The 46,036-nt window shown below is 47.3% G+C and carries 52 protein-coding genes; 35 read left to right on the top strand and 17 right to left on the bottom strand.

All coding sequences use genetic code 11. The features are described from left to right. Positions 1-102: 102 nt before the first annotated feature. Positions 103-453 carry a hypothetical protein gene (locus tag NOG12_RS10880; protein ID WP_153826524.1) on the top strand — a complete coding sequence of 117 codons (351 nt, stop codon included), beginning with the start codon at positions 103-105 and terminating at the stop codon, positions 451-453. 77 nt (positions 454-530) lie between these two features. Then, the gene (locus tag NOG12_RS10885; RefSeq protein ID WP_313933284.1) at positions 531-878 is read left to right on the top strand and encodes a flagellar protein FlaG; all 348 of its coding nucleotides are present in this window, start codon (positions 531-533) and stop codon (positions 876-878) included. Between the two features lie 31 nt (positions 879-909). On the opposite strand, the gene fliE is transcribed toward NOG12_RS10885, so the two are convergent. After that, positions 910-1,260 carry a flagellar hook-basal body complex protein FliE gene (gene fliE, locus NOG12_RS10890; protein ID WP_313933285.1) on the bottom strand — a complete coding sequence of 117 codons (351 nt, stop codon included), beginning with the start codon at positions 1,258-1,260 and terminating at the stop codon, positions 910-912. A 203-nt stretch (positions 1,261-1,463) separates the two neighbouring features. Here fliE and fliF point away from each other — a divergent pair, with 203 nt between their 5' ends. Genes fliF through fliR form a run of 13 tightly spaced genes read left to right on the top strand, consistent with a single transcriptional unit; the run spans position 1,464 to position 12,299 of the window. Next, entirely contained in the window at positions 1,464-3,221 is a 1,758-nt protein-coding gene (gene fliF, locus NOG12_RS10895) for a flagellar basal-body MS-ring/collar protein FliF (protein WP_313933286.1), read from the top strand. Beyond that, the gene (gene fliG, locus NOG12_RS10900; RefSeq protein WP_313933287.1) at positions 3,208-4,254 is read left to right on the top strand and encodes a flagellar motor switch protein FliG; all 1,047 of its coding nucleotides are present in this window, start codon (positions 3,208-3,210) and stop codon (positions 4,252-4,254) included. The genes fliF and fliG overlap by 14 nt, the downstream gene beginning before the upstream one ends. Beyond that, entirely contained in the window at positions 4,241-4,969 is a 729-nt protein-coding gene (locus NOG12_RS10905; protein WP_313933288.1) for a flagellar assembly protein FliH, read from the top strand. The genes fliG and NOG12_RS10905 overlap by 14 nt, the downstream gene beginning before the upstream one ends. After that, positions 4,962-6,320 (top strand): flagellar protein export ATPase FliI, encoded by a 1,359-nt coding sequence (gene fliI, locus NOG12_RS10910; protein WP_313933289.1) that lies wholly within the window; start codon positions 4,962-4,964, stop codon positions 6,318-6,320. Before NOG12_RS10905 ends, fliI begins: the two co-directional genes overlap by 8 nt. Beyond that, positions 6,320-6,769, top strand: coding sequence for a flagellar export protein FliJ (fliJ, locus tag NOG12_RS10915; RefSeq protein WP_153826519.1), 450 nt, complete (start codon positions 6,320-6,322; stop codon positions 6,767-6,769). The genes fliI and fliJ overlap by 1 nt, the downstream gene beginning before the upstream one ends. 10 nt (positions 6,770-6,779) lie before the next feature. After that, positions 6,780-8,066 (top strand): flagellar hook-length control protein FliK, encoded by a 1,287-nt coding sequence (locus tag NOG12_RS10920; RefSeq protein ID WP_313933290.1) that lies wholly within the window; start codon positions 6,780-6,782, stop codon positions 8,064-8,066. A gap of 36 nt (positions 8,067-8,102) precedes the next feature. Continuing rightward, positions 8,103-8,594 (top strand): flagellar basal body-associated FliL family protein, encoded by a 492-nt coding sequence (locus NOG12_RS10925; protein ID WP_162014505.1) that lies wholly within the window; start codon positions 8,103-8,105, stop codon positions 8,592-8,594. A gap of 9 nt (positions 8,595-8,603) precedes the next feature. Continuing rightward, positions 8,604-9,719, top strand: coding sequence for a flagellar motor switch protein FliM (gene fliM, locus NOG12_RS10930; RefSeq protein ID WP_153826516.1), 1,116 nt, complete (start codon positions 8,604-8,606; stop codon positions 9,717-9,719). Next, a complete protein-coding gene (gene fliN, locus NOG12_RS10935) occupies positions 9,709-10,110 on the top strand; it encodes a flagellar motor switch protein FliN (RefSeq protein ID WP_110075750.1) in 402 nt (133 codons plus the stop codon). Before fliM ends, fliN begins: the two co-directional genes overlap by 11 nt. Before the next feature lie 4 nt (positions 10,111-10,114). Further along, positions 10,115-10,483, top strand: coding sequence for a flagellar biosynthetic protein FliO (gene fliO / locus NOG12_RS10940; protein WP_153826515.1), 369 nt, complete (start codon positions 10,115-10,117; stop codon positions 10,481-10,483). Then, the gene (gene fliP / locus NOG12_RS10945; RefSeq protein ID WP_313933291.1) at positions 10,483-11,226 is read left to right on the top strand and encodes a flagellar type III secretion system pore protein FliP; all 744 of its coding nucleotides are present in this window, start codon (positions 10,483-10,485) and stop codon (positions 11,224-11,226) included. The genes fliO and fliP overlap by 1 nt, the downstream gene beginning before the upstream one ends. A gap of 9 nt (positions 11,227-11,235) precedes the next feature. Continuing rightward, positions 11,236-11,505 (top strand): flagellar biosynthesis protein FliQ, encoded by a 270-nt coding sequence (gene fliQ, locus NOG12_RS10950; RefSeq protein ID WP_110075753.1) that lies wholly within the window; start codon positions 11,236-11,238, stop codon positions 11,503-11,505. 8 nt (positions 11,506-11,513) lie between these two features. Then, positions 11,514-12,299 carry a flagellar biosynthetic protein FliR gene (fliR, locus tag NOG12_RS10955; RefSeq protein WP_110075754.1) on the top strand — a complete coding sequence of 262 codons (786 nt, stop codon included), beginning with the start codon at positions 11,514-11,516 and terminating at the stop codon, positions 12,297-12,299. A gap of 41 nt (positions 12,300-12,340) precedes the next feature. Here fliR and flgL read toward each other — a convergent pair whose 3' ends face one another. Genes flgL through flgB form a run of 11 tightly spaced genes read right to left on the bottom strand, consistent with a single transcriptional unit; the run spans position 12,341 to position 21,608 of the window. After that, positions 12,341-13,537, bottom strand: a complete 1,197-nt coding sequence (gene flgL, locus NOG12_RS10960) for a flagellar hook-associated protein FlgL (protein ID WP_110075755.1) — start codon at positions 13,535-13,537, stop codon at positions 12,341-12,343. A gap of 17 nt (positions 13,538-13,554) precedes the next feature. Continuing rightward, positions 13,555-15,162 carry a flagellar hook-associated protein FlgK gene (gene flgK, locus NOG12_RS10965; protein WP_110075756.1) on the bottom strand — a complete coding sequence of 536 codons (1,608 nt, stop codon included), beginning with the start codon at positions 15,160-15,162 and terminating at the stop codon, positions 13,555-13,557. Between the two features lie 57 nt (positions 15,163-15,219). Then, positions 15,220-15,540 (bottom strand): rod-binding protein, encoded by a 321-nt coding sequence (locus NOG12_RS10970; protein WP_110075757.1) that lies wholly within the window; start codon positions 15,538-15,540, stop codon positions 15,220-15,222. Then, entirely contained in the window at positions 15,540-16,643 is a 1,104-nt protein-coding gene (locus tag NOG12_RS10975) for a flagellar basal body P-ring protein FlgI (RefSeq protein WP_335342700.1), read from the bottom strand. Before NOG12_RS10975 ends, NOG12_RS10970 begins: the two co-directional genes overlap by 1 nt. 26 nt (positions 16,644-16,669) lie before the next feature. Next, positions 16,670-17,353 carry a flagellar basal body L-ring protein FlgH gene (locus tag NOG12_RS10980; protein ID WP_313933292.1) on the bottom strand — a complete coding sequence of 228 codons (684 nt, stop codon included), beginning with the start codon at positions 17,351-17,353 and terminating at the stop codon, positions 16,670-16,672. Positions 17,354-17,365: 12 nt separating this feature from the next. Further along, positions 17,366-18,148: a flagellar basal-body rod protein FlgG gene (gene flgG / locus NOG12_RS10985; RefSeq protein ID WP_110075759.1), complete on the bottom strand. Its 783-nt coding sequence runs from the start codon at positions 18,146-18,148 to the stop codon at positions 17,366-17,368. A 14-nt stretch (positions 18,149-18,162) separates the two neighbouring features. Next, entirely contained in the window at positions 18,163-18,906 is a 744-nt protein-coding gene (locus tag NOG12_RS10990; protein WP_110075760.1) for a flagellar basal body rod protein FlgF, read from the bottom strand. A 6-nt stretch (positions 18,907-18,912) separates the two neighbouring features. Next, positions 18,913-20,097, bottom strand: a complete 1,185-nt coding sequence (flgE, locus tag NOG12_RS10995; RefSeq protein ID WP_153826510.1) for a flagellar hook protein FlgE — start codon at positions 20,095-20,097, stop codon at positions 18,913-18,915. Between the two features lie 11 nt (positions 20,098-20,108). Further along, entirely contained in the window at positions 20,109-20,783 is a 675-nt protein-coding gene (gene flgD / locus NOG12_RS11000; protein WP_313933293.1) for a flagellar hook assembly protein FlgD, read from the bottom strand. Then, positions 20,783-21,187 (bottom strand): flagellar basal body rod protein FlgC, encoded by a 405-nt coding sequence (flgC, locus tag NOG12_RS11005; protein WP_110075763.1) that lies wholly within the window; start codon positions 21,185-21,187, stop codon positions 20,783-20,785. Before flgC ends, flgD begins: the two co-directional genes overlap by 1 nt. Positions 21,188-21,200: 13 nt before the next feature. Beyond that, a complete protein-coding gene (gene flgB, locus NOG12_RS11010; protein WP_153826508.1) occupies positions 21,201-21,608 on the bottom strand; it encodes a flagellar basal body rod protein FlgB in 408 nt (135 codons plus the stop codon). A 153-nt stretch (positions 21,609-21,761) separates the two neighbouring features. Here flgB and flgA point away from each other — a divergent pair, with 153 nt between their 5' ends. From flgA to flgN, 3 genes are all read left to right on the top strand, one after another. Beyond that, entirely contained in the window at positions 21,762-22,523 is a 762-nt protein-coding gene (flgA, locus tag NOG12_RS11015) for a flagellar basal body P-ring formation chaperone FlgA (RefSeq protein WP_228759510.1), read from the top strand. A gap of 66 nt (positions 22,524-22,589) precedes the next feature. Continuing rightward, positions 22,590-22,859: a flagellar biosynthesis anti-sigma factor FlgM gene (gene flgM, locus NOG12_RS11020; protein WP_162014504.1), complete on the top strand. Its 270-nt coding sequence runs from the start codon at positions 22,590-22,592 to the stop codon at positions 22,857-22,859. A 7-nt stretch (positions 22,860-22,866) separates the two neighbouring features. Then, positions 22,867-23,322 carry a flagellar protein FlgN gene (gene flgN, locus NOG12_RS11025; RefSeq protein WP_110075767.1) on the top strand — a complete coding sequence of 152 codons (456 nt, stop codon included), beginning with the start codon at positions 22,867-22,869 and terminating at the stop codon, positions 23,320-23,322. On the opposite strand, the gene NOG12_RS11030 is transcribed toward flgN, so the two are convergent. From NOG12_RS11030 to NOG12_RS11050, 5 genes are read right to left on the bottom strand one after another with little or no spacing between them, the layout of a single operon-like run. Then, on the bottom strand, positions 23,319-24,146 hold the full coding sequence (locus tag NOG12_RS11030; protein ID WP_313933294.1) for a S1/P1 nuclease: 828 nt from the start codon (positions 24,144-24,146) through the stop codon (positions 23,319-23,321). The two genes, flgN and NOG12_RS11030, sit on opposite strands and share 4 nt — an antisense overlap. A 19-nt stretch (positions 24,147-24,165) precedes the next feature. Further along, positions 24,166-25,284: a PQQ-dependent sugar dehydrogenase gene (locus NOG12_RS11035; protein WP_313933295.1), complete on the bottom strand. Its 1,119-nt coding sequence runs from the start codon at positions 25,282-25,284 to the stop codon at positions 24,166-24,168. Further along, the gene (locus NOG12_RS11040; RefSeq protein ID WP_162014502.1) at positions 25,281-25,739 is read right to left on the bottom strand and encodes a hypothetical protein; all 459 of its coding nucleotides are present in this window, start codon (positions 25,737-25,739) and stop codon (positions 25,281-25,283) included. Before NOG12_RS11040 ends, NOG12_RS11035 begins: the two co-directional genes overlap by 4 nt. 21 nt (positions 25,740-25,760) lie before the next feature. Continuing rightward, positions 25,761-26,288 carry a DUF6702 family protein gene (locus NOG12_RS11045; RefSeq protein WP_313933296.1) on the bottom strand — a complete coding sequence of 176 codons (528 nt, stop codon included), beginning with the start codon at positions 26,286-26,288 and terminating at the stop codon, positions 25,761-25,763. Then, on the bottom strand, positions 26,288-28,738 hold the full coding sequence (locus NOG12_RS11050; protein WP_153826504.1) for a M1 family metallopeptidase: 2,451 nt from the start codon (positions 28,736-28,738) through the stop codon (positions 26,288-26,290). Before NOG12_RS11050 ends, NOG12_RS11045 begins: the two co-directional genes overlap by 1 nt. A 230-nt stretch (positions 28,739-28,968) precedes the next feature. On the opposite strand from NOG12_RS11050, the gene NOG12_RS11055 reads away from it, so the two are divergent. The 17 genes from NOG12_RS11055 (at position 28,969) to glmS (ending at position 45,972) form a co-directional block, all read left to right on the top strand. Further along, the gene (locus tag NOG12_RS11055; protein WP_162014501.1) at positions 28,969-30,372 is read left to right on the top strand and encodes a sensor domain-containing diguanylate cyclase; all 1,404 of its coding nucleotides are present in this window, start codon (positions 28,969-28,971) and stop codon (positions 30,370-30,372) included. A gap of 52 nt (positions 30,373-30,424) precedes the next feature. Next, positions 30,425-30,880 carry a flavodoxin domain-containing protein gene (locus NOG12_RS11060; protein ID WP_153826502.1) on the top strand — a complete coding sequence of 152 codons (456 nt, stop codon included), beginning with the start codon at positions 30,425-30,427 and terminating at the stop codon, positions 30,878-30,880. A 447-nt stretch (positions 30,881-31,327) separates the two neighbouring features. Then, positions 31,328-33,238 carry a tRNA uridine-5-carboxymethylaminomethyl(34) synthesis enzyme MnmG gene (mnmG, locus tag NOG12_RS11065; protein ID WP_313933297.1) on the top strand — a complete coding sequence of 637 codons (1,911 nt, stop codon included), beginning with the start codon at positions 31,328-31,330 and terminating at the stop codon, positions 33,236-33,238. Between the two features lie 8 nt (positions 33,239-33,246). Next, complete coding sequence (gene rsmG / locus NOG12_RS11070; protein WP_153826500.1) at positions 33,247-33,867, top strand: 16S rRNA (guanine(527)-N(7))-methyltransferase RsmG; 621 nt, start codon at positions 33,247-33,249, stop codon at positions 33,865-33,867. Between the two features lie 5 nt (positions 33,868-33,872). Beyond that, positions 33,873-34,670 carry a ParA family protein gene (locus tag NOG12_RS11075; protein ID WP_110075776.1) on the top strand — a complete coding sequence of 266 codons (798 nt, stop codon included), beginning with the start codon at positions 33,873-33,875 and terminating at the stop codon, positions 34,668-34,670. A gap of 20 nt (positions 34,671-34,690) precedes the next feature. Continuing rightward, positions 34,691-35,596, top strand: coding sequence for a ParB/RepB/Spo0J family partition protein (locus NOG12_RS11080; protein WP_153826499.1), 906 nt, complete (start codon positions 34,691-34,693; stop codon positions 35,594-35,596). Positions 35,597-35,669: 73 nt separating this feature from the next. Next, positions 35,670-36,065: an ATP synthase subunit I gene (locus tag NOG12_RS11085; protein ID WP_153826498.1), complete on the top strand. Its 396-nt coding sequence runs from the start codon at positions 35,670-35,672 to the stop codon at positions 36,063-36,065. Positions 36,066-36,082: 17 nt separating this feature from the next. Next, on the top strand, positions 36,083-36,940 hold the full coding sequence (gene atpB, locus NOG12_RS11090; RefSeq protein ID WP_153826497.1) for a F0F1 ATP synthase subunit A: 858 nt from the start codon (positions 36,083-36,085) through the stop codon (positions 36,938-36,940). Positions 36,941-36,995: 55 nt separating this feature from the next. Further along, complete coding sequence (gene atpE / locus NOG12_RS11095; protein WP_034733567.1) at positions 36,996-37,229, top strand: F0F1 ATP synthase subunit C; 234 nt, start codon at positions 36,996-36,998, stop codon at positions 37,227-37,229. Between the two features lie 45 nt (positions 37,230-37,274). Beyond that, positions 37,275-37,745: a F0F1 ATP synthase subunit B gene (atpF, locus tag NOG12_RS11100; protein WP_110075779.1), complete on the top strand. Its 471-nt coding sequence runs from the start codon at positions 37,275-37,277 to the stop codon at positions 37,743-37,745. Between the two features lie 18 nt (positions 37,746-37,763). Next, entirely contained in the window at positions 37,764-38,297 is a 534-nt protein-coding gene (atpH, locus tag NOG12_RS11105) for a F0F1 ATP synthase subunit delta (protein ID WP_110075780.1), read from the top strand. A gap of 14 nt (positions 38,298-38,311) precedes the next feature. Further along, entirely contained in the window at positions 38,312-39,853 is a 1,542-nt protein-coding gene (gene atpA, locus NOG12_RS11110) for a F0F1 ATP synthase subunit alpha (RefSeq protein ID WP_110075781.1), read from the top strand. Between the two features lie 57 nt (positions 39,854-39,910). Beyond that, a complete protein-coding gene (atpG, locus tag NOG12_RS11115; protein WP_153826496.1) occupies positions 39,911-40,777 on the top strand; it encodes a F0F1 ATP synthase subunit gamma in 867 nt (288 codons plus the stop codon). 39 nt (positions 40,778-40,816) lie between these two features. Continuing rightward, a complete protein-coding gene (gene atpD, locus NOG12_RS11120) occupies positions 40,817-42,202 on the top strand; it encodes a F0F1 ATP synthase subunit beta (protein ID WP_110075783.1) in 1,386 nt (461 codons plus the stop codon). A gap of 17 nt (positions 42,203-42,219) precedes the next feature. Further along, positions 42,220-42,636 (top strand): F0F1 ATP synthase subunit epsilon, encoded by a 417-nt coding sequence (locus tag NOG12_RS11125; RefSeq protein WP_110075784.1) that lies wholly within the window; start codon positions 42,220-42,222, stop codon positions 42,634-42,636. Positions 42,637-42,769: 133 nt separating this feature from the next. Next, entirely contained in the window at positions 42,770-44,134 is a 1,365-nt protein-coding gene (gene glmU, locus NOG12_RS11130; RefSeq protein ID WP_110075785.1) for a bifunctional UDP-N-acetylglucosamine diphosphorylase/glucosamine-1-phosphate N-acetyltransferase GlmU, read from the top strand. A 5-nt stretch (positions 44,135-44,139) separates the two neighbouring features. Further along, positions 44,140-45,972 carry a glutamine--fructose-6-phosphate transaminase (isomerizing) gene (gene glmS / locus NOG12_RS11135; protein ID WP_153826495.1) on the top strand — a complete coding sequence of 611 codons (1,833 nt, stop codon included), beginning with the start codon at positions 44,140-44,142 and terminating at the stop codon, positions 45,970-45,972. The last annotated feature ends 64 nt before the right edge of the window (positions 45,973-46,036 follow it).

Here is a 46,036-nt window from a genome sequence, read left to right on the forward strand (position 1 = left end):
CGAGAAAAAAATGCCAGTCAGCTCTTAACTGACTGGCATTAGCCAATCGGCGCCTTTTTTATTAGTAGAGGCAGTAATAATGCTCACTTTTAAGGCGAATTTATGGCGTGGTCGGCGACAACCATTACTTCAGTCAACCTAATCAATGACGTGATTCCGAAGCTGAAGACGGTGGAGTTTATTTTACAAGGTAAGCTGCAACAGGCTATTGATCATGGTCCTAGCGCTGAGAACCGGACTAAATATCAGTTACTGCAACAAGAATTTGAGTTAGAGCTATTGATGATTCAAATGAATTTAGAGCATTTACTTCATCGCTATACTCAAGATTTACAGCCTACGGCTGGTCGGCTTGATAACAAAGTTTTAGATCTAGACGATAACGAGCGTGTGGCAATCACTGCGGTCTATCAATTGTATGAACGTGTTTGTGCGATCACGACCAAACTTTAGTTGCTTCGTTAAATTGTTTAAAGTTTCAGCAATGATTGCCGATATATCGTTATAACCTCATTGTTTGGAGAACAGTTATGGCGTCGCCTATTAATGAAGCCGGTTTAAATTGGCCGGTAACATCGGCTGCTGCCGAGCAACAACGGCTTGATCGGGTACTACAGCAATTGCCTGCGGTACGCCAAAGTGAAGCTCAAAAGGAACTGAGAAAAGACGAATTGGTGAAACCTATTCAACAAATCAACGAAGTGATGAACAATTACGGCATTCATTTTGAAATGAATGATGATGCTGGTCGAGTGGTGGTTAAAGTGATTAGCCGCGATTCCGGTGAGGTGATTCGGCAAATCCCATCGGAAGAAGTGATTCGCATTGCCCAGCATCTGCATGAAATGTCTGGCTTGCTGGTCCGCGAGCAAGCCTAGCAGGTCACCATGACGACGCCATGCAGGTGTTCTACACCTGCATGTTCATGATTTCTTTGTAAGCGCTTACTAATTTGTTTCGTACTTGTACACCCATCTCAAAAGCCAGCCCGGCTTTTTGTTTATCCACCATCACTTGGTTTAGAGACACGTTCGGGTCACCTAACTGAAAGGCTTTGGTGTTGGCTGCGGCAGTTTGTTGCAGACTATTAATTCGTTCCAGGGATTGTTTTAATTCAGTGGCAAAACCACCCTGTGGTACTGCGCTGTTTGCAGCGCCTATTGCGTTGGCTGCCATCGAGCTCGCTGAAGGAGCTGCTGTTTCGGCTTTAAGCGCTTGCATTTGTTGCAATGCGGTTTGAATTGCGGGTACGCTCATCATTGTCCTTGGTGCTAGTTAGGCCATTTTTATGCATGCCACTATACCCAGTTGAATCGCTAGTGAAGCAAACAATAAGCCTTAAAAAAGTGCCTTTATTGCCCCTTTGAGTTGCCACTACCTGCGCATAATGTGCACTAGATAAATCCGTCTACCCTAGACGACATTTCCGTCATTTGATTAACCGAATTGAGACCCAAGGCCCCATGGAAGCATCTGCAACAGTGACCCAAGCCGGTACCGCTAGTAATAGCCCAGACTGGCTGGCCAAGTTAAAACAAACCGGTATGGTGCCATTATTGATTGGCGGAGCTGCATTCATCGGCTTGGTTTTTGCCCTAGTGATGTGGGCTAGTGCGCCTGAATATCGCGTGCTTTATAGCAATTTAAGCGAAGCTGATGGTGGCCGTATTGTGACTCAACTGGACACCATGCAAGTGCCCTATCAGCTAAACGGCAATGGGACTATTTTGGTGCCTAGTAACGATGTGCATAAGCTGCGTTTACAAATGGCTGAGCAAGGTTTACCGCAAGGGGGCAATGCTGGTTTCTCACTCATGGACAACCAAGCCTTTGGGATCAGTCAGTTTGCCGAGCAAGTTAATTTTCAGCGTGCCTTAGAAGGCGAACTGGCCAGCTCCATGGAATCTCTCGGCCCTGTACTCAAAGCACGAGTGCATTTAGCCATGGCTAAAGCCTCCGTGTTTGTCCGTGAACGTGAGCCAGCCAAAGCCTCGGTTATTCTTACCTTGCATCCTGGCCGCAAGCTTGGCGATGGACAGGTACAAGCGATTATCCACATGGTTTCAAGCAGTGTTGCCGAGTTAGCGCCGGAACAGGTTACTGTGGTGGACCAATACGGCTCCTTATTGTCGAACAGCAATCAAGAAGACGCTCAAATCGGTTCTAAATTAGAGTACATCCATCAGTTAGAGCGCTCCTATCAAGAACGTATCGAAAATATTTTGAGCCCGATCCTTGGCCGCGATAATATCCAAGCCCAAGTTGTTGCTGAAGTCGATTTTGCCAAGCGTGAAGCGACTGCCGAGCGTTATAGCCCCAATCAAACGCCGGAAACTGCGGCTATCCGTAGTATTCAACGCAATCTCAGTATGCAGGGCAATGGCCAGGGCGCTAGCGGCGTTCCCGGAGCATTGAGCAATACGCCTCCTGGTGTAGCTGCATCACCAATCGAGTCGATCACCAATGCCGATGAAGCCACGGCGGCCGACAACGCTAATCCACAACAAATTCAGCAAGACCAAGTGGTTAATTACGAAGTTGACCGTACCGTTGAACACGTTGACCACCAACGCGGCCAACTGCAACGACTAAGCGTAGCCGTGGTTATCAATCATCGCAGTGTGTTAGACGAAGAAGGCGTGCCGCAATTAGTTCCACGCAGTGAAGAAGAGCTTGATTACATTAATCGGCTGGTACGCCAGGCTATGGGCTTTTCAGAAGTCCGTGGCGATCAGCTCGAAGTAGTGAATAGCGTGTTTGTACGACAACACACCACCGACGAACAGCCGCCTTGGTACGAGCAACCGTCAATGGTTGATTTTATCAAGCAGCTAGCTCGGTATGTTATTGCTGGTATCGGCGTGCTATTGCTGTATTTGCTGATTCTACGGCCGTTGTTAAAACGTTATGCACCAGCTTCTGCAGTAACCGAGACCCCTGAAACTCGTGGCCGTCTACGCGCAGTAGTAGGCGACGATGATGATGATGCCGTTGCTGCAAATGGCAGCAATCGCAGTCGTCGAGCGGGCGGCGGTTACGCTGATGACGATGAGCTTGAGGTGGATGACACTACCCCAAGCGATCCTTTCCATTGGCCGAAACAGCAACGTAATGCTAGCTATATTCAAGCCTTAGCGAAGGCGAAAGAAGCAGCACAAAGTAACCCACGCCAAGTAGCTCGTATTTTACAAAATTGGATGAACGAAGATGACCACGTCTAACCCAACGAGCGCGACGCCGGCCACCAATGGCGCCAAAGCAAGTAAAGAAACCACCGGGCTACGGCGGGCTGCGCTACTGTTACTGATGATTGAAGAAGAATCTGCTGCAGAAGTCTTTAAACACTTTGCGCCTAACCAAATTCAAAAAATCAGTAAGGAAATGACGCGCCTTGATGACGTATCCCATACCGAAATCAAAGCCGCGTTGGAGCTTTTCCATCAGCATCTAGCTGACACCCCATCGCTAGATAAATACGACGATTACGTACGCTCTGTATTAACTAAGGCGCTTGGTACCGACCGTGCCAACTCACTGATTGAAGACGTGCTTGAGCACAAAGTAGGTGGCATTGGTATTGACGCATTAAACATGATGGACGTACCAGAAGTTGCTGAAATGATTAAAGATGAGCATCCGCAAATCATTGCCACCATCTTAATCCACCTGGATCGTGCCCAAGCGGCAAAAGTACTAGAATTATTTGATGAGCGCCTACGCAACGACGTGGTGCTGCGAGTTGCCACCTTTACCGGGGTGCAGCCAGCGGCTTTACAAGAGCTGACCGAGGTGCTTGGCGGTATGTTAGATGGCCAATCGCTCAAGCGCAGCAAAATGGGCGGAGTGCGAACGGCTGCAGAGATACTCAACTTACTTTCTGCAGGCCAAGAAGATACTGCATTGGAAAATATTCGCGCCTACAACGACGAGTTGGCACAAAAGATTGTCGACGAAATGTTCTTGTTCGAAAACTTATTGGACTTGGACGACCGCAGTATCCAAGTACTCTTGCGTCAGGTAGAAACCTCATCGTTGGTGATTGCTCTCAAGGGCGCACCCGACGAATTGGTGGAGAAATTCCTACGCAATATGTCCCAGCGTGCGGCACAGCTTATTCGTGAAGAAATGGAGACTCGTGGACCGATCCGAGTATCGCAAGTGGAAGGCGAACAAAAAGCTATTCTGCAGGTGGTTCGTCGCTTGGCCGATGCTGGTGAAATTGTCTTGAGTAGCGGTGACGATGCCTACGTTTAAGCCTTTTTTTACTGAACCAAGCTCTACCAATAGCAACTCTGAGCAAGAGTGGCAAAGCTGGAACATGCGTTCGTTAAATCAGCCGGCGCCGTCCAAACCACCAACACCCGCCGACAATGCTCAGGTTAAAACGGCCGAGTTTGCCCAGCAAAGCGAACTTAAGAAGTTACAAGAGCAAGCGCGTACCGAGGCCGCTGAACAAGGCCATGTCGAGGGGCATAAGGCAGGTTACGACGCAGGTTGCGCTGAGGGCCTAGCGGCGGGTAAAGCGGCCGCAGAAGAAGCCGCAAAAGCCGAACTAGCACAAGCTTTAGCGCCATTAGCAGACTTATTAAAAAGTGCCGACAGCGCTATCAATAGCATGAGCGAGCAGTTAGCTGATAGCTTACTGCAATTGGCCATGACGGTAGGAAAACAACTTGCCGGTGAAGCCTTGGCGGCGAATCCTGAGCAAATCATTGCGCTTATCCGCGATATCATTCATGAAGACCCGCTGCTGGGTGAGCGTCCCACGCTAGTTCTGCATCCACAAGATCTGGCGCTCGTGGAACAGCATATGCAAGATGAGCTCGCCAGTTTACGCTGGAAATTAAGAACCGATGAGCGATTAGAGCGCGGCGGCTGTAAGTTACTCACCTCTCAAGGTGAATTAGACGCAACCATCGAAACCCGCTGGCAACGTATGCTACAGCAAGTACGAGGGCGGCATGCCTAATTCGGCCCGCCTATTGCCCCACTGGCAACAAACGCTTACCAGCGTGCAGCAGCAGCTTAACGAACAGCCGCGATGGTTTATGTGCGGCCGCTTGGTGCGGGCCACCGGCATGGTACTTGAGGCTGTGGGCTTACGAGTGCCGGTTGGCAGCCATTGCTGTATTGAAGCCAATGCCAACAGCATTACTGCTGAAGTGGTTGGTTTTGCAGGTGATATTACTTATTTAATGCCACTCAACAACGTGCAAGGATTAGTGCCAGGCGCACGCGTGGTGCCTTTTACCGACAACGACCAAAGCGGTCAGCGCTTTCCTCTGGGCCCTGCATTATTAGGACGGGTGTTAGATGGTTTAGGGCAGCCTTTAGATAATCGGCCATTGCCTAAACACACAGAATTTGGCGGCCTTACTAGTGCTCCTATCAACCCCATGCAACGTGCCCCTATCGATACTCCTATCGATGTTGGTATTCGTGCTATCAATGGCTTACTGACCGTTGGTCGCGGCCAACGCATGGGCCTATTTGCCGGCTCTGGTGTGGGTAAATCTGTTTTGCTTGGCATGATGGCGCGCTTTACCAAAGCCGACGTGATTGTGGTGGGTTTAATTGGTGAGCGTGGTCGTGAGGTCCAAGAGTTTATTGATCATATTCTTGGGCCACAAGGGATGGCCAGGTCCGTGGTGGTAGCTGCACCCGCAGATTCATCGCCGTTACAACGCCTTCAAGGCGCTACCTATGCTACCCGCTTAGCCGAAGACTTTCGCGATCGCGGCCAACATGTGTTGTTGATTATGGATTCTCTTACTCGATATGCCATGGCGCAACGTGAAATCGCCTTAGCTATTGGCGAGCCCCCAGCTACTAAAGGGTATCCACCAAGTGTCTTCGCTAAATTACCTAGCTTAGTTGAACGCGCCGGTAATGGTACCCGTGGTGGCGGCTCTATCACTGCATTTTATACGGTGTTAACTGAAGGCGATGACCAACAAGATCCGATCGCTGATAGCACCCGCGCCATTCTCGATGGCCACATTGTTTTATCACGTGAATTAGCTGAGAGTGGACACTACCCGGCCATTGATATTGAGGCCTCTATCAGTCGCGTTATGCCAAGCATTACCGCGCCTAATCAGTTGCAAAGTGCGCAACGCTTGAAAAAACTATTCTCGGTCTATCAACGCAATCGCGATCTTATTAGTGTGGGTGCTTACAGCCCGGGCCACGACCCCCTCTTAGATCAGGCGGTGCAAAAACAACCGCAAATCGAGCGCTTCTTACAACAGCAAATGCACGAACAAGCACCTTTTGAGGCCGCTTTTAAAGGCTTAACCTCGTTAGTAGGAGGGGCATAATGAACTCTACCGCATTGTCTTTGTTAACCGAGCGTGCTGAACAAGCTCGCACCGAGGCAGCTGTGTTGCTCGCCTCTGAGCGGCAGAACAAAGTAAAGATTTCGCAGCAGTTACAGGTGTTGCAGCAATATCGCAATGAATATGCGGCACAGTTGCAACAGCAATTGCAGGCGGGCTTGCCAAGCGTGATGGTAACCACTTATCGGCGTTTTTTAAGTAGTTTAGATCAAGCCATCACGCAGGCTCAGCAAGCGTTGGTACAACAGCAACAAAAAGTAGCTCACAGTACCAAGCATTGGCAGCAGCAACAGCAGCAGTTGCAGTCTTATCAAACCCTAGCACAACGGCAGCAGGATAAGGCGCAGCAACAGCAAAATAAACGTGAGCAAAAGCTGGCTGACGAACTATCCATTGCGATGTACGTACGTCAGCAACAGGCGCTTAAATAAGGGAACGGCCATGGTACAAATATCTTCGGTTATCGCAGCAGTGCCTGTTAGCCCTCGTACTACCGGCACTAAAGATGCCAGTGGTACTGAGCTAGGCAGCACTGGCGCCGACAGTGGTTTTGCTGGGCTTTTCGCTGCTTTACAGTTGCCGGCCCAAACTGCCACCAGCAAGAACCCAGATCTAACGCAACAGGTGGCCCGCTCTGGCAGCCAATTACCGCAATTTTCAGCGCCGGCCTTACTGGCAAACCTTGGTGTTGCAGCTGACCTGGCAACGGGGAATCCATCAGGTGCACCTGCTGCGACTCTGTTCGCGCAGACCCTGGCTGCGAACGAAGGCGGGACCGCTGCGCTAGCACTCGCCTCTGCGGCTGCTCACACTAACTCATTATCGCCAGCGGTTCTGGTTGGTACCCAACAGGCTACGAATACCGCAGCAAGCCATGCTGCAAATCATGTCGCAAGCAAGACTGCCAAACCTAATCAGGTGTCGGGAGCTTTAACAGCTGCTAGCGCGACTGCGAGTGATTTAGCAGGGGTTAAGCCAACACTATCAGCAGCCCTCTCCGCAACCCATGCGGCAGCCACAACCGAAGCGCCCCATTCTAGCGTTGCTAACTCTGTGGCAGCAGCGTTAGCTAGCCAAAGCAATCAAGCACCTGCGGATAACGCCTCACCACAACTGGCTACGGGCACACTTGCCAGCACTGCGGCTCCTGCGGCAGCAGGCTCGACCCTGACAGCACCTGCTATTCAAGTGATGTTAACCGATGCGAGTAACTTATCGAGCGCAAGCACCAGCAGTGCCCAGCTAACTGCATCGGTAGGTTCTCAAGCTTGGGCTAACCAGTTAAGCCAATCAATGGTGCAGATAGTGATGCACAACGGCCAACAGATGACGCTAAAGCTTCATCCCGCAGAGCTTGGTCCGCTACAGATGCAACTGCAATTGGATGAACGCAATCAAGCACAGCTGGCCATCCTCACTCACAGCGGTGCTGTGCGTGCAGCGTTAGAGCAAGCCTTGCCACAGCTACGAGATACTTTGGCAAATCAGGGAATTCAGTTACAGGGCTCGCAAGTAAGCGAGCAATCTAACCACGCTAGTACCGCACAGCAATTTGCTGGTTCCGGCCAGTCTGCAGCTGGCTTTGCGCAACAAGATCGTGACCAGGGGCGAAATAACTCGCAAATTAACCCTGCAGAAATCGCCACTGCGGCCGAAAATACTGACAGAGAAGCAAATTCTCGGCATACTGCTGCGTCTGCTTCAGGCGCAGTTGATACTTACGCCTAAGCAAGCAGCTAATGGATGATAGAAAAGGTAGATAACATGGCGCGAAAAAATGACGCTCAGTCGGCTACGGCGGGACAGAGCTCTCCAATCATGATGGTCTTGCAAGTGCTCCTCATTGGGGTAATGGCGCTTAATACGTATTTGCTTTGGGATACTCGAAACATCGCCGCAACGGCTTCTGTCGCCGGAGGTCATGTAGAACCAGAAGCAATCGAGCCAGTATTTTTAAATATTGCGCCGTTTACGGTGAACTTAGCCAGCGATCAGTATGGTCCGCGCTTGCTCTATGCCGGATTAACGCTAGAGTTACCTAGTGAGAAAATGAAAGAATTGCTCACTAAAAACATGCCGCAAGTACGCAACCGCTTACTGGTCTTATTATCAGGTCAGCAAGCAGAACAGATTGCTAAATCTGAAGGCAAAAAAACCCTGGCTAGCAACATAGCCAAGGCTTTGAGCGAGCCTTACTCGGGCGATGAAGAAATTCTCATCAACGATGTTTTGTTCACAGAATTTATTGTTCAATAAGAAGAAGTTATGAGTAGCGGACACCACCTGTCACAAGAAGAGCTTGATGCTCTTATCAGTGCTATAGAACCAGAAGCGGAAGTTGCCGACGAGATCGGCTCTACCGCTACTGACCATGTGTCCGCAAGTACCGCTAAAAGTGCGCAGCCGCAGCGCAAGAAGGTCAAGCAGCAGCCTTTCGACCCGGGGTCACAGGCTCGTATTGTGCGCGAGCGCTTGCATACCTTAGAAGTTATCAATGAGCGTTTTGCCCGGCAATTTCGCATGAACTTGTTTAACTTGTTGCGCCGTAACGCAGATATCACGGTGGATTCGGTGCGCTATCAGCGCTTCAGTGATTTTGCTGATGCGACCCCGTCACCGGCTAACCTCAATATCATCTCGATGAAACCGCTGCGCGGCAGTGCCTTGGTGGTGTTTCCCCATGCCTTGGTAAGTATTATTGTCGAGAACTTGTTTGGTGGTGATGGTCGGTTTATGACGCGCAACGAAGCGCGAGAATTTACCGCCACCGAACAGCGAATCATCAATCGAGTCTTGAATTTAGCTATCGACGCCTATCAAGAATCGTGGCGTGCCGTGCATCCGTTAGAAATCAGCTTCATTCGCTCAGAAGTACAACCTAAGTTCGCCGCCATCACCAGTTCACCCAGCGAAATTGTGGTGACGACGACGTTCCGTTTAGAAGTCGGGCATTTAGAAAGCACCTTTAAAATCTGTATGCCGTATGCCATGGTCGAGCCACTGCGCGACAAGCTAAGTAACCTTCGCGCGGACATTGGTGGTAATTCAAACGACAAAGCTTGGCGCCAACGCATCACTCATGAACTACAATCGTCTAGTGTTGAAGTCATCGCCGACTTTGTCGAAATTCCCTTGCGCTTACCCCAAGTAATGTCATTGAAGCCAGGCGATATTTTACCCATTGAGCTACCGGCGACTGTGATGGCTACGGTTAACTCATTGCCTATCATGGAATGTGAATTTGGTACCATTGATGAACATAGAGCGCTGAAAGTGAAGCAAATGCTAGATAATCACCGCTTCCCTCAATCTATTCTGCGAGATAGCCGCAAAGGTGTATTCACACCACTGCGCGCCAAGGAGTCATCTGATGACGAATAAAGACGATTCGTTTAACAACGAACAAGACCCATGGGCTGATGCCCTAGACGAAGAGCAAGCCAGTGCGGCGAGTGATAATGCCGGCGTATTTAAACCACTGGATAGTAGTGCAGCTGCCAGTTCAGCCATGAACGAGCTCGACATCATTATGGATATTCCAGTCAAGCTAAGCGTAGAGCTTGGGCGCACACGGATCACCATCAAACAGTTGCTAGAATTAGCCCAAGGCTCAGTGGTAGAGCTAGATGGTCTTGCTGGCGAACCGATGGATATTCTGATCAACGGCTACTTAATCGCACAAGGCGAAGTGGTCGTGTTAGACGATAAATACGGTATCCGAATTACCGAAATCGTCACGCCGTCTGAGCGTGTACAAAAGTTAAACCGTTAAGCTGATGCAAAGTACCGACGCACCCGAATTAGCCACCGGTATGGCCCTCTTAGGCCAGGTAACCCTGATTTTATTATTTATTATTGCGGTGATCTTGGTGTGCGCTTGGGTGTTTCGTAAGCTGTCAGGTAAAAGTGTTGGCCAACCAGGCTTAATGCAGGTGGTTGGTAGTTTGGCTATCGGTCAACGCGAACGTGTTGTCATTGTCGCTGTAAAAGACACTTGGTTGGTGCTTGGCGTTACCAACAACGGCATCAATAAATTACACGAAATGCCAGCGCAGGCTCTTCCTGCAACTCAACTAAGCAGCTTTGCCGCTCGTTTTCAGGCTGCCAATTCTCGCGTTGCTAACCCCACCAAGGATAACGACTGATGCGTTGGTGGGTGGTCTTAGTTGTTGCATTAGGTAGCCTGTTACTGCCGCTCGACGCCATTGCGCAGAGCATCCCAGGGGTAACTACTAGCCCAACTGAAGATGGCGGCCAACAATGGTCGCTGTCGCTGCAAACCTTACTGTTTTTAACTAGCCTTACTTTTTTACCCGCCGTACTCTTAATGATGACCTGTTTTGTGCGGCTTATTATCGTATTTGGCTTGCTGCGTACGGCGATGGGTACGCAATCAGCACCGCCTAACCAAGTGCTGCTGGGGTTAGCATTGTTTTTAACCTTTTTTATTATGCAGCCGGTGTTCAGCCAAATTTACGAACTTGCATGGCTCCCCTTTAGCCAAGATGCTATCGGATTTGAGCAATTTATCGAGTTAGCTGGCGGCCCATTGCGTGAGTTTATGCTCGCACAAACGCGCGAGCCGGATTTAGCGTTATTTGCGAACTTGGCGAATGTCGGGCCCTTAGAAAGTCCTCAAGACGTGCCTTTTCACGTACTGGTGCCGAGCTTTATTACCAGCGAACTAAAAACCGCTTTTCAAATTGGTTTTACTATTTTCATTCCCTTTTTAATCATCGATTTAGTGGTTGCCAGTGTGCTGATGGCCTTGGGGATGATGATGGTCCCGCCGGCGACCATTTCGTTGCCGTTTAAGCTAATGCTGTTTGTGTTGGTTGACGGCTGGCAACTACTGATTGGCAGTTTAGCCAACAGTTTTTACCTGTAGGAGCCGGCGATGACCCCAGAAACAGTCATGACCATTGCCTACCAAGCGATGCTGGTGTGTCTCTATCTAGCGGGCCCGCTGCTGCTTACAGCGCTGCTTTTAGGTTTGTTGATCAGCTTGTTTCAAGCGGCCACCCAAATCAACGAAATGACCCTATCTTTTATCCCCAAAATACTTGGTGTATTAGCTGTTTTGATTATGATCGGGCCCTACTTATTGCAGTTGATTATTGATTTTACCACGCGTCTCTTCACTAATATTCCTATCATGATTCAATAGGGTCGGTCATGATTACCGTCTCTTTTGCGCAATTACAAGAATGGATTAGCCTGTTTTTGTGGCCATTTTGCCGTTTTACTGGGTTTTTATTGATAGCCCCTATCTTCAGTCATTCAAGCCTGCCCAACCGAGTTAAACTTGGTTTAGCGCTGATTTTCACGATGATTATTAGCCCAGTACTACCACCGCTACCAGCCGTGCCGCTGTTCTCTTGGGCCAGCTTTGGTATCATCATCGAACAGCTGATTATTGGGGTCGCCATAGGTTTAGTTATGCAAGTTGTATTTGCCGTGGTGCAGGCCGCAGGTGAATATATTGGCTTACAAATGGGGTTAGCGTTCGCGACCTTTTTCTCGCCCGATAGCGGCGCCAACACCATGATCTTATCGCGCGTCTTCTATACCTTTGCTATTTTGATGTTCTTAGCCCTAGACGGCCACTTGTTGATGCTAGAAGTTCTGGCTCGCTCTTTTACTTTGTTACCAGTCGGAACCTTGGGCATGAACGCTGATGCCTTTTTGTTGATTGCCCAGTTTGGCATGGTCATCTTTAGTTCTGGTATTTTACTGGCTTTACCGGTGTTCGGCGCACTGCTTATTGTTAACCTTACCTTAGGTATATTGAATCGTTCTGCGCCACAGCTTACCGTATTTTCGGTGGGCTTTCCGATGTCGTTGACCTTGGGTTTGGTGTTATTAACGGTATTGATGACTGAGCTTGGCGGGTATTTACGGCGGCTATTTGAGCAGGGGTTTGCCATGCTAGAGCAGGTACTCACCAGCATGGCGTTATAAGCTATTGAATTTGGCTTGGAGTTTGCTCCCTGTTTAACAACTTACAGGAAGTTAAACAGGCTCATTCCTTTCATATCAACAAAGGCTTTTTGCGCGGCCTGTAAACCCACCATCCGCACGCTGTACTGGCTAGCCGCCTCGACATAATCTAAATCAACCAGTTGCGATAATGCTTGTTCGTAAGCCAGTTCCCGATTACCAGCAATAGCATCTAACGCATCCAATTCATTTAAGCTCGCACCCACCTCTGCACGGGTAGTAAGCACGTTGTCTAGGCCATTATCAAACTCGCGCATCACGGTACGCAGGGTATTAGCTCGGGTAGCTTTACTAGAGGCATCCGTAGCGGGAGCATCTAACACGGCCATGGCTTTCTCGAAGGTGCGGAAAATATTGGTATTATTTTCAGCTCCTCGAGCCACACGCAAGCTATCGCCCGCAGCTGGCTGGCCTTTTAACTCAATCGCCACGCCGGCTAAAGAAACCGTCATAGGATCGGTGTAATCTTCCCAAGCACCGCCATTAACACGGTATTGCATGGCGCCGCCATTGTCGGCAAATTCAATGTCAAAAGCGTCCCCAAAACCCGCCGCATCAACGTCGGTAATGGCGATATTGCCAAATTCTAATGTCCCTTGGTTTGTGAGCGGGGCATCAGCAAGGTAGTTAGCACTGCTATGCACACGATCAAAAATATCGGCCCCAATGTGACCCACATCAACCAGTCTATCGCCATCTATTTTTTGTTGTCTAACTTGGTCGTTACCTACGTATTGCACGGCTCCATCAGCGCCAGCAGCAAAAGCTGGGCTATCGTCTTGGTACCCGGCGAACAAGTAGCGGCCATTGCCATCACGGGTATTAGCCAACCCTAACAAGGACTGATAAGCCCCTTCTAATTCGCTCGCAATAGAAGCCCTGTCGGCATCCGACATGGTATCGCTAGAGGCTTGAATCAGCAGCTCTTTAGCGCGGCTATACACATCACTGACGCTGTTCAAAACGCTCTCTTCTTGCGATAGCGCGTTGCGCACGCCAATTCGAGCTTGGTCATACTGACCACTTACCGCTTTAGATTGCTGAATATTAATGGCTTGGGTCATGGCTTGCGGGTCATCAGAAATATTGACTATTCGCTTACCACTGGCAATTTGCTGCGAGATCTTCAGAAACTCAGTTTGCTGCCGATTCATCGAGGTATTGCTCTGGTTGTACATGGTCATGGTACTAATACGCATCTACTTGCTCCCAACCCTTAACGTAACGACAAAATGGTATCGAGAATGGTGGAACCGGTCTCGATGACTTTTGCGTTAGCCTGATAATATTGTTGATAACGAATCAAATTAGCGGCTTCTTCATCTAGGTTGACCCCAGACTCAGATTGCTGCAGCGCATAAAGTTGCTCGGTTAGGCCTTGCTGGGCCGCCATGTTAGCTTGTACCACATTGATTTGGTTACCCAAGGTGCTCACCATGCTGCCGTAGGCTTGATTAAAGGTGCCTTTACCTTCCACCAACAGCTGATTCTGTAGCTCTTGTAAGGCTAAGCTATTGCTATTATCGCCACTGGCATTCGACTGGGCTGCTGCAAACTGTGAGCCATCTTCAAGCTCCAGCTCAAAATTCTTCGCTTGGTTTACCAGCGGCCGTACTTTAAAGCGATCACCTTCGGCTACTGCGCCCCCAGCAAAACTCACCTCCACGCCCGCAAAAGATAACGTATTAGTAGCAGCATCAAAGGTTGCTGGCACGGTTTTACCGTTATCTAGACGAGTCACTTGATAGCCATCTGGTCCTAATTGCACATCAAAATCTGTGGCTAACAGTGCCGTTGCATCGGTAATTGTTGTGGTGGCGGTAGCATCGCCAGTGTTAGCGCTATGACTGTAGGTAAGCGGGCTGCCCATACTAAACATCGCTTGGCCCGGGTCCTGATTTAAATCCACCCCTTGTTGATGCTGCTCGTTCATTGCTGAGGCAAACACCGCAACCATCTGGCCTAGCTGATTACGAAGGGTATCGAGGCTTTCTGAGCGAAATTCCAGTAACCCACCCAGCGAGCCGCGGCTAAATACGTTTTCTCGTAACTGAATAGGCTGCCCTGTAGCATTGGTATAAACAATCGCTAACCGGGTAGGATCTGCTTGGTCCGTTTGCGCCTCAAGCTCATAGGTTTTATCGCCGGCTACTAACGGTAGGCCATTACTCATTGAGACACTGTAAGAGCCTGAAGACTGCTCATACACGCGCACGTCCATTTTTTGGCTAAGCTCATGCACCAACTGATCGCGTTGGTTTAAGAGACTATTGGGAGCCTCGGTACCACCGCTGCGAGCCAACAAAATTTCTTTATTGAGGCTAGCAATTTGAGTATTGAGTGAATTAATGCTGTTCACCTCGTAGGTGATCTCATTACCAATGTTGCGCTCAATGTCGTTTAAATAATTATCAAAGGAGCGGAATTGTGCGGTTAAGGTGCCGGCGGTACCCATAACACCCGCACGAGCGGCTGGATCTGCTGGGTTACTATTCACCTGGCCAATAGCTTTAAAGAACTCTTGCATGGCCGGAGCCAAGCCTGCGCGTTCGTCCGATAGCAAATTATCAATCTGCTTAACTTGAGTGTGATAGGCTTCAAAGGATGCTAATGAGCCACTTGCGGCATTGAGTCGAGTTGCCACAAACTGGTTAAACTGGCGTTCAACCCCATTCACTAAAACTCCAGCTGCGCGGTTTTCGCTTAACTGGACTAACTCACGATTGTAACCGGGCGTACCCACATTACTGATGTTACCGCTGGTGGCAAACAATCCACTTTGAGCAGCTCGAAGACCGCTTAAGCCAATGGCAAAAATACTCATAATTGCTCCCTTTACTGATGCCTATGGTATCGGCAGCAGCGGCATAAACTTAAGTGCTTAGCGTGGCTTTTGCTGAAGTTGCTGCAATAACTGCTCAGCTAAACCAATCCCTTTACCTGCGGCCATCTCGCTCGCTAGTTGCTGATCAAACATATCGGTATAGGTGCGCATGGCGTTACTATTAAACAGCTCTGACTCGCCGCCCGCTTGCCGCATCGATTTCATCATCTGTTGAATAAATAAGGCTTCAAACTGCTGCGCAGCCTCGGTAGCCGCTTGCTCTGGGCGATGCCTACTGGCCGTTTTCAATGAGTCTAACGATTGCACATCCATCGCCACGCCACGGGTTAACTGGCTTATTGCGTTACTATCAGCCATTAAATAATCTCCAATTCAGCCCGTAATGCACCAGAGCTTTTGAGCGCTTGCAGAATCGCCATTAAATCACTAGGAGTTGCACCCAAGCTATTTAACGCCTGCACTACTTGCATAAGATTTGTGCCTTCAACCACTTGCAGTGCACCACCTTCTTGGCTAATCGCAATATCTGCACCTTCGGTAACCACGGTATCACCACCACTAAGCGCTGGCGGTTGGCTCACCTGACTACGCTGGGCAATGGTCACGGTTAAATTGCCATGGGCTACCGCTGCTTGACGAAGTGTTACCGGGCCACTCAAGACCACCGAGCCTGTACGTGAATTAAACACCACTTTGGCATCACTTGGGCCAGCATAGACATCAATGTTTTCAATGCGCGCCATAAAGCGCACGCGGTCGGTTGTATCAGCAGGGCTCTCTAAGCGAATGGTGCCCCCATCAATGGCCTGTGCTACTGGGTAACCAAAGTCACTATTGATGGTATCTACCATATTCAACGCGGTGGTAAAGTCTGCCTGCTTTAAATTAAGCTGTAGACTGCGCGGGGTACGATCCAAATCCAGTGCGACGCTACGCTCTACGGTAGCACCGGCGCTAATACGACCACCGGCTTGTTGATTTATTTGCGCTGACGAGCCTTGTGCTTCAGCACTGGCGCCATTGATTAGCAGATTGCCTTGGGCTAACGCATAAACTTGCCCGTCTGCACCCTTCAAGGGGGTCATCAACAAGGTGCCACCGCGCAAACTACGCGCGTTACCAATGGAGCTCACCACCACATCAAGTTGTTGCCCGGGGCGTGCAAAAGCTGGCAAGGTCGCGGTCACCATTACTGCTGCAACGTTGCGTAGTTGCATGTTGGTGCCCGGCGGAATAGTAACGCCTAACTGAGCTAGCATGTTCGTCATACTCTGGCCAGTAAACGGCGCTTGCATGGTTTGGTCACCTGAACCATCAAGCCCTACAACGAGACCATATCCCACCAAATTGTTGGTGCGAACGCCGGCAAAATCAGCAAGATCTTTAATGCGCTCGGCGTGCACGGTAGGCATCAAGAGTGCCAGTGCTACTAAAGCTACCCAAAACTGTCGCATCTTCATTCTTCTATCCTGCTTATATGCTGCTGTTAAAACGGCGCAATATAATTAAAAAAGCGTTGTAGCCAGCCCATTTGCTGCGCTTCGGTGATATAACCATCACCTAAATATTCCAATCGCGCTTCTGCGACAGCCGTAGAAGTAACGCTGTTTTGTCCACTAATACTGCGTGGATTCACAATCCCAGAAAAACGGATGTACTCGGTGCCTTGGTTAATTGCGAGCTGCTTTTCGCCACGCACTCGTAAATTACCATTGGTTAATACTTGCGTAACTTGTACGGTAATAATGCCAGAAAATTGATTACTGGCACTGGAGCCGCCAGACCCGGCAAAATCATTGGCGCTACCAACGGTGAAACCATATTCAGCTAACTGTTCTAAAGCTTCCGGTAAGCCTTCTAAATCCAACCCCATATTGCTGCTTCGAGAAGTCTGCGAGGATGAGTTTTTAGTAGCACTCACTTGTTCTTCTAGCACTATGGTAATCACATCACCAACTCGGCGGGGACGCTGATCTTCAAACAAAGGAACATAGCCCTGTTGCGCTTGAAAGATCGAGCCATTCGCTTCTGCTTGGGCATACTCGGGAATATGAATAGGCTGATAAGGCTCAACAACTTTGGGCTCAGGTGGCGATGAACTGCAAGCCGCTAAGCCTAATAACCCAACAGTTGCCATAGCTCTGATTGCCAGCTTACCAGCGCGCATCATGGTGCTCATTCCTTACAGTTGACCTAAACGCGCCAGCATTTCGTCGCTCGTAGAAATGGCGCGACTATTAATTTCATAGGCTCGCTGGGTTTGAATCATATTGACCATTTCTTCTACGACGTTAACGTTAGATGCTTCAACAAAGCCTTGATACAAGGTACCAGCCCCATTAAAACCTGGTAGCGCTTCGTTTGGAGCGCCAGACGCTTGAGTTTCCACGTAAAGGTTACCACCACGAGCCTCTAACCCGGCGTCGTTCATAAACATGGCCAGAGAAATTTGACCTACCTGCACGCTTTGGGTGTTACCCGGCTGAGTGACCGTAACAATACCGTCTTGACCAATAGTGACGCTCAAGGCGTTCGCTGGTAGAAAAATTGCTGGCTCTAATGGAAATCCATTGGCCGTAACCATTTGCCCATCTTGGTTGATCTGAAAGCTACCGTCTCGGGTGTAGGCAATACTGCCATCGGGCATCAACACTTGAAAATAGCCTTTGCCACTGATGGCCAGGTCGCGCGAGTTCTCGGTGTTGTTTAGGCTACCTTGGGTGTGTAGGCGCTCGGTGGCAACGGTTCGCACCCCGGTACCCACCTGCAACCCCGACGGTAATTCGTCTTGAGCGTTGTTCATCGCACCTGGTTGGCGCATATTTTGATAAAGCAAATCTTCAAAGACTGCCCGCGAGCGTTTAAAACCAGCAGTATTCACGTTAGCTAGGTTGTTGGTGATAACGTCTAACTGTTGTTGCTGGGCGGTTAAACCGGTTTTTGCCGTCCATAATGATTTAATCATTGCGATTCTCCTAACTAACCTTTCACCGACAACAAGCTGTTTGCCTGCTGAGCTGTTTCGTCTGCGGTTTTTATCACGCTCATATTAAGCTCGTAGCGACGTTGGGTATCAATCATGGCCACCATGGCTTCTATGGTATTGACGTTGCTACCCTCTAGCGCGCCGCTGACAACTTGGGCGGTTTCATCACGCTCTAAAGCGCCGCCATTGGGGCTTCTAAACCAACCATCAGCGCTACGTTCTAGCTGTTGCGGTTGATCCACTCGCACTAACTTTAAACGATCTAGCGGCACCAACTCATTGGCATCACCCCCTAGGCCAATCCCACTCAAAGTACCGTCATTGCCAATACTTAACTGGGTGCCCAAAGGCACTAAAATAGGACCTCCATCACCTAATACCGGCATGCCGTTCACCAGCAACTGGCCGTCAGCATCTACCTGCAAGTCACCTCGTTTGGTATAAGCTTCGCCTGTTGGGGTTTGTACCGCTAGCCAGTTGGCTTGATCTAAAGCTACGTCTAAGTCACGCTCGGTGGTTTGAATGGCACCAGCACGGGTATCAAACAAGCCCGTCGTAGTGACGGCAGCGACACGAGTATCCAACGGACCCGGGCCTTGCACAGGCACGGCCCTAGCCGCAGCCAACTGCGCACGAAAACCGGTGGTCGAAGCATTACTTAAATTATGCGTTACTACCGATTGCTCATCGAGCGTCTGCCGGGCGCCGTTCATGGCGGTATATAAAATGGCGTCCATGGTTTATTACTTCAGCTGCATGGTGGTTTGTAGTGCTTCGTCTTGCGACTTAATGCTCTGAGCGTTGGCTTGATAGTTACGCTGAGCAATAATCATAGCAACGAGCTCTTGGGTTAAGTCTACGTTAGAGGCTTCTACGGCACCGGCCATAATGCCACCAAACTGGCCTTCTCCTGGAACTGACACAATCGGCACGCCTGATTTTTGCGTTTCAATCCACGCGTTATTACCAATAGATTGAAGGCCTTCTAAACTTTGGAAGTTAGCTAAGGCAATGGTACCCAAAACTACTTGTTGTTCGTTCGAGTAGGTACCAACAACGTCACCATTCTCGCTTACTGCTACTTGCATCAAGGTCCCTGACTGGTAGCCATCTTGCTCAATCGCGGTAAGCTCAAATTGGTTTGCAAACTGGGTGGTACCAGTCACATCCAACGCAATCGACATATCAGCCGCACCCTCACCTGGGGTAAAAGTAAAGGCATCCATATCGGTTTGAGTAACCAACAGGCCATTGGCATCAAAATCTAGTACACCAGTTTCTGGCGCTAATTCACCATCGCGTGACATCCGTACTTGCCATTGGTTATCGGCCACCTTGGTAAAGTACATCATGCTCTGATGCGGGTTACCTAACGAATCGTAAAGGGTTACCGAGTTTGCATAGCTGTAGGTATCAGGGTTGTTCATATCAAAAGGCGTGGTAGCCGGATCGATAATGGTCGTTGAGGTATCCAAGTTAAACGTGGCTTCAATACCGGTCGAAGCATTCGCTGCTAGACCAGACGCTGGCACCTGCAATACTTGCGGTTGACCACCAAAGCCTATGCCATCTGGATACCCCGTTAAGCGTGCGCCCTGCGCATTCACAATGTAGCCGTTTTTATCGATAGAAAGCTGACCATTGCGCGAATATTGAATCTGACCTTGCTGCTCGAAGCGGAAAAAGCCTTTCCCAGTGATAGCTAAGTCCATAGTACGGTTGGTAGTTTCAATGTTACCGTCGCTAAAATCCTGAAACACACCGGCAATACGAGTACCTAAACCAACTTCTGCGTTGGCATAAATATCGGCAAATTGAGCTCGAGAGCTTTTAAAACCAACGATTTGTGAGTTGGCAATGTTGTTACTAATCACATCAAGGTTAGTAGCAGCTGCGCGTAAACCAGATAAAGCTTGAGAAAAACCCATGATAGAGCTCCTTAAATAATTTGCCGAACGTCTTCAAGACGCACCGGTTCTAAAATTCCGCCTAAATCTAACCGTGGCCCATCTTGACCCATGGTTACAGCAATCACTTGAGCATAATTAAAGCGTTGAGAGGTTACTGCTTGATCACCATTGGTGGCTTCAACAGTAAAATTATAAGATCCGGCGGGCGCCTGATTGCCATCATCCATCACCCCATCCCATGAGAATGATTGTGGCCCACTGCCTACAGCGCCCACATCCATTCGCTTCACTAACATACCGCTAGCGTTATAAATATTTACCGTGACATTCTCAGCCGGTGCGCTTAGCTCAAGACCAAAAGGGGTCACATCACCCACTTCGCCACCCACCAACAAACGGTCGCCAGGCACCAACACAGCACGACCAATCAGGGCCGACGCTTGCATGTTTTTTGCGGCTTCCATTTGCCCATTGATGTTTTGCATGGTGTCATTTAAGGACTCGATACCACTGACGGTGTTGATCTGCGCCAATTGCGAGGTCATTTCATTGTTTTCCATCGGGTTCAATGGATCTTGGTTACGCAACTGTGTAACCAACAAGGTCATGAAGTTATCGCGCATCTCTTGGCTATTCGAAGCCACCTGTGCGTTCTGGGTAGTTTGATTAACCTGGTTTAATACTGCGTTATTGATGGTGTTCATTAGCCTTTACCAATCGTTAGGGTACGCATTAACAAATCTTTACTGGTGTTCATTACTTCAACGTTGGCTTGATAAGAACGCGACGCTGAAATCATATTCACCATTTCTGCAACAGGATCGACATTGGGCATGGTGACATACCCTTGCTCATCCGCTAACGGGTGCCCTGGTTGATACTCTCGTCGAGCTGGCGCGGTAGATTCAACCACTTGTTGCACCTTTACGCCGCCCACCCCGTTGGCTTGCAACTGCTGTTCAAAAATAACTTGTTTCGCCCGATAGGGTTCGCCATCAGGGCCGGCCACACTGTTGGCATTAGCCATATTACTAGCGGCGACATTCATGCGCTGGGATTGCGCCGAGAGAGCCGAACCAGAAATATCCAGAATTGAAAAATTAGCCATCCGTTAAGCTCCGTTATTGTTCCGGTTGCATGGCTTTACGCAAGCCTGTGATACGATCATCTAAAAATTGGATATCTGCTTGATAACGTAACGAGTTATCTAAAAACTGAGCGCGCTCCATTTCCATATCCACGGTATTGCCATCAAGGCGCGATTGCGCAGGAACGCGATACTGCATAGCTACTGGAGCTTGATGAGCATTGCTTAAGCTCAAATGGCCGCTATGGGTTTTTGCTAGCGGCACTGGGCCCGTTTGACTAGCTGTGGCCCGTTTTAGGGCCGTAGCAAAGTTAAAGTCTTGCGCTTTATAATTGGGAGTGTCAGCATTAGCGATATTACTGGCTAAGGTTTCTTGGCGCTGCTGCCGTAAGGCCAACGCTTGTTGCTGAAACTGTAATGCACTCGTTAACTTGTCGATCATCAAAGAGACCCTCCTTTACACCAAGCAGATTACTGCGCTTTAGGGCAAGCCAAAGCGATGAATAAGCGCTTTTTTTAACGCCAATTCTAACCATCTCAAAGCATGCTTATGGCTATAATCTAGGCAGCTGTTATCCATCATCACCTTGTGAGTATGCTTATTTTATTGCGTGCGATAGTTTTTCTTGGGGCCACTCTCTGGCTTGCTTACGTACCCTCGAGTCAGGCCACCAGTCTGACCGAGTCTTTGTTGCCGCCAATCATTCAACAAGCTATTGCGACCTTGGTTCGTGAAGAACTGCCGCTGGGTAGCTCCGAGCACCACATCAGCATCCTTAGTTCAAACGCTAGTTTAGCCAGCCTCAGTGCTTGCGATAGCAGCTATCATGACCAGCCTCTGGCGCAATTTACTCGTGTGCCAGAGCGATTGACGGGTCGGGTGATGGTAAAAATCATGTGCAGTAATTCAAGCGCTGAAAGTGCGCCCACTGCCATCCAGCAATTTGTGCAACTTCAGGTTGAGGTTATCGGTAGCTATTGGGTGACAAAAGCAGAGCTTGCCACAGGAAGTCCCTTACAATCAGAGCATATTGACGTAGTCACTGGGCCGCTGCAGCGCTTACCGCGCCATGCGGTATTAGGCCAATTACAAGATCATCCCCAACTGCTAGGGCAAACACTTCGCCGCAGCTTAAGTAAAGGGTCTATTATTCAAGAAAATTTACTGCAAGCCACTCAAGTAATTCGCTTTGGTGACGACATTATCATCACCGCAGAAGGTCCCGGCTTTGTAATTACTCGTAGCGGTAAAGCCATGGATACTGCCGCAGTAGGTGACAGAATTAGAGTAAAATTAGATAATCAACGCATCATACAAGTGTTAGTAACAGGTAAAGGTACGGCAAAAGCACTATAATAGGTTAAAGAATTACCAGCAGATGCCGATAAACCATGTAGTGCATGATAAAACGAGGGAATAGCCGTGAAAGTTAACGGATTTCAATCACTGAACAACTTAACTCAAACTGAGTCTAGTCGTTCACAAGCAACCACAAAGAAAGCTGATACCGCAGCGCCTGCGGCTCATGCTGATGTGGTGACCCATTTAAGTTCGGCAGCGCAAGATGCCAGCCAAGACATTGATATGGCCCGCGTTGAAGAGCTTCGTCAAGCCATTCGCGATGGTAGCCTCTCGATGAATGCTGACAAGATCGCTGAAGGCTTACTAAAAAGCCTGACAGACGAGGTTTAATTAAGGTATGAGTTTGCGCCAACACTTAACGCAACAACAGCAGCGCCTGCAAGATCTTCTCTCGTTATTGGAGCAGGAGCAGCGTGAGTTAAGTTCTGGCACTATCAACGGTGAACAGTTGCAAGTATTGGCACAACAGAAACAAGAACTGCAACAGCAGCTTGAACAAGCAGAAACTCAGCGCCGTAAAGCCCAACAAAAACTGGGCTACAGTAATGATGCTGCTGGCGCTAAAGCAGCGGCAGCAGCGGCTGGTTGTGCTGAGGTTTGGCAACAACTGCTAGCTACAACCCAGCGGGTTGCCCAATTAAACCAACTCAACGGTGAATTAATTCAGCACCGCTTGCATCACAATCAGCACATGCTGAATATTTTGCAAGATGCCGCCGGCACCAGCGGTTCACTTTATGGTGCAGACGGCAATCAATTCAAAACCCCATCTAGAATTAACTCTAAAGCTTAAAACGAATCGCTATAAAGTTCGTCCAATACGGCCGCTAAACGCTGTGCTCCTTGTTGCATGCGTTGTTCTAGCACGGGTCCCCATTGGTCGGTATAACTCTGGCCTAGTTTCTGTTCAGCACGATAGTTTGAATAGATACGACGAGTAATTGCTGCCGACTCATTCGCCCACGCCAACGTTTGCTCAGCATCGATAGCCGCTGGTTTTAAAGTGCTTAAGCCGCGCAGCAGCTCACTTGCTTTAGCTTTACTATCACTACCACCGCGTTGCATTAACATTTGGGTATCCCACAACCGATGTAAATTGGTTGCTTCATCAAAGTAGGACAAGCGTGCTCTGTTACCCCCGAGATCATCGGCAAAACTCACGTGCATAGGCTGATGTAAATCACCAATAAAGTGCGCTAAAAAAGCCAAGGCAATCCAATCTGTGCGATCGTGTTTAAGCACATCATAATGATGTTGAATCGCTGATAAAATACATCCGTTAGCAGCGCAGTCTGCAGCCGTTACCTTGGCACTTCCACGAGCAAAATTCACATAATGATGCGGCTTAGCCCAGTCCCAGCGTTTGTCACTTTTTATGTTGTCGGCCCAATTACACATACTGGCGAAGTCTTCGTAATCAGGATGCTGATCCGCAAAGGACTGCAACACTTGTTGTGTTTTCGGCGAGCTCAAATCAAATGCTAGTTGGCAAAAAGCATCATGCCCAATACCTCCGTAACTGTGCGCTGGGCTGCTTACTAAACTGACGAAACCTAGGCTTAGTGACAGAATTAATGCCGCACTGAAGTGTTTTAACTGGTAATAAACAGACTGCATATATAACCTCATCTTTCTGTTATTGCTGAATATCTAAATCTAACGACCACAATTCACCTTCGTTACTATCCGTTAGCACCAGCACACGACCATCTTTGGCAACCATTACCGCGCGTAAGCGCTGTTGTTGTGCTACTAGATATTCAGCTACGAGATGCCATTTGCCATCCACTAAACGCAAACGCTGTAACCTCTTCCCAGCTAAATGGCTTACAAGTAAATCACCCTGATACAGGGCTAAACCAGCCGGAGCTAACGATGGTGTCCATTGATAAAGCGGTGCCTTTACCCCAGGTAAATCATTATAAGGGCTCACTAAAGCACCGGTATAGTCTTTACCAAAAGTGGTCATAGGCCAACCATAGTTGCCACCCTTTACAATATCATTAATTTCATCACCACCTTTAGGGCCATGTTCGTGCTGCCACACTTTATTGCGCTCGGCATCAAACACTAAACCTTGCACGTTTCTATGACCATAACTATAAACTTCGGGAGCTTGTGTGTGGGTAAAGGGATTATCCTCCGGCACTTTGCCGTCACGCCGAATTCGCACAATCTTACCCAAGTGGTTTTGTAAATTTTGCGCTTGTTCTCGATACACAAAGCCATCCCCCAAAGCCACCAACAAGCTACCATCACCAAGCCAAGTCATGCGGGCACCAAAATGGGCGGCACCTTCTTTTTTTGGTAGCGCAGTAAAAATATTCTGTAATGCAGATAATGCATAACCAGCGGCATTCGGTGGTGATAATTTGGCTTTAACTACGCAGGTATTATTCGCTTGCTCAGTACCACAAGAATAACTCAGCACCAGCTCTCGCGATTGCTCAAAATCAGGGGTAAGCAGCACTTCAAACAGACCAGCTTGAGCGGTGGCGTACAAATCAGGCAAGTCTAAGGGAATGTGCATGCGCTGCCCTTGGGGATTTAAATACACTAAGTTACCCGGGCGCTCAGTTACTAACCATCCACCTTCCGGTAACTCTGCCATCGACCAAGGATAGTATAACCCTTTTGCTAGCACCTTAGGTGTGACCTGCACTTGTGGTGCTTGTGGTTCTTGCTGTGACGCCGCCGCTGCCGCCGACAGAACCATACTTAGGCTTACTAATAAAGCTTGTAGCAATCTACTCATGGCAATTCCTCCAATAATTCTTGCGGCCGAGGATGCCATAACCTATCAAAAATCCAGCCACCAAAGGCACCACAGCTACTCATTAAGATAAATCCTAGCAAGGTTCTATTAGCTGCGATTAAGGTGGGCATAGGGGCTAAACTATCGATGAGGGTAAAAGCGACAGCTAAGCCAACGCCTCCGGCTAGAATAAACCACCAACGTTCAGCCACTTTTAGTTTAACGCTAAGCCAATATGCCACCATAAAAGCAATGGCAAAGGTAGGAATAAAGATTAACGCAATGATAGGACCAAAATGCAGTAAATCATGGCTAATTGCATGCATCCGCACAGTCAAATCAATAGGTACGGATAACGCCACTAACGCTGCTAAATTAAATTGAGTTTGAATGACAGTGGCAACTATAGCCGCCCCGATAACTGCCAATGCAAAAGCTATCATGATGCGTGCCATAGCTGCCTCCAAGCAGGTTAACTAGTTTAATTGAACAGCTTGCCAATCACTTTCGGCAGTAAAAATGACACTTTTTACTGCCCCTAAACCTTCCACATTGACAAGATTCTGTTGGTCTGACCATAAATCATGCAAGGCTTTATGTTTAATCTGTAATTGCGTTAAATCAGCTGGGATCGGAGTTTCTTGGTACACCCAAAAATTAACGCCTTGAACTTCGTGCCCCACCCGCATTAAGGGTAACTGCTGCTGATGATGATCCGCTAGCGCAAAGGCTTGCATCACATAATCTGCGAATTGCTGACGAGTTGCCTCACGCTGATGAATGTCCGCTTTACGATCAAACAAATCACGCACGGCATGTTCGGCATCATGCAAAATAAACCGATGCATAATTTCAATATTGCCAGTGCGTTCGTTAAACAGCACTGTAGTACTGGCTATTTTTAGTTGGTGAGCACTAACTTTAGTGCTCACCGCCATAATAGCTAAACTTAGAATAAAAACGCTAGTTACCGCTAGCAACCAACGTAAGATCACGAATGGCATTAATCCTGCTCTTCTTCATTAGCTTCTTTGGTTTTTAGTTTGGTTTTAGCATCTTGCATGATATCGCGAGAAATATGATCCTGACCACGAGTTGCTTTAAACGCTTCAATACGTGAAGGAATAATCTTACGCGGATAATAGTTGTTCTCGATATCTACGTCTGCTGTTTCCCAATTTGGGTCGACCGCAAATTCTAAAACTTCTTTATCAGTAACTATCAGTTTGCTTACTGATTTAGCATTTCGCCGCCAAATTTCAGCAGGGATGTACATGCTGTCTTGGCTACCGTCAGTGTACGTCCACTGCAGTAAAATAGGCATCACCAAACCACCTAGATTATTGAAATCTAGTACATAATAGTTCTTATCTTCAGCAATGGCACGGTCAAAGGTCTTACGCTCCCAAGGCTCAAGTTTTTCTAAGAAACTCTGATAGGCATTACGTTGTTTATTGGTGACGGTGAAGCGATCATTCTCATCATGAAAATCACGCACATCTGGATTCAGTTCTACCCATGTTTTGCGACCTTCAGCCTGATTACGTTGCACAAACAGCGAGGTTGGCTTATCGGTCTCTTCTTGACGACGACGCTCCCAATCAATATCTGGGTCTTGGGTATCAAGACGTAACTTGTAAACCCGATCTAGCGCAATATCAACATGGTCGGTTGAGTAGAACCAACCGCGCCAGAACCAATCAAGATCAACCCCTGAGGCTTCTTCCATGGTACGGAAAAAATCTGCTGGCGTAGGTCGTTTGAAAGCCCAACGCTGTGCATATTCTTTAAAGGCAAAATCAAACAACTCACGCCCTAAGATCACTTCTCTTAGAATATTCAATGCTGCGGCTGGCTTGGTGTAAGCATTAGGCCCTAAATTAAGAACACTATCAGACTGGGTCATGATTGGAACTTGATTGGTTGATTTCATGTAATCAACGATTGAACGCGGTTCAACGCCCCATGGAATGGTCGGGTCCCACTCACGTCCGGCAACCCCATCCAAAAAGCTGTTTAAACCTTCATCCATCCAGGTCCATTGACGTTCATCCGAATTCACAATCATTGGAAAGTAAATATGACCAATTTCATGAATGACCACGCCAATCAAGAATCGTTTTTCTGACAAAGAATAAGTACGGCTTCCATCATCCTGTAAAATAGTACGCGGACCATTAAAGGTGATCATCGGATATTCCATACCACCGACGGGGCCATTCACTGACTGTGCGGTTGGATACGGGTAATCAAAAGAAAAGCGAGAGTAGACTTCCATGGTATGAATAACCGACTCGGTCGAATATTTTTCCCACAACTCGCCGCCCTCTTTTGGATAAAAGGACATCGCCATAACTTCTGGTTGAACGTTACCGCCTTGCTGATAGCCTTTGGCGTCCCAAATAAACTTACGCGATGATGCCCAAGCAAAGTCGCGCACGTTTTCTGCTTCAAAACGCCAAACTTTCCGCTTGTCCGTTCCTTCTTTCTCGTTTTCCAAGGCTTCTTCTGGGGTTACTACAAAGACCGGACGTTTTGCTTTGCGCGATTGCTCTAAACGCTCGCGTTGGGTTTTGGTGAGCACCTCACGATCATTTTTCAACACCCCTGTAGCCGACACGATATGGTCTGCTGGGACATCGATAGTTACTTCAAAATCACCAAATTCTTGGGTGAATTCACCTCGTCCTAAAAATTCTTTATTGGTCCATGCTTCATAGTCAGTAAAAGCAGCTACGCGCGGATACCACTGCGCAAGTAAGAAAATATCGTTGCCACCTTCGCGCGCATCATCAGGAAAATGCTCATAGCCCGAGCGTCCGCCTACGGTGTCGCTATCGATGATGTTGAAACCAAAATCTATGGCCAACGACGTTTTATCGCCGGCTTTAAGTGGCTGCGGTAAATCTATCCGCATATTGGTACCAACCACCACAAAATCCAGTGCTTTGCCACGACCATCCGCAACTTTGTTAATGGCAAAACCTAACTCGTTGTCGGTCATAAACTGTTGCCGACGTAGTTGGTTCAAGCTGATTCGAGCAGGGCGATCCACGCCACCCAAACTAGGATCCGGCTTACTATTAAAGGTAGCTGTTAACTCCGCCATCGAATCATTTTTAAAGATATTCTGATCCAGCTGAATCCAAATGTATTTGAGGGTGTAGGGAGAATTATTAAAATAAGTGATGGTTTCAGCAGCATCTATGCGACGCTTTTCTTCATCTAAGCGCACTTTAATTGAATAATTGGCCTGTTGTTGCCAATACTGCTCACCCGGTTCACCGGCTGCACTGCGATAAACGTTTGGTGTTGGTAACACTTCATCGAGTTGGCGAAACTTATCTTCAAATGTGCCTTTGGTTTGTTGAATTGCCGAACTGTAAGCAGCAGTACTAAATAATTGCGTCGCCGCTAAAGCCAGCGCAGAACACCAATACAGAGTAGATTTCATTATTATTATCTCGTTAGCTGGGTCGTCGTATAAAAGAAGAAATAAGTACGTACGAATGTATCAACAAATGGCACCCTGCACCATTAACTTGAGCGTAAAAAATCGCCGTTCATCGAAGCTATTTAGTAATCCCGCTAAAATTCCACTCAATAATGCTTGCAACCTCAAGCCAGCTAGGTTTAATTAGTTATAAATAATAATAAAAACACTCAGCAGATTAGGGCGTCAGTTTGAATCTAAAACAGCAAGTAGTCGTCTTCGCATCTTGGGTAGCACTGTTCTACGGTGCCGCCATCATGTCCTATACACAATATATTAGTCTCTATTATCTGCCTGCTGGGGTTTCCACAGCCGCGTTTTTTGTGTTTGGTAAACGTATTTTCCCTGCCGTTTTTTGCGCTATTTTCTTCGTATCTCTAGATCTAAATGGGCTCTTGCAGGGGCGTTTTGACCCTCATCAGTTAGCTACAGCTACCTTGTTCGCCATGGTGCACACGGGCGCCTATGCTTTCGCTGGTTTAAGTGCGCAGTTCATTAGTAAACACGTGTTCACAAATAGTTTGCCAGCTAAAAATAGCATGATTCTAATATGCTACACGCTCGCCGCTTCAATAGCTGCTACCGGAGCCTTATTGATTTGGGAATTGGTCACCTTACGATCAGACGTGCCCTTTATTGAAGCTTGGCTACCGTTTTGGATTGGAGATGCCGTTGGAGTTGTAGTTATCACCCCGTTATTTGCTGTGTTATTTAGACGCCTTTTACCCAAACAACGAATAGCATGGCTGGATGTTTATTTTGAACATGATCACCTATTGAACAATCAATGGGGGCCGTTCGTTTTTAAATTGGCCGCATTGTTGATAACAGTGATAACAGTTTTATTGCTAGATAACGCGATTGCTCATCCATCTATTGGTATGCTTATTTTCTTTGTGGCTATTCCACAATTTTGGATAGCATTTACGGAACAAACCATTCGAACAATTTTTAGTCTGATTTTGCTCACCGTGGTTATTTCTTCTGGATACAACTTTTTGGCTCTCGACAATAATGCCATCATTTACCAAATAGCTATCTACTTTGTGGCTGTAACCTGTTATTTAGGCACCGCAGTGCCTGCTCTACACCAACGTAACCAGGATTTAGAGCAGGATGGTATTTACAACAAACAAACCGGTCTCTACTCCGCTAACTATTTTGAGCAAGCGGCTAACTTACTAATTGCTAACCGTAAACCAACACAAGAATTGAGTATCGCTGTGATTGATATTGATCAACTGCAGCAAATTAATACTGAATGCGGCTTTTCTACGGGCGATACCGTCATCAGCCAAGTAGCTACAGCGTTGCAACAACACTTACCTCATCACTGCTTAGTTGCCCATTCACATGGGGACATTTATTGGGTCTTGTTGCCCTCGACATCGGTTAGTAATGCAGTTGAAATTTTAGACAAAATTCGACGGAACATGCCCTTTGTAAAAGATGAACATGTCACCTTACGAATTAAGCTAAATATTGGGGTAACTAGCCTTCACTTGAGTGAGACGACCAGCGCCGCATTAAACCGTGCATTCATTGCGTTAGAGCAAGCAAAAGCCAGCGGACGTGATAAAGTATGCGTTAATTAATGCAATAATTAATGTAGCAACACATCTAGCACGCACAGAAGGGCCTTTTAGCATGTCATTCCCTACCGTTCATATTCTCGTAGCCACAACCTCTGGTAATACTGAATACCTTGCTGACGAAGTCGCAGCCCTATTGGAACAACAAGGGCTGACTAGCGTGATGCATTATGAACCAAGCTACTCTGAATTAATCGCTGAAGTGACCGAGCAAAGCATCTGGTTATGTTGCGTGGCAAGCCATGGTGCCGGTGAATATGGTGACAGCATGCTTGATTTTTCCGAGCAACTAAGCCAGCAAAAACCCAACTTAAGCCCTCTCAAATATGCCGTTATTGCTGTGGGTGACAGTTGTTACGATACCTATTGCCAGGCAGGTAAAGATTGCGATGCTATGCTGCAACTTTTAGGCGCAAAAAAGCTTTTAGATCGCTTAGAAATAGATATGTCATGCGATGATCCGATTGAAAAATCATCAACATGGCTACCTTATTTTATCCAAGCCCTGTGATCAAACCATGTATAACCTAGCTTGAACCCTGTACATACGCACTGTATTAACCTGTGAATAAGATCGCTTGTGGATAACTAGCCCGGTTATACACACCTTGATCACCTAAAGGATCATGATCTAATCACACCCTAACCGATCGTTGTGATCCTTACCAAACCTAGCTTAGCTTCAGTTATCCACAAACATTGCTGAACTAGTAGTAATAGTAATAAAAAAGATCAAAACAAAAGATCTAAAGATATTCTTAGATCCTTAACGCGATCGAGACTAAAATATAGACGTTCCGATCAAGCCAAATAACAGGTACAATACTCGGCTACATTTTTGTGAACTAAGCTTTTAAAGCCAAGACGCGATAACATCTGATGATCCTCACAAGGATCATGGGTTTGCCCAACTTTTTTGGTGTTACACGACATCTGTTTATCTAGGATTTATCAATCTATGCCAACACAGCCAACAAGCAATTCTTACCATCAACATTATGACGTGATTGTCATAGGTGGCGGCCATGCAGGTACTGAAGCAGCCTTAGCGGCTGCACGAATGGGCTGCAATACTTTATTGCTTACCCATAACATCGAAACCTTAGGGCAAATGTCATGTAATCCTGCGATTGGCGGTATTGGTAAAGGTCACTTAGTTAAAGAGATTGATGCCCTAAGCGGTGCCATGGCTATGGCAGCTGATAAAGCTGGTATTCAATTCCGTACCTTAAACTCATCGAAAGGGCCAGCAGTTCGCGCAACTAGAGCTCAGGCAGACCGACAGCTATACCGAGCTGCTATCCGAACGATTCTAGAAAACCAACCTAATTTAAATTTATTCCAACAAGGTTGTGATGATCTGATCGTTGAAAACGATCGGGTTGTTGGTGTTGTAACCCAGATGGGCTTAAAGTTTTCGGCAACCACAGTTGTACTTACGGTAGGTACTTTTTTAGGTGGCCAAATCCATATAGGTTTACAAAATTATCAAGGTGGACGAGCTGGCGATCCTCCAGCAAATGCATTGGCAAAACGCTTACGTGAGCTGCCATTGCGAGTAGATCGCTTAAAAACCGGAACACCTCCAAGAATTGATGCAAAGAGTATCGATTTTTCAGTGATGCAAGAACAACCGGGTGATACCCCAACTCCTGTTTTTTCATTTATGGGATCACAAGCAGATCACCCACAACAAATTTCTTGCTACATTACCCACACCAATGAACAAACTCATGAGATTATCCATGGTGGCTTAGATCGTTCCCCCATGTACTCTGGTATCATTGAAGGCGTTGGTCCGCGTTATTGTCCGTCTATCGAAGACAAAGTTATGCGCTTTAGTGATAAAAACTCACACCAGATCTTTGTTGAGCCAGAGGGTTTAACCACCCATGAAGTGTACCCCAATGGTATTTCAACTAGTTTACCTTTTGATGTGCAAGTAGCCTTAGTACGCTCCATCAAAGGTTTTGAAAATGCTCACATTACTCGTCCAGGCTATGCCATAGAGTATGATTATTTTGATCCTCGCGATTTAAAACAAACCTTAGAAACCAAACATCTACAAGGCTTATTTTTTGCCGGACAAATTAATGGAACGACCGGATATGAAGAAGCTGGTGCACAAGGCTTAGTAGCAGGCTTAAATGCTGCATTACAAGTGCAAGGAAAAGACGGTTGGGCTCCTCGCCGTGATCAAGCTTACATGGGAGTATTGATTGATGATCTCAGTACGCTCGGCACCAAAGAACCCTATCGGATGTTTACGTCACGCGCCGAATATAGATTGTTATTGCGCGAAGACAACGCAGATATGCGCTTAACTGAAAAAGGCCGCGAGCTAGGTTTAGTTGACGATGCAAGATGGGCTGCGTTTAACGACAAAATGGAAGCCATTGCACAAGAGCAACAACGTCTACGTAGTACTTGGATCCATAAAGATCATCCAGCAGTTGCTGCGGTTAATGAATTAGTTAAAACGCCGATAACTCGAGAAGTGAATGGCGAAGAATTATTACGTCGCCCTGAAATTAGTTATCAAGATCTCGTCAAAATTAATGCTTTAGGACCAGGTTTAGCCGACGAAAAAGCTGCTGAACAAGTAGAAATTCAAACGAAATATGCTGGTTACATAGCGCGTCAGCAAGACGAGATTAGCAAACAGCAACGTCATGAAAATACTCAGTTACCGGCTCATTTTGATTATGCCAGTATCAAGGGTTTATCCAATGAAGTGATTGCTAAGCTGAATCAACATCAACCAGAAACCGTTGGTAAAGCTGCTCGAATATCTGGCATTACTCCAGCAGCAATCTCAATGTTGTTGGTGCATTTGAAGAAACTTGGCCTATTGCGAAAGAGTGCTTAATAAAATCCATGTTAAATAGACTACAATCATTATTGGCTCAGGCCGAGCTTGATCTTTCTCTAGATAAACAAGTTCAACTTATTCAATTGGTTGAACAATTAAATAAATGGAATAAAGCCTACAATTTAACGTCGGTTCGTGATCCCATCCAAATGGTGAGTCGCCACATTGTGGATAGCCTTGTGGTGTTACCACATCTTCAAGGGCAACGCTTTATTGATGTCGGAACTGGGCCTGGATTGCCTGGCTTACCTTTAGCCATTGCTTGTCCAGAACGTGATTTTGTTCTGTTAGATAGCTTAGGCAAAAGGATTCGTTTTATCCGCCAAGTTAGCCATCAGTTAGGCCTTAAGAATGTAACAGCTGTGCAAAGTAGAGTTGAAGATTATCAACCTGAACTAAAATTTGATGGCGTGATAAGTAGAGCCTTTGCCTCGCTTAATGATATGCTGAATTGGTGTGAGCATTTACCTAAGCCTGATGGCCGGTATTTTGCTCTAAAAGGGCAATACCCAACTGCTGAATTGGCTGACTTGCCAGCGCAGTTTGAGGTTGAACAAGTGATTCGATTACAGGTTCCAGAGGCCGATGGCGAACGCCATGTGGTGATTATAAAAACGAGAGGATAACCCCTGTGGGCAGAATTATTGCGATTGCTAATCAAAAAGGCGGCGTTGGTAAAACCACCACTGCTGTTAATTTGGCAGCATCGATGGCAGCAACCCGCCGTAAAGTATTGCTGATAGATCTTGATCCTCAGGGCAATGCAACCATGGGTAGTGGTATCGACAAATACGATGTTGAAAACACCGCCTATGAACTATTGGTTGAGCAGAAACCAGCCGAACAAGTGATTATTAAAGAAACTAACGGTAAATATCACCTCATTGCGGCTAACTCTGATACCACGGCTGCTGATATTAAATTAATGGAAGAATTTGCGCGCGAGCAGCGCTTGGCTAATGCCTTAAAACCAGTGGTTGATAATTACGATTTTATCTTCATCGATTGTCCACCATCGCTCAGTATGTTGACCGTAAACGCCATGGCCGCCGCTGATTCAGTGTTAGTGCCGATGCAATGCGAATATTTTGCTCTTGAAGGCTTAACGGCGTTAATGGATACCATTGAACGATTAGCTGAAGCTGTTAATCCAAGGTTGATTATTGAAGGTATTTTGCGAACCATGTACGACCCTCGTAATCGTTTAGCTAATGATGTGTCAGAGCAACTGAAAAATCATTTTGGTGACAAGGTTTATCGAACCGTTATTCCACGAAATGTTCGCTTAGCTGAAGCTCCTAGTTTTGGCTCACCAGCCATGTATTACGATAAATCATCAGCCGGAGCTAAAGCCTATTTAGCCCTGGCCGGAGAGTTAATTCGTCGCGCCGAACAACAAAAAAAAGCCGAAGCAGCGGCTGAAGCTTAAGCTAAAGGAAACGACGCTTTATGTCTGCCAAAAAAAGAGGATTGGGGCGCGGTTTAGATGCCCTACTTACAACCAGTAAAACGGCTCGTGAAAAAGAACATCAGGTTCCTGATGAGATAGTTCAAGACTATCGCCAAGGCGAACTGCAAAAGTTACCGATAGAATGGTTACAGCCGGGCAAATATCAACCACGCAAAGATATGACTCCTGAGGCCCTTGAAGATCTCGCTGCTTCAATTAAAGCCCAGGGTGTAATTCAGCCCATTGTTGTGCGCGAAATAGCGCCAGAAAAATATGAAATTATCGCAGGTGAGCGACGTTGGCGTGCAAGCCAGCTGGCACGCCTAGACGAAGTACCTTGTTTGATTAAAAACGTCCCTGATGAAGCGGCTGTAGCTATTGCGTTAATTGAGAATATTCAACGTGAAGACCTCAATGCCATGGAAGAAGCGACCGCCTTACAACGCCTACTAACGGAATTTCAATTAACTCATCAAGAAGTTGCCGATGCGGTAGGTAAATCCCGAGCAACTGTAACTAACTTGCTGCGTTTGAATAATTTACAATCCGAAACTAAAACGCTACTAGAGCGCGGTGACATTGAATTAGGTCATGCCAAGCTGTTACTTGCTTTAGAGGGTGATGCGCAAACAGACATTGCTCGGTTAATTGCAGCAAAAGGCATGACGGTGCGTGAAGCTGAAAAACTGGTTCGCCAAGCTCTAGAACCAGCCAAGCCAAGCCCAGCAAAACCGCAGCCTGATGCTGATATTCAACGTCTAGAGAAGCGCTTAAGTGAACGCTTAGGCGCCGCTGTCGCAATCAGTCACGGCCGTAAAGGCAAGGGTAAAGTTGTAATTAATTACAGCAGTTTAGATGAATTAGATGGCATTCTTATGCAATTTCAATTGAATGAGGATGGCTAACCATCCCATTTCATTTGCATTTGAACGTTAAATCTTTATACTATCGCGGGCTTTCAACCGAGGGTTTTAGCCCGTGAATAGAACGTTAACAGGCCAAGGGAAACAACTCGCAGCGAGGTTAATTCGCGCCCAAGCTGGAGCTATATTTTTGCTCGCTTGTGTCTTTTCTTTGGTGCAGCCGCATTTTGGCTATATGTATTTTTGGGGTGTTGTGGGTGGCGGTATCGCCGTCATTATTCCTACGGCACTGTTTGCATGGCGAGCCTTTGCTGAAGGTGGAGCGCGAGCTGCGCAAACTGTAGTGAGTAATTTTTTTGCCGGCGAAGCATTAAAAATTTTCTTCGCAGTAGCCTTATTGGTTGTATTGCTGGTATTTACTTCGCTCCCGCTTAGTGCGGTTGTTAGCGGCTATATTACCGCCTTAGCAGTGCAATGGCTGGCACCAATTTTGTTTTTAAAATCAACTTAAAATTGTGGGAAACTAAGATGGCTGCAGAAGAGTTAACGCTCCAAAGTCATATTCAGCACCACTTAACTAACGCCAAAATGTGCTCTACCGAAAATGGTATAGCCTTTAATAAAGCGTGTAGTGAAGCTGGCTTCTGGACATGGCATATTGACACCTTAGCTTGGTCTATCGGACTAGGTATCTTGTTCTTAATGATCTTCCGTAGTGCTGCAAAGAAAGCAGATACTGGCGTGCCCGGTAAGCTGCAGTGCTTTATTGAGATGATTGTTGAATTCGTTGGTAACAACGTACGCGACACTTTCCACGGTAAAAGTAAACTTATCGCTCCTCTAGCGTTAACCATTTTCGTGTGGGTTTTCCTCATGAACTTAATGGACTTAATTCCGGTTGACTTTTTGCCTGCTTTTGCTGGTTTTGTGGGCGAGCAAGCCTTCGGTGTGGATTCGCACGATGTGTACATGAAAATCGTACCAACCACCGATATCAACATGACCGCAGCATTAGCCATTGGTGTGTTCTTACTCATGATTGGCTACGGTATTCGTATGAAAGGTATCGTTGGATTCATCAAAGAACTTACCTTACACCCGTTTAGCTCAAGTAATATGGTCGTTCAGGTGCTACTGATTCCGTTTAACCTATTGCTTGAAACGATTGCTTTGGTGGCCAAGCCGTTCTCGTTGGCACTGCGTTTGTTCGGTAACTTATATGCCGGCGAGCTAATCTTTATCCTGATTGGAGCGATTGGTCTGGCGCAATTACCATTGCACTTTGTGTGGGCGGTATTCCACATTCTTGTAATTGTGTTGCAGGCCTTCGTATTTATGATGCTGACTATTGTTTACTTAAGCATGGCCAGCTCAGAGAGCCACTAAGATTTTGTATTAACTTTTATTTTTTAACTTAACCTTTGAAATATCGGAGAAAACAATGGAACTAATGTTAGGTCTTAAATATATCGCTGTAGCTTTACTGATCGGTTTCGGTGCAATCGGTACCGCAGTAGGTTTCGGTAACATGGGTGGTAAATTCTTGGAAGCGTGTGCACGTCAACCAGAACTAGCTCCTTCTCTGCAAGTTAAAATGTTCATCTTAGCAGGTTTGATCGATGCGGTAGCCATGATTGGCGTAGGTATCGCAATGGTACTGTTGTTCGTACTGTAAGGTCTATTGATACCAATTCGAACAACTGAACTAAGGGGGTAGGTCGTGAGCTTAAACATGACCCTTATCGGCGAACTGATTGCCTTTATCGTCTTCGTACTATTCTGTATGAAGTTCGTATGGCCACCGCTGAATAATGCGATTGAAGCCCGTCAGAAGAAAATAGCCGATGGTCTGGCTGCCGGTGAACGTGCAGAAAAAGACCTGGAATTAGCGCAAGCTAAAATTGCTGACGAGTTAAAAGAAGCGAAAGCACAGGCGGCTGAAATCATTGCCCAAGCGAAGAAACGCGCTGAGCAATCGGTTGAAGAAGGCAAACAACGCGGCGAAGCCGAGCGCGAAACTATTATCGCTGCTGGTCACGCTGAAGTTGAAGCTGAACGCAATCGCTTACGCGAAGAACTGCGCAAGCAAGTAGCTGTATTAGCTGTTGCTGGTGCTAGCAAAATCATCGAGCGTGAAATTGATAAAGACGCTCACAGTGACATTGTTGAAAAACTGGTCGCTGAACTCTAACCAAAGGGGTTTGTGCAAATGTCAGAATTGACTACGGTTGCTCGCCCCTATGCAAAAGCAGCTTTTGATTTTGCAGTAGAGAACGGCGCTATTGAAAATTGGCACAGTATGATTGCTTTTGCTGCTGCGGTAGCAAAAGACTCGGCTATGGCCACATTTTTGAGTAGCGCCGAAACGCTAGATAAGAAAACTGAAGTATTCATTAATGTATGTGGCGAACAATTGGATGAAAAAGGCCAGAATTTTGTTCGTTTAATGGCTGAAAATAGCCGTTTGAATGCTTTACCTGCTGTACTTGCCCTATTTGGTGAGTTACGCGCTGAACATGAGAAAGAAGTCACGGTAGATGTTACCTCCGCCGTAGCACTCTCACAGCAGCAACAGGACAATCTAGCGAAAACGTTAGAGCAACGTTTTTCACGCAAAGTTAAGCTGAATTGCACTGTCGATGAGGCTATTGTCAGTGGCTTATACATTAAAGCTGGTGACACAGTAATCGACGGCACGGTGCGCGGCAAGTTAGAACGACTTGCACACGCACTGCAATCCTAATTGGGGACTTGAGCATGCAACTGAATTCAAATGAAATCGCAGAGCTGATCAAAAAACGAATTGAACAGTTCGAAGTGGTCAGTGAAGCTCGTAACGAAGGTACCATCGTTTCTGTAACCGACGGTATCATCCGCATTCACGGCCTTGCAGACTGTATGCAAGGTGAGATGATTGAGCTTCCTGGCAATCGTTACGCTATCGCTTTGAACCTTGAGCGCGACTCTGTCGGTGCCGTGGTTATGGGTCCTTATGCGGACCTTCAAGAAGGCGTGAAAGTTAAATCAACAGGCCGTATCTTAGAAGTTCCTGTTGGTCGTGCATTACTTGGCCGTGTAGTGAACACCCTAGGTGCTCCTATTGACGGTAAAGGCCCGATCGACGCGGATGGCTTTGAGCCGGTAGAAAAAATTGCTCCTGGTGTAATCGAGCGTCAATCGGTAGATCAACCTGTACAAACAGGTTATAAGTCAATCGATGCTATGATTCCAGTAGGCCGTGGTCAGCGTGAGTTGATCATCGGTGACCGTCAGACAGGTAAAACTGCATTAGCTATCGACGCTATCATTAACCAGAAAAACTCTGGTATTAAGTGTGTGTACGTAGCTATCGGTCAGAAAGCTTCTACTATTGCTTCAGTAGTGCGTAAATTAGAAGAGCACGGTGCCTTAGAAAACACCATCGTGGTAGCTGCATCTGCTTCTGAATCAGCAGCATTGCAATACCTAGCAGCCTACTCAGGTTGTACTATGGGTGAATACTTCCGTGATCGTGGTGAAGACGCGTTAATCGTTTATGATGATTTGTCTAAGCAAGCTGTTGCTTATCGTCAAATCTCATTGTTGTTACGTCGTCCGCCAGGTCGTGAAGCTTACCCAGGTGACGTGTTCTATCTTCACTCACGTTTGCTTGAGCGTGCAGCGCGTGTTAACGCTGACTACGTTGAAAAGTACACCAATGGTGAAGTGAAAGGTCAAACCGGTTCATTAACGGCGCTGCCTATTATCGAAACCCAAGCGGGTGACGTATCAGCGTTCGTACCAACCAACGTGATTTCAATTACCGATGGTCAGATCTTCTTAGAAACTGACTTGTTTAACGCGGGTATTCGTCCTGCAGTTAACGCTGGTATCTCGGTATCTCGTGTAGGTGGTGCAGCGCAAACCAAGATCATTAAGAAACTTGGTGGTGGTATCCGTTTAGCGTTAGCGCAGTATCGTGAATTAGCAGCGTTTGCTCAGTTCGCTTCAGACTTAGACGAAGCAACTCGCGCGCAGTTAGAACACGGTCAGCGTGTTACTGAACTGATGAAACAGAACCAATATGAGCCAATGAGCGTGGCTGACATGGCAGTGTCTATCTTCTCTGCAGAAAAGGGTTACCTTAAAGATGTAGAGCAAGACAAAATCCTCGACTTCGAAAGTGCGCTGATTGCGTACATGCGTAGCGAGCACGCTGAGCTGATGGCGGATATTGACAAAACTGGCAACTATAACGACGACATCGAAGCTAAGCTGCACGAAGGTTTAAAAACCTTCAAGAAAACGCAGTCTTGGTAAGCGGAACGTGGCTACAATTTTTGTAGCCACAAGTCGTTGAGTTAACAGGAGAATATCATGGCCGGCGGTAAAGAGATAAAAACCAAGATCGGGAGTATTAACAATACTCAGAAGATCACCAGTGCAATGGAGATGGTTGCTGCGTCCAAAATGAAAAAGGCGCAGGAACGTATGGCTTCAAGCCGTCCGTATGCGGACAGCATTCGCAAGGTGATCGGCCATGTTGCCCATGCAAACCTAGAATACAAGCATCCGTATCTAGAAGATCGTGATGTGAAACGGGTTGGCTACATCGTCATTTCTACCGACCGTGGCTTGTGCGGTGGTTTAAACACAAACGAATTTAAAGCGGTTGTGAAACATGCCCAAGCGCAAAAAGAAAGCGGCGTAGAAGTAGACTTTGCAGCCATTGGCAACAAGGCTACGGGTTTCTTTAAACGCTTTGGAGGCCGTTTACTGGCACAAACATCGGGCCTAGGCGATAAGCCAAGCGTGAATGATGTGTTAGGGACTGTACAAGTGATGCTAGATGCCTTTGATGAAGGCAAATTAGATCGCTTGTTCGTGGTGTACAACAAGTTTGTTAACACCATGAAGCAAGAGCCAACGATAGCGCAATTGCTACCGTTGCCAAAAGCTGAGTCTCGTGATGAGGTTCAATCAGGTAGCTGGGACTATCTGTATGAACCTGATCCACAACCCATTTTAGAGTTGCTGATTCGTCGCTACGTAGAAGCAACCGTGTATCAAGGTGTGGTGGATAACATTGCCAGTGAACAGGCAGCGCGGATGGTGGCTATGAAAGCCGCTACCGACAACGCCGAAGACCTCATCGATCAGCTGCAATTGGTGTATAACAAAGCACGCCAAGCAGCGATTACGCAGGAAATTTCGGAAATTGTATCGGGCGCCGAAGCGGTTTAAGGCGAAGCTTGCAAGAATTTTAGAGTTAGAGGAAATGTCATGAGTCAAGGTAAGGTCGTGCAAATTATTGGCGCGGTTGTGGATATCGAATTTCCACAAACAGACGTGCCAAAGGTATACGACGCGCTGAAGGTGACCGACGGTGACCTCAAGGGTTTGACCTTGGAAGTTCAGCAGCAGTTAGGCGGTGGTATCGTGCGTACAATCGCACTTGGTACTACTGACGGTCTGCGTCGTGGAATTACCGTAGAAAATAGCGGCGAGCCAATCATGGTACCAGTGGGTAAACAAACCCTAGGTCGTATCATGAACGTATTGGGTGAGCCAATTGATGAAGCGGGTGAAATCGGTGAAGAAGAGCGTATGTCTATTCACCGTGCTGCACCTTCGTACGAAGAACAGTCAAGTGCTACTGAACTGTTAGAGACCGGCATCAAGGTTATCGACTTGATTTGTCCGTTCGCTAAGGGTGGTAAAGTTGGTCTGTTCGGTGGTGCGGGTGTAGGTAAAACCGTAAACATGATGGAACTTATCCGTAACATCGCTATCGAGCACAGTGGTTACTCAGTATTCGCTGGTGTAGGTGAGCGTACTCGTGAAGGTAACGACTTCTATCATGAGATGAAAGACTCAAACGTACTCGACAAAGTTGCACTGGTTTATGGCCAGATGAACGAGCCTCCAGGTAACCGTTTACGCGTAGCGTTAACAGGTTTGACCATGGCAGAGAAGTTCCGTGACGAAGGTCGTGACGTTCTGTTTTTCGTAGATAACATCTACCGTTATACCCTTGCTGGTACCGAAGTATCTGCATTGTTAGGTCGGATGCCATCTGCGGTAGGTTATCAGCCAACTCTTGCCGAAGAGATGGGTGTACTACAAGAACGTATTACTTCAACCAAAACTGGTTCAATCACGTCGATTCAGGCCGTTTACGTACCTGCGGATGACTTAACTGACCCATCACCAGCCACTACCTTTGCTCACTTAGATGCAACCGTAGTATTGTCTCGTGATATCGCGTCACTGGGTATTTACCCAGCGGTTGATCCATTGGATTCAACGTCACGTCAGTTGGACCCATTGGTTATCGGTAAAGAGCATTATGAGACTGCGCGTGGCGTTCAGTCAGTATTGCAGCGTTACAAAGAGCTGAAAGATATCATCGCAATCTTAGGTATGGACGAATTGTCTGAAGAAGACAAGATGACCGTATCTCGGGCGCGTAAAATTCAGCGCTTCTTATCGCAGCCATTCTTCGTAGCAGAAGTATTTACTGGCTCACCAGGTAAGTATGTGTCTTTGAAAGACACCATCGCTGGCTTTAAAGGCATCTTAAACGGTGATTACGACGACCTACCAGAACAAGCGTTCTACATGGTTGGTAGCATCGAAGAAGCAGTCGAAAAAGCCAAAAAAATGTAATAAACCGGGAGGTTTAAATGGCAGCTAAAACTGTACAGCTTGACGTGGTCAGCGCCGAAGAACGTTTGTTCTCTGGCGCCGTAGAGACCTTGCAAGTGACCGGTAGCGAAGGTGAGCTAGGTATTTATCCTGGTCACGCCCCTTTATTAACGACGATTAAACCAGGTATGGTTCGCGTAGTTAAAGAAGGTGGCGAAGAAGAAATCATCTACGTAGCCGGTGGTGTGCTAGAAGTGCAGCCTCACAACGTCTCGGTACTTGCTGACTCGGCAGTTCGTGGTGAAGAGCTTGATGAACAGCAAGCCCTTGATGCGAAGAAACGTGCTGAAGAAGCAATTGCAGATTCTGCCTCTGATTTAAGTTATGCAGAAGCAGCAGCTGAATTAGCTCGAGCGTTGGCACAACTGCAGATTATTCGCAAAATTCGCAAGTAATCAGCGCGCCTGCAATCTAAAGAAAATGAAAAGACCCGTAAATTTCGGTTTGCGGGTCTTTTTTTCGTCTGTTAATTTGTTGTAAACAGCTTTAAAATAGCTGCAGGCTTATAAAATAGAAACGGAAGGATTCATGTCTCTGAATGTGGTAGTTCTAGCAGCAGGTAAAGGCACCCGGATGCGCTCAGCGTTACCGAAGGTGTTACATCCCATCGCCCATAAACCCATGGTTCAGCATGTGATTGATACTGCGCATACCTTAGCGCCTACACATGTGCAGGTTATCTATGGCCATGGTGGCGATGTACTTAAGGAAAGGCTAGCCGGACAATCGTTAAATTTTGTTGAACAAGCGCAACAGCTAGGTACTGGTCATGCCGTGCAGCAGGTCGTGCCTTATGTGGCTGACGACGAAACTGTACTTATTTTGTATGGTGATGTACCGCTAACGCGCACAGAAACTCTGCAAGGCTTGTTGGATGCTGCGGCAACGACGGAGTTAGCGCTGCTCACCGTGACCCTACCCGACCCCACCGGCTATGGACGTATCATGCGTGATGCCAGTGGCGCGGTAGTAGGTATTGTTGAGCAAAAAGATGCCAGCCCAGAGCAGCTGGCTATTACTGAAGTAAACACCGGTATGATGGCGGTAAAAGGAGCAGCGTTAAAACGCTGGCTCGGCAATTTATCCAATGATAACGCCCAAGGTGAATACTATTTGACGGATATTGTCGCCATGGCCGCCGCAGAAGGCGTAGTGATTACCACGGCACAACCGCAAGCCATTAGCGAAGTGGAAGGTGCCAATAATCGGGTGCAGTTAGCCGGGCTAGAGCGTGCCTATCAAGCTCGCCAGGCTGAGCAACTGATGCTTAACGGTGCCACCTTAATGGATCCGGCCCGGGTTGATGTTCGCGGCGAGGTTATCATCGCGAATGATGTGGTGGTTGATGTTAACGTTATTTTTGAAGGCCGGGTTGAACTTGGCGAAGGCGTGGTTATCGAAAGCAACTGTGTGCTGCGTGATTGTAAGATAGGCGCAGGTTCTCGGGTAAAAGCGAACAGCCTGATTGAAGAAGCCGTACTTGCAGAAAATTGTGCTGTAGGCCCTTTTGCCCGTTTACGACCAGGTGCTGAGTTGGCTGAGGGCGCACAGGTAGGTAACTTTGTTGAGATTAAAAAGACTCGCATGGGGCAAGGCTCTAAAGCGAGCCATCTTACCTATTTAGGTGATGCAGAAATTGGCGCTGGAGTGAATATTGGCGCAGGCACTATTACTTGTAATTATGACGGTGTAAACAAACATCTGACAGAAATAGACGATGGTGCGTTTATTGGTTCAAATAGTTCGTTAGTGGCTCCGGTACGAATTGGTAAGCATGCTACCGTAGGTGCAGGCTCTACCGTAACGAAAAATATCGATGATCATGAGCTAGGTGTGGCCCGTGGTCAGCAACGGAACATCAGTGGCTGGCAACGCCCTGTAAAAAAAGGATAAGGACAATGTGCGGAATTGTTGGTGCAACCTCAGAGCGCCGTATTAGTGAAATCTTGATTGAAGGCCTAAAGCGGCTTGAATACCGTGGTTACGATTCGGCTGGTTTAGCCGTATTGAGCGAAGACGGACGCCTACAAAGTGTGCGTCGGACTGGTAAAGTCCAGGCACTCAAAGATGCGGTTGGCGAGCAACCGTTAGCCGGTACTGCTGGTATCGCTCACACGCGTTGGGCTACTCATGGTGGTGTCACAGAGGCAAACGCACATCCTCATATTTCTGAAGACTGTATTGCCGTAGTGCACAACGGTATTATCGAGAATCACGATAAATTGCGTGAGCAGTTAAAAGGATTGGGCTACACCTTTGCGTCTGATACTGACACCGAGGTGATTTGTCATTTGGTTCATCACGAGCGTAAAACTCATGCGGACTTATTCACTGCTGTACAAGCCGCAATCAAACAGCTTGAAGGGGCTTACGGCACTGTCATCATGGACTGTCGCGATCCTGGCAGACTTATTGTCGCGCGCTCAGGTAGCCCCTTGGTGATTGGGCTTGGTATTGGCGAAAACTTTGTCGCATCAGACCAATTGGCTTTGTTACCAGTAACCCGCAAGTTCATGTACCTTGAAGAAGGCGACATGGCAGATATTACGCGTACCGAGGTGAAGGTTTATGGCGCTGACGGTAACCGCGTTGAGCGTGATATTCACGAGTCTGACGGCAACTACGATGCTGGTGGAAAAGGCGATTATCGCCACTTTATGCTCAAAGAAATTCATGAACAGCCAAGTTCGGTGCGTAATGCTTTAGAGGGCAGAATTGTTGATGGCAAGATTGCTGAAGATGTTTTTGGTCATGGTTCATTAGAACTTTTAAAAGATATTCAGCATGTACAAATTGTGGCCTGTGGTACATCTTATCATGCAGGAATGGTAGCTCGCTATTGGCTAGAATCGATGGCTGGAGTTTCTTGTAACGTTGAAATCGCCTCAGAATTCCGTTACCGCACCTCTCATGTTCATCCAAATAGCTTATTAGTCACTATTTCACAGTCAGGTGAAACGGCTGACACCTTAGCGGCGCTACGTTTAAGTAAGGAGCTTGGTTACAAGGGCAGCTTAACTATATGTAACGTTTCTACCTCGTCAATGGTGCGTGAATCAGATTTAGCCTACATGACTCGTGCGGGTACGGAAATTGGCGTGGCATCAACGAAAGCTTTCACCACGCAGTTAGTTGGCTTGCTGATGTTAACTTTGGCTATTGGTCAGTACCGCGGCATGAACGAAGAGCAGCAAGCGGCCGTAATTAAGTCATTGAAAACATTACCGTCTAAGCTTGAAGAAGCCTTGCTGTTAAGTGATGCCATTGAAGCCTTAGCGCCAGAGTTTGCTGATAAATTCCATAGCTTGTTCTTAGGCCGTGGCACCCAATATCCCATTGCCATGGAAGGTGCGTTGAAGTTGAAAGAGATTTCATACATTCACGCTGAAGCCTACGCCGCTGGCGAACTGAAACACGGGCCTTTAGCACTGATTGACGCCGACATGCCGGTTATTGTGGTCGCGCCAAACGATGAGCTGTTAGAGAAGCTGAAATCAAACGTGGAAGAAGTACGCGCCCGTGGCGGAATCATGTATGTGTTTGCTGACAAAGACGCACACTTTAAAGGTGACGACAGCATGCGCGTGATCAACGTGACGCACTGTGATGAGCTGATTGCGCCAATTGTGTACACTGTACCGTTGCAACTACTCTCCTACTTCGTTGCCATTATTAAAGGCACCGACGTGGATCAGCCGCGCAACCTTGCTAAATCGGTAACGGTGGAGTAATTCCACCGTTTTATTGGTTGCTGATAAGCCTATCAAGTGGGCTAGCTGTGCCCGCATAATGTTG

It is taken from the genome of Pseudidiomarina fusca (genome assembly GCF_032227045.1).
Classification (GTDB): domain Bacteria; phylum Pseudomonadota; class Gammaproteobacteria; order Enterobacterales; family Alteromonadaceae; genus Pseudidiomarina; species Pseudidiomarina fusca.

What these genes read in the sequence shown, in the direction of transcription:
- NOG12_RS10880 (WP_153826524.1), top strand. Translation starts at nt 103, where the DNA reads ATGGCGTGGTCGGCGACAACCATTACTTCAGTCAACCTAATCAATGAC.
- NOG12_RS10885 (WP_313933284.1), top strand. Translation starts at nt 531, where the DNA reads ATGGCGTCGCCTATTAATGAAGCCGGTTTAAATTGGCCGGTAACATCG.
- fliE (WP_313933285.1), bottom strand. Translation starts at nt 1,260, where the DNA reads ATGATGAGCGTACCCGCAATTCAAACCGCATTGCAACAAATGCAAGCG.
- fliF (WP_313933286.1), top strand. Translation starts at nt 1,464, where the DNA reads ATGGAAGCATCTGCAACAGTGACCCAAGCCGGTACCGCTAGTAATAGC.
- fliG (WP_313933287.1), top strand. Translation starts at nt 3,208, where the DNA reads ATGACCACGTCTAACCCAACGAGCGCGACGCCGGCCACCAATGGCGCC.
- NOG12_RS10905 (WP_313933288.1), top strand. Translation starts at nt 4,241, where the DNA reads ATGCCTACGTTTAAGCCTTTTTTTACTGAACCAAGCTCTACCAATAGC.
- fliI (WP_313933289.1), top strand. Translation starts at nt 4,962, where the DNA reads ATGCCTAATTCGGCCCGCCTATTGCCCCACTGGCAACAAACGCTTACC.
- fliJ (WP_153826519.1), top strand. Translation starts at nt 6,320, where the DNA reads ATGAACTCTACCGCATTGTCTTTGTTAACCGAGCGTGCTGAACAAGCT.
- NOG12_RS10920 (WP_313933290.1), top strand. Translation starts at nt 6,780, where the DNA reads ATGGTACAAATATCTTCGGTTATCGCAGCAGTGCCTGTTAGCCCTCGT.
- NOG12_RS10925 (WP_162014505.1), top strand. Translation starts at nt 8,103, where the DNA reads ATGGCGCGAAAAAATGACGCTCAGTCGGCTACGGCGGGACAGAGCTCT.
- fliM (WP_153826516.1), top strand. Translation starts at nt 8,604, where the DNA reads ATGAGTAGCGGACACCACCTGTCACAAGAAGAGCTTGATGCTCTTATC.
- fliN (WP_110075750.1), top strand. Translation starts at nt 9,709, where the DNA reads ATGACGAATAAAGACGATTCGTTTAACAACGAACAAGACCCATGGGCT.
- fliO (WP_153826515.1), top strand. Translation starts at nt 10,115, where the DNA reads ATGCAAAGTACCGACGCACCCGAATTAGCCACCGGTATGGCCCTCTTA.
- fliP (WP_313933291.1), top strand. Translation starts at nt 10,483, where the DNA reads ATGCGTTGGTGGGTGGTCTTAGTTGTTGCATTAGGTAGCCTGTTACTG.
- fliQ (WP_110075753.1), top strand. Translation starts at nt 11,236, where the DNA reads ATGACCCCAGAAACAGTCATGACCATTGCCTACCAAGCGATGCTGGTG.
- fliR (WP_110075754.1), top strand. Translation starts at nt 11,514, where the DNA reads ATGATTACCGTCTCTTTTGCGCAATTACAAGAATGGATTAGCCTGTTT.
- flgL (WP_110075755.1), bottom strand. Translation starts at nt 13,537, where the DNA reads ATGCGTATTAGTACCATGACCATGTACAACCAGAGCAATACCTCGATG.
- flgK (WP_110075756.1), bottom strand. Translation starts at nt 15,162, where the DNA reads ATGAGTATTTTTGCCATTGGCTTAAGCGGTCTTCGAGCTGCTCAAAGT.
- NOG12_RS10970 (WP_110075757.1), bottom strand. Translation starts at nt 15,540, where the DNA reads ATGGCTGATAGTAACGCAATAAGCCAGTTAACCCGTGGCGTGGCGATG.
- NOG12_RS10975 (WP_335342700.1), bottom strand. Translation starts at nt 16,643, where the DNA reads ATGAAGATGCGACAGTTTTGGGTAGCTTTAGTAGCACTGGCACTCTTG.
- NOG12_RS10980 (WP_313933292.1), bottom strand. Translation starts at nt 17,353, where the DNA reads ATGATGCGCGCTGGTAAGCTGGCAATCAGAGCTATGGCAACTGTTGGG.
- flgG (WP_110075759.1), bottom strand. Translation starts at nt 18,148, where the DNA reads ATGATTAAATCATTATGGACGGCAAAAACCGGTTTAACCGCCCAGCAA.
- NOG12_RS10990 (WP_110075760.1), bottom strand. Translation starts at nt 18,906, where the DNA reads ATGGACGCCATTTTATATACCGCCATGAACGGCGCCCGGCAGACGCTC.
- flgE (WP_153826510.1), bottom strand. Translation starts at nt 20,097, where the DNA reads ATGGGTTTTTCTCAAGCTTTATCTGGTTTACGCGCAGCTGCTACTAAC.
- flgD (WP_313933293.1), bottom strand. Translation starts at nt 20,783, where the DNA reads ATGAACACCATCAATAACGCAGTATTAAACCAGGTTAATCAAACTACC.
- flgC (WP_110075763.1), bottom strand. Translation starts at nt 21,187, where the DNA reads ATGGCTAATTTTTCAATTCTGGATATTTCTGGTTCGGCTCTCTCGGCG.
- flgB (WP_153826508.1), bottom strand. Translation starts at nt 21,608, where the DNA reads ATGATCGACAAGTTAACGAGTGCATTACAGTTTCAGCAACAAGCGTTG.
- flgA (WP_228759510.1), top strand. Translation starts at nt 21,762, where the DNA reads ATGCTTATTTTATTGCGTGCGATAGTTTTTCTTGGGGCCACTCTCTGG.
- flgN (WP_110075767.1), top strand. Translation starts at nt 22,867, where the DNA reads ATGAGTTTGCGCCAACACTTAACGCAACAACAGCAGCGCCTGCAAGAT.
- NOG12_RS11030 (WP_313933294.1), bottom strand. Translation starts at nt 24,146, where the DNA reads ATGCAGTCTGTTTATTACCAGTTAAAACACTTCAGTGCGGCATTAATT.
- NOG12_RS11035 (WP_313933295.1), bottom strand. Translation starts at nt 25,284, where the DNA reads ATGAGTAGATTGCTACAAGCTTTATTAGTAAGCCTAAGTATGGTTCTG.
- NOG12_RS11040 (WP_162014502.1), bottom strand. Translation starts at nt 25,739, where the DNA reads ATGGCACGCATCATGATAGCTTTTGCATTGGCAGTTATCGGGGCGGCT.
- NOG12_RS11045 (WP_313933296.1), bottom strand. Translation starts at nt 26,288, where the DNA reads ATGCCATTCGTGATCTTACGTTGGTTGCTAGCGGTAACTAGCGTTTTT.
- NOG12_RS11050 (WP_153826504.1), bottom strand. Translation starts at nt 28,738, where the DNA reads ATGAAATCTACTCTGTATTGGTGTTCTGCGCTGGCTTTAGCGGCGACG.
- NOG12_RS11060 (WP_153826502.1), top strand. Translation starts at nt 30,425, where the DNA reads ATGTCATTCCCTACCGTTCATATTCTCGTAGCCACAACCTCTGGTAAT.
- mnmG (WP_313933297.1), top strand. Translation starts at nt 31,328, where the DNA reads ATGCCAACACAGCCAACAAGCAATTCTTACCATCAACATTATGACGTG.
- rsmG (WP_153826500.1), top strand. Translation starts at nt 33,247, where the DNA reads ATGTTAAATAGACTACAATCATTATTGGCTCAGGCCGAGCTTGATCTT.
- NOG12_RS11080 (WP_153826499.1), top strand. Translation starts at nt 34,691, where the DNA reads ATGTCTGCCAAAAAAAGAGGATTGGGGCGCGGTTTAGATGCCCTACTT.
- atpB (WP_153826497.1), top strand. Translation starts at nt 36,083, where the DNA reads ATGGCTGCAGAAGAGTTAACGCTCCAAAGTCATATTCAGCACCACTTA.
- atpE (WP_034733567.1), top strand. Translation starts at nt 36,996, where the DNA reads ATGGAACTAATGTTAGGTCTTAAATATATCGCTGTAGCTTTACTGATC.
- atpH (WP_110075780.1), top strand. Translation starts at nt 37,764, where the DNA reads ATGTCAGAATTGACTACGGTTGCTCGCCCCTATGCAAAAGCAGCTTTT.
- atpA (WP_110075781.1), top strand. Translation starts at nt 38,312, where the DNA reads ATGCAACTGAATTCAAATGAAATCGCAGAGCTGATCAAAAAACGAATT.
- atpG (WP_153826496.1), top strand. Translation starts at nt 39,911, where the DNA reads ATGGCCGGCGGTAAAGAGATAAAAACCAAGATCGGGAGTATTAACAAT.
- atpD (WP_110075783.1), top strand. Translation starts at nt 40,817, where the DNA reads ATGAGTCAAGGTAAGGTCGTGCAAATTATTGGCGCGGTTGTGGATATC.
- NOG12_RS11125 (WP_110075784.1), top strand. Translation starts at nt 42,220, where the DNA reads ATGGCAGCTAAAACTGTACAGCTTGACGTGGTCAGCGCCGAAGAACGT.
- glmU (WP_110075785.1), top strand. Translation starts at nt 42,770, where the DNA reads ATGTCTCTGAATGTGGTAGTTCTAGCAGCAGGTAAAGGCACCCGGATG.
- glmS (WP_153826495.1), top strand. Translation starts at nt 44,140, where the DNA reads ATGTGCGGAATTGTTGGTGCAACCTCAGAGCGCCGTATTAGTGAAATC.